The organism is Novosphingobium sp. TK71 (assembly GCF_055361505.1).
Genome location: NZ_JBSZKA010000003.1, coordinates 57,672 through 112,607, shown reverse-complemented (window position 1 = coordinate 112,607; position 54,936 = coordinate 57,672). Strand labels below are relative to the sequence as shown.

General features: G+C 60.5%; 57 protein-coding genes and 1 pseudogene (2 of these 58 running past the window's edge). 18 read left to right on the top strand and 40 right to left on the bottom strand.

The window, feature by feature from the left end; translation table 11 throughout:
* A protein-coding gene (istA, locus tag ACXJ16_RS26685; protein ID WP_463923352.1) for an IS21 family transposase crosses the window boundary here: on the bottom strand, positions 1-1,250 show its 5' portion. Its footprint begins 253 nt before the window's first position; only the first 1,250 of its 1,503 coding nucleotides appear in the window; its start codon is at positions 1,248-1,250; the stop codon falls past the left edge of the window.
* 247 nt (positions 1,251-1,497) lie between these two features.
* Here istA and ACXJ16_RS26680 point away from each other — a divergent pair, with 247 nt between their 5' ends.
* From ACXJ16_RS26680 to ACXJ16_RS26670, 3 genes are all read left to right on the top strand, one after another.
* Positions 1,498-3,033, top strand: a complete 1,536-nt coding sequence (locus ACXJ16_RS26680) for an ISNCY family transposase (RefSeq protein ID WP_036530972.1) — start codon at positions 1,498-1,500, stop codon at positions 3,031-3,033.
* A 292-nt stretch (positions 3,034-3,325) separates the two neighbouring features.
* Positions 3,326-7,165 (top strand): GTPase, encoded by a 3,840-nt coding sequence (locus ACXJ16_RS26675; RefSeq protein ID WP_463923351.1) that lies wholly within the window; start codon positions 3,326-3,328, stop codon positions 7,163-7,165.
* Entirely contained in the window at positions 7,158-8,888 is a 1,731-nt protein-coding gene (locus ACXJ16_RS26670; protein WP_463923350.1) for a GTPase domain-containing protein, read from the top strand. The genes ACXJ16_RS26675 and ACXJ16_RS26670 overlap by 8 nt, the downstream gene beginning before the upstream one ends.
* Before the next feature lie 463 nt (positions 8,889-9,351).
* On the opposite strand, the gene ACXJ16_RS26665 is transcribed toward ACXJ16_RS26670, so the two are convergent.
* Positions 9,352-10,404 (bottom strand): tyrosine-type recombinase/integrase, encoded by a 1,053-nt coding sequence (locus ACXJ16_RS26665; RefSeq protein WP_463923349.1) that lies wholly within the window; start codon positions 10,402-10,404, stop codon positions 9,352-9,354.
* A gap of 131 nt (positions 10,405-10,535) precedes the next feature.
* On the opposite strand from ACXJ16_RS26665, the gene ACXJ16_RS26660 reads away from it, so the two are divergent.
* Complete coding sequence (locus ACXJ16_RS26660) at positions 10,536-11,471, top strand: helix-turn-helix domain-containing protein (protein WP_463923348.1); 936 nt, start codon at positions 10,536-10,538, stop codon at positions 11,469-11,471.
* Between the two features lie 221 nt (positions 11,472-11,692).
* Here ACXJ16_RS26660 and ACXJ16_RS26655 read toward each other — a convergent pair whose 3' ends face one another.
* Together ACXJ16_RS26655 and ACXJ16_RS26650 are read right to left on the bottom strand one after the other, a co-directional pair.
* Positions 11,693-12,295: an NADPH-dependent F420 reductase gene (locus ACXJ16_RS26655; RefSeq protein WP_463923347.1), complete on the bottom strand. Its 603-nt coding sequence runs from the start codon at positions 12,293-12,295 to the stop codon at positions 11,693-11,695.
* Between the two features lie 37 nt (positions 12,296-12,332).
* Positions 12,333-13,085 (bottom strand): 3-oxoacyl-ACP reductase family protein, encoded by a 753-nt coding sequence (locus tag ACXJ16_RS26650; protein WP_463923346.1) that lies wholly within the window; start codon positions 13,083-13,085, stop codon positions 12,333-12,335.
* 108 nt (positions 13,086-13,193) lie between these two features.
* On the opposite strand from ACXJ16_RS26650, the gene ACXJ16_RS26645 reads away from it, so the two are divergent.
* Positions 13,194-14,123, top strand: coding sequence for a LysR family transcriptional regulator (locus ACXJ16_RS26645; RefSeq protein WP_463923345.1), 930 nt, complete (start codon positions 13,194-13,196; stop codon positions 14,121-14,123).
* A gap of 332 nt (positions 14,124-14,455) precedes the next feature.
* On the opposite strand, the gene ACXJ16_RS26640 is transcribed toward ACXJ16_RS26645, so the two are convergent.
* A complete protein-coding gene (locus tag ACXJ16_RS26640) occupies positions 14,456-14,665 on the bottom strand; it encodes an HNH endonuclease (protein WP_463923434.1) in 210 nt (69 codons plus the stop codon).
* Positions 14,666-16,028: 1,363 nt separating this feature from the next.
* Between ACXJ16_RS26640 and ACXJ16_RS26635 the strand changes: the two genes are divergently transcribed.
* Both ACXJ16_RS26635 and ACXJ16_RS26630 read left to right on the top strand, forming a co-directional pair.
* A complete protein-coding gene (locus ACXJ16_RS26635; RefSeq protein ID WP_202950089.1) occupies positions 16,029-16,682 on the top strand; it encodes an AAA family ATPase in 654 nt (217 codons plus the stop codon).
* Positions 16,679-17,053, top strand: coding sequence for a hypothetical protein (locus ACXJ16_RS26630; protein WP_463923344.1), 375 nt, complete (start codon positions 16,679-16,681; stop codon positions 17,051-17,053). The genes ACXJ16_RS26635 and ACXJ16_RS26630 overlap by 4 nt, the downstream gene beginning before the upstream one ends.
* Positions 17,054-17,148: 95 nt before the next feature.
* Here ACXJ16_RS26630 and ACXJ16_RS26625 read toward each other — a convergent pair whose 3' ends face one another.
* The 11 genes from ACXJ16_RS26625 to ACXJ16_RS26575 form a co-directional block, all read right to left on the bottom strand.
* The gene (locus ACXJ16_RS26625) at positions 17,149-17,865 is read right to left on the bottom strand and encodes a sigma factor-like helix-turn-helix DNA-binding protein (RefSeq protein WP_008828618.1); all 717 of its coding nucleotides are present in this window, start codon (positions 17,863-17,865) and stop codon (positions 17,149-17,151) included.
* Positions 17,862-18,200, bottom strand: a complete 339-nt coding sequence (locus ACXJ16_RS26620) for a hypothetical protein (protein ID WP_008828617.1) — start codon at positions 18,198-18,200, stop codon at positions 17,862-17,864. The genes ACXJ16_RS26625 and ACXJ16_RS26620 overlap by 4 nt, the downstream gene beginning before the upstream one ends.
* Positions 18,201-18,304: 104 nt before the next feature.
* Positions 18,305-18,505, bottom strand: a complete 201-nt coding sequence (locus ACXJ16_RS26615) for a DUF5818 domain-containing protein (RefSeq protein ID WP_008828616.1) — start codon at positions 18,503-18,505, stop codon at positions 18,305-18,307.
* Positions 18,498-18,767, bottom strand: coding sequence for a hypothetical protein (locus tag ACXJ16_RS26610; protein ID WP_008828615.1), 270 nt, complete (start codon positions 18,765-18,767; stop codon positions 18,498-18,500). Before ACXJ16_RS26610 ends, ACXJ16_RS26615 begins: the two co-directional genes overlap by 8 nt.
* 79 nt (positions 18,768-18,846) lie before the next feature.
* Entirely contained in the window at positions 18,847-19,728 is an 882-nt protein-coding gene (locus ACXJ16_RS26605) for a CsgG/HfaB family protein (protein ID WP_463923343.1), read from the bottom strand.
* A 15-nt stretch (positions 19,729-19,743) separates the two neighbouring features.
* Complete coding sequence (locus tag ACXJ16_RS26600) at positions 19,744-20,946, bottom strand: nuclease-related domain-containing protein (protein WP_463923342.1); 1,203 nt, start codon at positions 20,944-20,946, stop codon at positions 19,744-19,746.
* Between the two features lie 19 nt (positions 20,947-20,965).
* Positions 20,966-21,619, bottom strand: coding sequence for a hypothetical protein (locus ACXJ16_RS26595; protein ID WP_463923341.1), 654 nt, complete (start codon positions 21,617-21,619; stop codon positions 20,966-20,968).
* A gap of 10 nt (positions 21,620-21,629) precedes the next feature.
* Entirely contained in the window at positions 21,630-22,088 is a 459-nt protein-coding gene (locus ACXJ16_RS26590) for a hypothetical protein (RefSeq protein ID WP_463923340.1), read from the bottom strand.
* 61 nt (positions 22,089-22,149) lie between these two features.
* Complete coding sequence (locus ACXJ16_RS26585) at positions 22,150-22,557, bottom strand: thermonuclease family protein (RefSeq protein ID WP_008828610.1); 408 nt, start codon at positions 22,555-22,557, stop codon at positions 22,150-22,152.
* A gap of 133 nt (positions 22,558-22,690) precedes the next feature.
* Positions 22,691-26,137, bottom strand: a complete 3,447-nt coding sequence (gene mobF, locus ACXJ16_RS26580) for a MobF family relaxase (protein ID WP_463923339.1) — start codon at positions 26,135-26,137, stop codon at positions 22,691-22,693.
* Positions 26,138-26,140: 3 nt separating this feature from the next.
* A complete protein-coding gene (locus tag ACXJ16_RS26575; RefSeq protein ID WP_463923338.1) occupies positions 26,141-28,582 on the bottom strand; it encodes a type IV secretion system DNA-binding domain-containing protein in 2,442 nt (813 codons plus the stop codon).
* On the opposite strand from ACXJ16_RS26575, the gene ACXJ16_RS26570 reads away from it, so the two are divergent.
* Both ACXJ16_RS26570 and ACXJ16_RS26565 read left to right on the top strand, forming a co-directional pair.
* Positions 28,581-28,769, top strand: a complete 189-nt coding sequence (locus ACXJ16_RS26570; RefSeq protein WP_463923337.1) for a hypothetical protein — start codon at positions 28,581-28,583, stop codon at positions 28,767-28,769. The two genes, ACXJ16_RS26575 and ACXJ16_RS26570, sit on opposite strands and share 2 nt — an antisense overlap.
* Positions 28,770-29,366: 597 nt before the next feature.
* Positions 29,367-29,639, top strand: a complete 273-nt coding sequence (locus ACXJ16_RS26565; RefSeq protein ID WP_463923336.1) for a hypothetical protein — start codon at positions 29,367-29,369, stop codon at positions 29,637-29,639.
* A 220-nt stretch (positions 29,640-29,859) separates the two neighbouring features.
* Here ACXJ16_RS26565 and ACXJ16_RS26560 read toward each other — a convergent pair whose 3' ends face one another.
* The 4 genes from ACXJ16_RS26560 to ACXJ16_RS26545 all read right to left on the bottom strand — a co-directional run bounded on the left by ACXJ16_RS26560 (position 29,860) and on the right by ACXJ16_RS26545 (position 33,298).
* Positions 29,860-30,165 carry a hypothetical protein gene (locus ACXJ16_RS26560; RefSeq protein WP_463923335.1) on the bottom strand — a complete coding sequence of 102 codons (306 nt, stop codon included), beginning with the start codon at positions 30,163-30,165 and terminating at the stop codon, positions 29,860-29,862.
* 342 nt (positions 30,166-30,507) lie between these two features.
* Positions 30,508-31,089: a hypothetical protein gene (locus tag ACXJ16_RS26555; RefSeq protein ID WP_463923334.1), complete on the bottom strand. Its 582-nt coding sequence runs from the start codon at positions 31,087-31,089 to the stop codon at positions 30,508-30,510.
* Positions 31,090-31,623: 534 nt separating this feature from the next.
* Positions 31,624-32,772 carry a DUF2493 domain-containing protein gene (locus tag ACXJ16_RS26550; protein ID WP_463923333.1) on the bottom strand — a complete coding sequence of 383 codons (1,149 nt, stop codon included), beginning with the start codon at positions 32,770-32,772 and terminating at the stop codon, positions 31,624-31,626.
* Between the two features lie 76 nt (positions 32,773-32,848).
* A complete protein-coding gene (locus ACXJ16_RS26545; RefSeq protein WP_463923332.1) occupies positions 32,849-33,298 on the bottom strand; it encodes a DUF736 domain-containing protein in 450 nt (149 codons plus the stop codon).
* Between the two features lie 1,065 nt (positions 33,299-34,363).
* Here ACXJ16_RS26545 and ACXJ16_RS26540 point away from each other — a divergent pair.
* Positions 34,364-34,681 carry an integration host factor subunit alpha gene (locus ACXJ16_RS26540; RefSeq protein WP_463923331.1) on the top strand — a complete coding sequence of 106 codons (318 nt, stop codon included), beginning with the start codon at positions 34,364-34,366 and terminating at the stop codon, positions 34,679-34,681.
* Here the strand turns inward: ACXJ16_RS26540 and ACXJ16_RS26535 are convergent.
* Together ACXJ16_RS26535 and ACXJ16_RS26530 are read right to left on the bottom strand one after the other, a co-directional pair.
* Positions 34,654-34,854, bottom strand: a complete 201-nt coding sequence (locus ACXJ16_RS26535; protein WP_463923330.1) for a hypothetical protein — start codon at positions 34,852-34,854, stop codon at positions 34,654-34,656. The two genes, ACXJ16_RS26540 and ACXJ16_RS26535, sit on opposite strands and share 28 nt — an antisense overlap.
* A gap of 153 nt (positions 34,855-35,007) precedes the next feature.
* Entirely contained in the window at positions 35,008-35,241 is a 234-nt protein-coding gene (locus tag ACXJ16_RS26530; RefSeq protein ID WP_008832840.1) for a hypothetical protein, read from the bottom strand.
* 358 nt (positions 35,242-35,599) lie between these two features.
* On the opposite strand from ACXJ16_RS26530, the gene ACXJ16_RS26525 reads away from it, so the two are divergent.
* On the top strand, positions 35,600-36,064 hold the full coding sequence (locus ACXJ16_RS26525; RefSeq protein WP_142639974.1) for a hypothetical protein: 465 nt from the start codon (positions 35,600-35,602) through the stop codon (positions 36,062-36,064).
* 4 nt (positions 36,065-36,068) lie between these two features.
* On the opposite strand, the gene ACXJ16_RS26520 is transcribed toward ACXJ16_RS26525, so the two are convergent.
* The 4 genes from ACXJ16_RS26520 to ACXJ16_RS26505 all read right to left on the bottom strand — a co-directional run bounded on the left by ACXJ16_RS26520 (position 36,069) and on the right by ACXJ16_RS26505 (position 38,069).
* Positions 36,069-36,263 carry a hypothetical protein gene (locus tag ACXJ16_RS26520; RefSeq protein WP_008832697.1) on the bottom strand — a complete coding sequence of 65 codons (195 nt, stop codon included), beginning with the start codon at positions 36,261-36,263 and terminating at the stop codon, positions 36,069-36,071.
* Between the two features lie 192 nt (positions 36,264-36,455).
* Positions 36,456-37,007 (bottom strand): hypothetical protein, encoded by a 552-nt coding sequence (locus tag ACXJ16_RS26515; RefSeq protein ID WP_463923329.1) that lies wholly within the window; start codon positions 37,005-37,007, stop codon positions 36,456-36,458.
* Entirely contained in the window at positions 37,004-37,540 is a 537-nt protein-coding gene (locus ACXJ16_RS26510; protein WP_463923328.1) for a hypothetical protein, read from the bottom strand. The genes ACXJ16_RS26515 and ACXJ16_RS26510 overlap by 4 nt, the downstream gene beginning before the upstream one ends.
* Before the next feature lie 76 nt (positions 37,541-37,616).
* Complete coding sequence (locus ACXJ16_RS26505) at positions 37,617-38,069, bottom strand: hypothetical protein (RefSeq protein ID WP_463923327.1); 453 nt, start codon at positions 38,067-38,069, stop codon at positions 37,617-37,619.
* Positions 38,070-38,266: 197 nt separating this feature from the next.
* Here ACXJ16_RS26505 and ACXJ16_RS26500 point away from each other — a divergent pair, with 197 nt between their 5' ends.
* Positions 38,267-38,395: a hypothetical protein gene (locus tag ACXJ16_RS26500; RefSeq protein ID WP_463923326.1), complete on the top strand. Its 129-nt coding sequence runs from the start codon at positions 38,267-38,269 to the stop codon at positions 38,393-38,395.
* Between the two features lie 283 nt (positions 38,396-38,678).
* Here ACXJ16_RS26500 and ACXJ16_RS26495 read toward each other — a convergent pair whose 3' ends face one another.
* The 9 genes and pseudogenes from ACXJ16_RS26495 to ACXJ16_RS26455 all read right to left on the bottom strand — a co-directional run bounded on the left by ACXJ16_RS26495 (position 38,679) and on the right by ACXJ16_RS26455 (position 46,595).
* Positions 38,679-39,095: a hypothetical protein gene (locus ACXJ16_RS26495; RefSeq protein WP_463923325.1), complete on the bottom strand. Its 417-nt coding sequence runs from the start codon at positions 39,093-39,095 to the stop codon at positions 38,679-38,681.
* Complete coding sequence (locus tag ACXJ16_RS26490; protein WP_285019708.1) at positions 39,073-39,339, bottom strand: type II toxin-antitoxin system Phd/YefM family antitoxin; 267 nt, start codon at positions 39,337-39,339, stop codon at positions 39,073-39,075. Before ACXJ16_RS26490 ends, ACXJ16_RS26495 begins: the two co-directional genes overlap by 23 nt.
* A 93-nt stretch (positions 39,340-39,432) precedes the next feature.
* A complete protein-coding gene (locus tag ACXJ16_RS26485) occupies positions 39,433-39,801 on the bottom strand; it encodes a DUF3768 domain-containing protein (RefSeq protein WP_463923324.1) in 369 nt (122 codons plus the stop codon).
* A gap of 17 nt (positions 39,802-39,818) precedes the next feature.
* Positions 39,819-40,439 (bottom strand): annotated as a pseudogene (locus ACXJ16_RS26480) (hypothetical protein); the annotation flags it as partial.
* Positions 40,440-40,542: 103 nt separating this feature from the next.
* Positions 40,543-41,001, bottom strand: a complete 459-nt coding sequence (locus ACXJ16_RS26475) for a hypothetical protein (protein ID WP_083274934.1) — start codon at positions 40,999-41,001, stop codon at positions 40,543-40,545.
* A complete protein-coding gene (locus ACXJ16_RS26470; RefSeq protein ID WP_037518151.1) occupies positions 40,985-42,793 on the bottom strand; it encodes an integrase in 1,809 nt (602 codons plus the stop codon). Before ACXJ16_RS26470 ends, ACXJ16_RS26475 begins: the two co-directional genes overlap by 17 nt.
* A 4-nt stretch (positions 42,794-42,797) precedes the next feature.
* Entirely contained in the window at positions 42,798-44,618 is a 1,821-nt protein-coding gene (locus tag ACXJ16_RS26465; RefSeq protein WP_463923323.1) for a site-specific integrase, read from the bottom strand.
* On the bottom strand, positions 44,611-45,753 hold the full coding sequence (locus tag ACXJ16_RS26460; protein ID WP_008828797.1) for a tyrosine-type recombinase/integrase: 1,143 nt from the start codon (positions 45,751-45,753) through the stop codon (positions 44,611-44,613). The genes ACXJ16_RS26465 and ACXJ16_RS26460 overlap by 8 nt, the downstream gene beginning before the upstream one ends.
* A 404-nt stretch (positions 45,754-46,157) precedes the next feature.
* Positions 46,158-46,595 carry a hypothetical protein gene (locus ACXJ16_RS26455; protein ID WP_037518145.1) on the bottom strand — a complete coding sequence of 146 codons (438 nt, stop codon included), beginning with the start codon at positions 46,593-46,595 and terminating at the stop codon, positions 46,158-46,160.
* Positions 46,596-46,736: 141 nt separating this feature from the next.
* Here ACXJ16_RS26455 and ACXJ16_RS26450 point away from each other — a divergent pair, with 141 nt between their 5' ends.
* From ACXJ16_RS26450 to ACXJ16_RS26435, 4 genes are all read left to right on the top strand, one after another.
* Positions 46,737-46,922: a hypothetical protein gene (locus ACXJ16_RS26450; RefSeq protein WP_008828796.1), complete on the top strand. Its 186-nt coding sequence runs from the start codon at positions 46,737-46,739 to the stop codon at positions 46,920-46,922.
* An 806-nt stretch (positions 46,923-47,728) separates the two neighbouring features.
* Positions 47,729-48,307 carry a hypothetical protein gene (locus ACXJ16_RS26445; protein WP_172705072.1) on the top strand — a complete coding sequence of 193 codons (579 nt, stop codon included), beginning with the start codon at positions 47,729-47,731 and terminating at the stop codon, positions 48,305-48,307.
* Positions 48,308-49,020: 713 nt separating this feature from the next.
* The gene (locus tag ACXJ16_RS26440) at positions 49,021-49,383 is read left to right on the top strand and encodes a hypothetical protein (protein ID WP_037519640.1); all 363 of its coding nucleotides are present in this window, start codon (positions 49,021-49,023) and stop codon (positions 49,381-49,383) included.
* 201 nt (positions 49,384-49,584) lie between these two features.
* Positions 49,585-49,908 carry a transposase gene (locus ACXJ16_RS26435; RefSeq protein WP_008830571.1) on the top strand — a complete coding sequence of 108 codons (324 nt, stop codon included), beginning with the start codon at positions 49,585-49,587 and terminating at the stop codon, positions 49,906-49,908.
* A 112-nt stretch (positions 49,909-50,020) separates the two neighbouring features.
* On the opposite strand, the gene ACXJ16_RS26430 is transcribed toward ACXJ16_RS26435, so the two are convergent.
* Genes ACXJ16_RS26430 through ACXJ16_RS26410 form a run of 5 tightly spaced genes read right to left on the bottom strand, consistent with a single transcriptional unit; the run spans position 50,021 to position 53,993 of the window.
* Complete coding sequence (locus tag ACXJ16_RS26430; protein WP_463923429.1) at positions 50,021-50,458, bottom strand: hypothetical protein; 438 nt, start codon at positions 50,456-50,458, stop codon at positions 50,021-50,023.
* Complete coding sequence (locus ACXJ16_RS26425; RefSeq protein ID WP_463923427.1) at positions 50,455-51,258, bottom strand: DUF5983 family protein; 804 nt, start codon at positions 51,256-51,258, stop codon at positions 50,455-50,457. The genes ACXJ16_RS26430 and ACXJ16_RS26425 overlap by 4 nt, the downstream gene beginning before the upstream one ends.
* Before the next feature lie 10 nt (positions 51,259-51,268).
* A complete protein-coding gene (locus ACXJ16_RS26420; RefSeq protein WP_463923425.1) occupies positions 51,269-51,496 on the bottom strand; it encodes a hypothetical protein in 228 nt (75 codons plus the stop codon).
* Between the two features lie 41 nt (positions 51,497-51,537).
* Positions 51,538-52,782, bottom strand: coding sequence for a hypothetical protein (locus ACXJ16_RS26415; RefSeq protein ID WP_463923423.1), 1,245 nt, complete (start codon positions 52,780-52,782; stop codon positions 51,538-51,540).
* Entirely contained in the window at positions 52,779-53,993 is a 1,215-nt protein-coding gene (locus tag ACXJ16_RS26410) for a helicase HerA domain-containing protein (protein ID WP_463923422.1), read from the bottom strand. Before ACXJ16_RS26410 ends, ACXJ16_RS26415 begins: the two co-directional genes overlap by 4 nt.
* Positions 53,994-54,263: 270 nt before the next feature.
* On the opposite strand from ACXJ16_RS26410, the gene ACXJ16_RS26405 reads away from it, so the two are divergent.
* Both ACXJ16_RS26405 and ACXJ16_RS26400 read left to right on the top strand, forming a co-directional pair.
* Positions 54,264-54,791, top strand: a complete 528-nt coding sequence (locus tag ACXJ16_RS26405) for a hypothetical protein (RefSeq protein WP_463923421.1) — start codon at positions 54,264-54,266, stop codon at positions 54,789-54,791.
* Positions 54,792-54,934: 143 nt separating this feature from the next.
* Positions 54,935-54,936 carry a 2-nt sliver of a hypothetical protein gene (locus ACXJ16_RS26400; RefSeq protein WP_463923419.1) on the top strand. Its footprint extends 544 nt past the window's final position, so only 2 of the gene's 546 nt are visible here; its start codon straddles the right edge of the window (only 2 of its three bases are visible, at positions 54,935-54,936); its stop codon lies off the right edge, out of view.

Genomic DNA, 54,936 nt, shown 5'->3' with positions numbered 1-54,936 from the left:
TCGAAGATCTGCCGATAGGCTTCGCGTGGGAACAGCTGATCACGATAGACCAGCTTCAGGAGCGCCATGGGTTTGCGCCGCAGGCTATGGATGACGTGCCGATAATCGACCACATGGCCGTGGGCGCCATTGTTGAAGGACCGTCCGCGCCGCAACGTCATCAGGTGGGTGCCGCCGATGAAGAGATCGAGCCGGTCATCGTAAAGCCGGACCCGTAGCCTGTGTCCGATCAGCCGTGAGGGCACGGTGTAGAACACCTTGCGGAGGGTGAAGCTGCTGCTCGAGGTGACCGTGACGATCGTCTCCTCATAATCGCTGGTGCGGGCGCCGGGTAGGGGTTGCAATACCGCACGCTCGGCGTCGATACGCGGGCCATTGCGCCGGTTCTTGCGGCTGACGACCTCGTCGATGAAGTGCCGGTAACTCGCCAGATCATCGAAGTCCCGCGATCCGCGCATCAGCAGCGCGTCCTTTATCGCCGCCTTCAAATGCCCGTGCGGGCTCTCGATCCCACCATTCTCATGGGCAATGCCGCGGTTGTTGCGCGTCGGCGTCATGCCATAATGTTCGCACAGGGCGTCATAGCGCAGCGTCAGATCCTGCCGGGCGTCGGCATCCAGGTTACGGAACGCGGCCGACAGGCTGTCGCTGCGATGCTCGGTCGGGGCGCCGCCGACGGCCCACAGGGCGTTTTGCAGCCCCTCGGCCAAAGCGACATAGCTCTCGCCGCCCAGAATGACATGGGCGTGTTCGAAGCCCGACCACATCAGCCGGAAATGGTAGAGGCGGTGATCGAGCGGCACGCCAGCGACCGTAACCTCCTCATCCTTCATCTCGGTGAAGTCCGACAGGCCAAGCCGCCCCGGTTCATGCGTCTGCCGGAAGATCACTTCCTGTTCAGGGCCATGAATGGCCCGCCACGCCCGGATACGTCGTTCCAATGTCCGTCGGATGCCCGCATCAAGATCAGGATGCCGGCGTAGCATCTCCTCGAAAATGGCAACCACCCGGAGGCCAGGCGCCGCCTGGAGCAAGGGCACGACCTCCTCGTCGAATATCCCGGCTAATGGATCAGGCCGCCGCCGCTCTCGCTGCGCCTGTTTCTGGGATGGAAGCCGAGGGTCTCCCTCGATGCGATAGGCTGTCGCCGGGCTGATGCCGGCTTTGGCGGCGGCCACCGGTACGGCATGGGTCTGTCGGAGCTTCATGTAGAGCCTCATCTGATGATCGTTGACGTGGCGGCCCGGCATCCGCGGCATCCCCTCTTGCGAAGTTATGCCTCTGAGTACCTGACCGGCCGCAACCACCAGAAACGCCCCAGAAAGGGCGCAATCGCCACCTGCTGATCCGGCTCCGGGCTACGCCCTACGCCGGATCAGCAGGTGGCGATTCTCATCTTGATTGACGCTGCTCTCCGCATTGCCTCGCCTGAAATGCTCCCGGCAAAGCTGCCGTTGCCTCATCTAAACTGCTCCCGGCATTGGCCGGGAGGGAACGATGCGGAAGGTGAGCATGGCGACGCGAAGGGAATTGATTGAAGCTGTCGGCGCGCGGTATCGCTCGGCCGATCGCGCGAGCAAGGGTAAGGTTCTCGACGAATTCGTCGCGATCACAGGTTTCCACCGGAAGCATGCAATGCGACTCTTGCGTGCGGAGCCGTTGATCAGGGAAACGACGCGACCGGAGCGCAGGATTTACAACGAGGCGGTGCGCGGAGCGTTGCTCGTGTTATGGGAGGCCAGCGACCGCCTGTGCGGCAAGCGGTTGCGGCCGCTTATTCCGATTCTGATCGAGGCGATGGAGGGCCATGGCCACCTTGATCTCGATCCGGCGATCAAGGCGAGATTGTTGCAGATGAGCCCCGCCACGATTGACCGTATTCTTCGGATCGCGAAAGGAAACAATCAGAAGGTCCGGCGTCGCGGCGTGGCAGGATCCGAACTCAGGCGCAGTGTTCCGATCCGAACGTTCAGCGACTGGGGAGATCCGGCGCCGGGATATATGGAGGCCGACCTTGTTTCGCATAGCGGCCCGGTGGCGAAAGGGAGCTGGGCGTGGACGCTAACGTTAACGGATATCGCAACAGGCTGGACCGAATGCGCTCCGCTACTGGTTCGCGAGCAAACGTTGTTGGTGGAGGTCCTCAAGGAACTGCGCAAGCTGATGCCGTTCCCGTTGCTGGGTTTCGATTCCGACAATGACAGCGTGTTTATCAATGAGACCGTGCGGGATTACTGCGCGGCGACGGAAATCGCCTTTACCCGCTGCCGTCCCTATCGGAAGAACGATCAGGCTTGGGTCGAGCAGAAGAACGGTTCGGTTGTGCGTCGTCTAGTGGGCTATCGCCGCTTCGAGGGGCTGGAAGCAGCCGGGTTACTGGCTGAGCTGTATGCGGCGGCGCGTTTGTTCGTGAACTTTTTCCAGCCTTCATTCAAATTGGCGGAAAAGCGCCGCGACGGCGCCAAAGTCCACAAACGTTATCACGCTCCCGCGACGCCGTTCCAGCGCCTGATGGATGACCCGCGGACCAACGAGCAGACACGCGAACGGCTACGGGACCTGGCTGGCAGACTGGATCCGGTTCGACTGCTGCGAGATATCCGGACCGCGCAGCAGAAACTGGTGGTCCTGGCCGACGCCGTCGTCTTGGCAAATCCGAACGAAACGTCACCCCCACCGCTGGGGGCCTTCCTCTTGAGCCTGAAAGCTTTATGGCAGAATGGTGAGGCGCGGCCCACGGCCGTTGATAAGGCGCCGCGCAAGCGAGAGCGGCGCCGGCCGGATCCACTGCTTCAGGTTACCGACCAGTTGAAGGCCTGGTTCGAAGAGGAGCCTTGGCGTACCGGGCGCGAGTTGCTGGAGAAATTGCAGGCCCAGCAGCCGGACATTTACCCAGACGGCCTTCTGCGAACTATCCAGCGCCGGTTGAAAGGTTGGCGTACCGAACACGCGCGCGCACTTGTGTTCAGCCACTCTTCCGGACAGGCCAGCGCCACGCCAGTCGACGCGGAAACCATTCTTACGGCGATGTGACGGATTGCCGTTCCGCCTCGCCTACGGCTCAGCTGCACGGCAATCCGTCCCATGCAATGGCAATGATGCTCGAGGGCCTGTAAGGAACAATTACGTGAGGCAACGGTCGCGCCGTTCGGGAACGTTCTTTCGTGAGGCAACACGCTCTCTCATCCTGATTGTCGCGCGGCAGCCATCACTATCAAGATAGCGCACGCTGGCATTGTGACCCCATTATCGCATTGCTGAACCAATTCTGTTGTCTGTCACGGGCACTTTCCTGATATCACCCCTGCAAATATTCGAGGGTTAAATGACAACGAGTGGCAACGCTGCTGAGCAGTTGGGCGGACGGGGCTTGAAAGAAGCTATCACGCGATCCGTGGCGGAGGGGCGAAGGCAGGCGAACCTGATTGGTCGTGATGTCAGACAATTGAGCCAGTCACTGGCATGCGGTCGGGCGCGTATAGCAGGCCTGCAAACCCAAGCATCCGAGCTTGGCTACGAACAGAGGGTTTTGGTCGATGATTACGTCAATGCCTCGCTGGCGGCAGAAACCCGTCTGAATGCGACCTGGAAGAACCGCAGCGAAGCGCTGAAGGACTTCAACATCGTGCTGTTCGGTCGCACGGGCGCGGGCAAGAGCACGCTGATCGAGGCGCTCTCGCATGGCGACGGCCAATCCGTTTCCCAAGGCGAAAGCGACTGGACGATCGATGTGAACCCGGTGCGTTGGCAGGATTGCATGCTGATCGACACGCCCGGCATCAATGGCTGGGGACGGACGCAGAAGCGGGCGGATCTGGAGGCAAAGGCACATCGGGCTGTCGAGGCGGCAGACATCGTGCTGCTTTGCTTCGACACACAGGGGCAGCAGGTAAGTGAATTCGTTAGGGTGGCCGAATGGGTCATTGCCTATGGCAAGCCAGCCATTGCGGTCATCAACAATAGCCACCCCGAATGGCGCAACCCGGTGCGGCAGGGGCGTCGGCACCTTCGGGTGAAGCATTCGCGTACGATGCAACAGCATGAAAGTAACGTGCGTGACAATCTGGCCGCCGAAGGGCTCGGAGATTTGCCCGTCATCTGCCTGAACTCCCGCCGCGCGCTGCTGTCCCGGGCGAGGCTGCCCTATTCCGGACCGGGTGCAAATGAACTGGCGACCCAGCGGGAGAAGTATGGCGCGGAGGCGTTGCTGCGCTGGTCGAACCTGCCTGCGCTGGAGGAACTGATCATTGAGGCCCTGTCGAGCGATGCGGCCAGCATCCGGCTCGGCATGCTTACCGCCAGCCTGCGTGGTGATCTTGTCGCGATCCGGTTCGATCTGAACACGCATGCGCAGTTCGCGCGGTACCGCGCCGAAACGGTGGACGAGGAGATCACGCAGCTTCTGAAGCTGCTGGGCTACCCGGCCGATGGTGCCGTGCGATCCAAGCTGCCACACGCCGAACGCGGGACAGATGTGCTGTCATGGCAGGAAAGTCTGCGCGGTGGCCGCTATACCGTTCCGACCGAAGGAGAGTTCGACGAGCATCTGTCCCGCCTGATCGACACCTGGCTGGGCGAGCACCGCGCTTCCACCATGCGCCGCGCGGAGGAACAGGTCATCGGTGCTTTCGAGCGCAAGGAGACAGTCGAAGCTGCCAAGTTCGTGAGCATATATCAGCATGCGGTGCTCAAACAGGCCAGCAAAAAGGTGCTGGAGCTTGCCGCAGATTACTTGAGTGACCGAGTAGAAGTACAAGGTGTTCTGATAGCGTTCGATGCTGTGAATCTGGATGCCAGCGCAGCCACCATCCAGGGCGACGCCGGATGGGAGTCGCGTTGGTCAAGCAACATCCTGCGTTTGGGAAAGGTAGCTGTAGGTGCTATCGGGGTCATTTCTGCGCCGACCGGGATCGGCCCGGTGGCTGCAGCGGCTGTCTCGGGCATCGTCATGGACAAGATGCAGAAGAGTTCGGCAGGAACGGCCGAGGCGAGCCGATCCCAAGCGAGGCGGCAGGCATTGGCAGAGGTGCGGGCGGCGGTCGCTAAAACGTTCGATGAACTGCATCGTCAGATCAGGCAGGCAGCCCGGAACTATCGCGACGAGTGCTTGCTCCAGACCTTGCCGCCTTTGCTGCACGAGGCAGGTACTTGCCGCGCTGTCGTGTTAGAAACGGAGCGGTTGATTGTGGAGGTCGATCACACCAGTTCCACGTTGAAACGCAGCGGCCCCGTTGCCGCGCTGAACGAAGCCGCGCAGCGCATCGAAGCGCGTCACCCGGCAGAGCGCAGCAGCGCGCGCCTGATCTGGGCAGGAGAGGACTGGATCGACGATCCCGAGGGTCTGCTCACCGCGGCGGCGGACGTCGATGCCACAACAGGTAACGGTCAGTGTGTCTGGACACCTTGGCGCACTCCGGAAATCCGGCGTGATCCAGAAAGGTATGGAGAGGAATTCGTCGCATGGGCTGAGAGCCGGTTGCGAGATGTAAAGGCCGCACAGCCTGTGCTGTCCGACATGCGTGATCTCGCGTCGCTGGATCGACCCAGCATCACGCTGGTCGGGGATTACAATGCCGGGAAGACGACCTTCATTCGGCGCATCCTTGCGGAAGCAGGAATGTCAGTGCCGGACGACATCGAAATTCGCGCAGATCCGACAACCAACTCCGTCCGCCGGTATAATTGCGGCGAGGCGTGGCTCATTGACACACCGGGTTTTCACAGCGGCCGCGCTGGCGACGATCTGATGACGCAAAGTGCCCTGCCGGAGGCTTCGATCCTAGTCTGGCTACTGAACCGCTCCATCCTGGATAGCACCATCGAACTCTTATGTACGGTTTTGACGGGGAGCGAGGGACTGGGCATCCCCGCAAAGATCGGGCGAACCATTCTGGTCTTGGGACGGGCTGACGATCTGGGCGCCGACCCTGTCGAGGAGCCGGACGAGTTTTCCAATGTCGTCCGGCGCAAACGGGTAGAACTGTGCAACGCCTTGGCATCCAGGGGAGTGCAATTTCGGGCCGAAGACATCTTCGTTGTTGCAGCGGATCCCTTTGCGCTTGTCGGCGGTGAGGCTGGCGTTGATGCGACGGCCTTCGATCTGCATCGCGCATGGGATGGAATGGAGGATCTGCTGCAGGCTCTTTCCAACAGGCTGTCCGGACCTGAAGCACCCTTGTGGATGGACATCGCCGTTCTGGAAGGCGGGCTTTTCCGGTTGGCAGGCATTGCCCGCCAGTTGCAGGCTGACCAAGCCGAATGGAAAATACAGGGCGCGCAGCTCGACGAGCTGATTGCGACCATAGATGCGCGGTGCCACGAGGCGGAGACGTTCTACAAGCGTATCACGCTCGACATCGATAGGATGCTCGATGAGACAACACAGTCGCTGCTGGAAGATATGTGGGGCGCAAGAAATTCTGACGAGCTGCAAGCCGCTGGCAAGCGACTGGAGACGTGGTGGGAAGATCCGGTATTCGGCCAAGAAGTTGCCCGCTGGCAGAGCCGATGGAAGACGGAGCTGGATAACTGGTTCGAACGGGTGACCAACGAGGTACAACGCACGATGGAATCGCGCGAACTGCGTGAGGCTGTCATTTCGCTAGACAAGAGCTTCGACGCTGATGGTCTGGGGCAGCAATCGGGAATATTGAGGGAGGGCGGTAGCGCGGTATCGCCCCTGCTGAAGCAGGGTGTCGCTAAGCTGGGGCAGCGCGATGTGATCTATGGCATCGGCAAGTTCTTCAATGTCAAGTTCAAGCCTTGGGGCGCGACAAAGATCGCTGGCAGGTTCGCCAAGTATGGTGGAAGGACATTTGTCGTGCTTACGGGGATTTATGAGATTTGGTCCTGGCGGAAAGATGAGAAGCGGGCCGCTGAAGTGGAAGCGTTGCGCAAGGACATCGCCGCGGCGATAGCCGCCGGGCGGGACGAGATCCGCATGTCGATGCTTGGCGACGATGCACAGCGCGAAGGTGTTGCCGCATACCTGCAAGCATGTCGCGCAAGTCTGGCTGCCATACGGGACAATCTTGCCGTTGCTCAGGGCTTGAACGCTGCTCGTTTGCAGCGGTTGGAAGTTGAGCGAACCGCCATCGCCGGGGTGATTGCTGACGGCCGGCAGTGGCTTGAAGTTTGTATCAGGGGGAAGATGGTTGATGCGTGAAGATGAGTGGCTTGCCCAGGTGGCAAGCATCCTGCCCAATGCGGCCGCGGATGAAGATCGGTTTCCGACCAAGCCCGTGATCGCACTGTTCGGCGTCTACGATGCCGGCAAGAGCACACTGCTGAAGCGTCTGCTGGTGGAAGCGGGAGTGTCGATCCCGGCCTGGCTGACGGTGAGCGCTCGTCGGGAAACATTTGAGATGAACGATGTGGAGGCATTCGGCTGCATCTTGCGGGACACGCCCGGGCTGGCGGCAGGTAGTGCGGAACACGAGGTGATAGCCCTCCAAGCGGTACTGGAAAGTGACGTCATGTTGCTGGTTATCCCGCCGCAACTGATCTCCGGCGACAGGGACGTGGTGCTGCCGATCCTTACCGGCAAAGCGTATCGGAAGGAAGGGCTGTCCTGCGCTCAATCGCTGCTCGTGGTGATTACCAAACTGGATGAGCGCGCCGATCCGGTAGACGATCAGACTGGTTACCATGCCTACGCAGCCCTGAAGCGGGAAGAGTGGAGCAAGCTGATCGAGGCAAACGGGCTGCCACTGGGCCAAGCGCCCGTGTTCACGGTCTCGGCCGATCCGCTGGGGTACGTCGGCAACGACGTTGCCCCTCAGCGCGGATCATACATGGACGGATGCCGGGAGTGGGACGGAATCGGTGCGTTGGTTGGTATGCTGGAGGGACTGCCGGGCCAACTTGGAGAATTGCGTCGAGCGGCGCTGATACGTCGTCTCTGCAGCAGGTTGACGGCGACAGTTGCGGCGAAGGATGCGGAGTTGCTCGCCAACCAGCAGGTGCTCGTCGAAGCGGAGCGGCAGCACCAGCAGATCGAGAATCTGGCCTCCCGTGAGAAATTCGTTCGAGAAAGCGCTCAGGCGGAACTGCGTCGCAGAATTGAGGAAGAACTATCCAGCTTCTTTAGTATCCACGGTAAGGACGCCACCGCTCTGCGCGACCGATTGCAACGGTGTGTTCAGGATTGGCTTGCAGAACAATCTGCCGCGCTAGAGAAGCTTGTGCGTGAAAGCGGCGCTGAATTCGACAAGGCCGCTACTTCCTATTGGAAGATCGGTGACTGGAGCGAGCCAGTCACCGTGGGCAGCGAGGCTTCAGCCGAGCCTGAGATTCGGACCATAGTCCAGAAGGCCTTCCGCGAGTTCATGGACCTGCGCAAGATAACCGAATACGATGGGAAGTCGGTCAAGGATTACGCTGCAATCAGCGACAGCCTTGGAAAGAAGATCACGGATTTGCAAATCAAGCTAGACCAATCTGGTGAATCTGCCAAGAAGGGCATTAAGAAAGCAATATCCACTCTTAAGAATAAAAAAACAGCAAACGACAATATGCTTTCTTCTGCAAAAACGCATGAGCAGATGATTGCCTTCGCCCCCTTGGCAATGGAAGGCATTAGCGCCTTGGTAGGTTGGTGGTCCGATCGCGAGCAAGCCAGAGTTTCGGCTACGGAGCGGGAGGAGCGTCAACGTGCGTTCACGCAGTACGGACGTAAGGCAGCGGAGGATGCCTGGGCACACATCGGGCCGGCGTTCGACGACTTTTCAGCTGGGCTTGAATTGCAGACCTCTATGCTGGCTGACATCATGCAAAACGCAGATCATCATGCTCGTCGGCTTACTGGTGAGAAGCAAGCGGTTCAGAGCCTTCTAGCTGATGCTCCGGATCGAGCTGATCGAATGCTTGAGGCAGAGCGTGTTCCTTGACCATGGCGAGACCGCCAGGAGTTAGCAAATCCGGACCCGCCCCAGGTCAGCCAGCGTGATCTCGTCCCGGCGGCGATCGTAGAGCGTAGAGCTAGGTGGTGCGGGTCGAACTGCGATTGTTCGGGTGCTCAGCATCCCGCATCGAACATCCGGTCTTCGGGCGCATTGATGATGCTTCGCTTCGTGGCGAACAGTCGGTGGCTTCTGTCGGGATTGGTCGTTCGGGGTCGCTTTGGAACGGCCGGATGTGGTCGGCCTCTGCCGCGCCCACAATGTCGTCGGAAACCACATTTTGTCTAACAGTGGTGACCGCAAATCGGCAGTGTGTCGATCGATATGCCAATGATGCAGGAAAATCCAGTTGGATTGGGGCACTGACTGGAAAGCTCGTTTTGAAGGTTTTCCGTCAGCTCCGGGCGCTAGCGTATTCGGTGCTCGTTCTATGTAATGCACCTATCATAAGTCAAAGGAACCCGGCGCCGGCGTGATCGTCGAACATCTCAGCCGATCGCACATAGTCGAGGAGGACCTTCACCGACTTGTGCCGCGAAACCTCCTGCATCTTGGCGAGCGAGGCCCGGTTCCGCGCCGCCTCGGTCAGAAACCCCGCCCGCAACGAATGCCCCGCCAACACCTCAGGATCGAGCCCCTGGAGCCTGGCATAGCGCTTGACCAGGCGCGCCACCGAGCGATCGGACATCGCCTCCGCCGTATATTCCCCTTTCGTCCCGATACGCGTGAACAGCGGTCCCGGCTCCCCGCCCCGAACGGCCAGCCAGGCGTTGAGATGCGCGACGGGTCTGAGGGTCTTTCCTGTCGGCACCGCGATCGTGGCCCCCTCACCTTCCTGATCGGTCTTTGAATAGCCCACCCGCACTGTCACCCCGGCGTCGACGAGTTCGACGTCCGCCAGCTGCAGCGCCACCAGTTCGGAGCGGCGTAGCGCCGCGGCGAGGCCCAGCGCCAGGATCGCCCGGTCGCGCACGGCGCGCGTGCCTAGTCCATCGGCCTTGGCGATCATGCCCGCCAGATCCTTGGCGCCGATCGCCGCTTTCTTGCGCGTGGGCCGCGCCCGCTGTTCGCGACGGATCCCGGAAAGGGTATCGGCGATCAGCTGGTGGGTGTCGTGCGCGGTCGGCGGCGGCAGGCCGTCATGGCGATGCTGCCAGACGATCGCGGCGACGTGGCGCGTAATGGTGCTGTCCGCGCGGCCAGCGCGGGCGAGCGAGGCCAGATAGGTGGCGACGACCTCGGGAGCCCCGGGCAGCGGCTCGAGTCCCCTGCCCCAGCACCAGTTCTGGAATTGTGACCAGTCACTGGCGTAGGCGCGCAGGGTGTTGGCGCTGCGCGACCGCAGGCGATAGCTCCGGGCGGCCTCGACTTCGGCGACGAGTTCGGGCGCGGAAGCCGGAGACAGGTGGCCGGGGATGACTAGCGCGCTCGTCGGGCCCGAGATCCTTGAGCCCCCTGCCCCGTCGCCAATCTGCTGGTCCATCCGCATTTTCCTACCGTCCATTCGTGCTTTCACACGGAAAACTCAAACCGTCATAGCCCCATTCATCCTGTCCGTGAAGGACACTTATCGGACAGTACATTAAGCCTCAAAGCTGAGTTTACCTTTTTGGTATTTCCTATACTCTCGGCCCAATGACCGCCCCGCCCGCTTCCTGGCAACTCACCCTTGCCCGCATCGAAGGCGCGCTGCCGTTCCTGTCCGAACCCGAGGCCACCCTCCTCGCCCGCCGCTCGCTGCGCCGGCTGTGGGCACACCATGTCCGCGCCTATCCGTTTGAAAACCTTGGCCCCGATCACGATCCTGGCCCGGATGCCGCCGAGCTGGTCCGCACCCACCACACCGCCGAGCGCGATGCATTCTGCTCGTGGATCGCGCGCCGCGCCGCCCCGCCGCTCGCCGAAGCCGCTACTAGCGTGCTCACCGCCAAGGGCCTTCCCGAAACCTTTTCGAGCACCTACGAACCCCCCGATAGCGCGCTCGACCGGCTCGATGCGCTGCTGCCGGCCGAGGATCCGCTCGGCGCGCTGGTAGCGCTCGTCGGGCAGTTGCGCGAGCAGGAGAGCGCCTTCCTCGAGGGCGGCTCGGAGACGTACATCACCGCCGGCCGCGCCTTCAGCCGCTCGCCCCCGCGCGGCGGCGCCTGGGCCGCCGCGCTCGCGGTCGCGCTACGCCCACAGCTGTTCGCCCTGGGCGCGGCGCCGCTCGCGCTTGCCGGCTTGCTCCCGCGCGAGGCGTTCAAGTCAATGCGCGAACGCTCGGACCCGGCGATCCTCGCCGACGCTCTGTGCACCGGCGCCGCTGCCGTCCGCACCGACATCATCGGTGCCCGCGCCGCGGTGGACCTCGGCAAGGCCCGTCTCGCCGGCGCCAACCGTTCGTCGCGGGCCCGCGATGCCTGGCTGCTGCTCGCCGGGCTCGGCCCCCTCACCCGCGCCGAGATCGCCCGCGCTCTGGGTGTCACCAAACGCACCGCCTCGCAGGCCGCCACGACACTCGAAGACGCCGGGCTAATCGCGGCGGCCGGACGGCACGAAGGCCTTCGCATAGTGGCCCTGCGTGAAAGTTGAGCCGTGCTCAGCGTGCGCCCAATCGTCCTGCCCCCAAACGGGGGCATCTCAGAATCTGGTCGTAAAGGTACGCTGGCGAGCCGCTGGTGGCGGCTATCGCCTGATTGTCGTCATTTGACAGTCCGAACATGTGTTCGGCAAAAAACGAAAACCGATCCATTGCCGTCCGGGGCCTTTTGACGGACTGACAGCAATGGATAGGGCTTTTTTGTCGCCGGCTTTCACCCGAACTTGACGAGGTTGAGCGCGGGTAATGGTCCGCCGGGGAACTGGGCGAGGAGACCGCCAACCGCAAGCGCGCCGAGATCGATGCCGAAAAAACCGAGACGGTCGATCAGTGCTGCAACTTGCGCCTTGGCATCAGCGTCATCGCCCGAGTAGAACAGGACGCGCTTTCCACCTTCGCTGGTGGGATTGGCAGCCAGCAAGGCAGGCTGGAGATGGTTGAAGGCCTTCACCACGCGCGCGCCTGGCACCAGTCCTGAAAATATCTCGGACGAAATGCGGCCACCCAGATCGGCGGGTTTGAACAGCGGCGCTTCAATCGGGTTGTTGGCGTCCACGACGATCCGCCCACCAAAGTTGGGTAAGTCCGCCAGAGCATTGGGCAGCTTCGACCAGTTCACCGCGACGAAAACGATATCCTTCGCGGCGGCCTCCTCGCGCGTTCCCGCCACGATATCGGAGCCTAGTTTCGCGACCGTCGCGGCAAGGCTCTCCGGCCCGCGGCTGTTGGAAAGCGTCACGGGGATGTTGTGACGCACCAGAACGGTGGCGATAGCCTGGCCGATTTGGCCTGCGCCGATGATACCGATGGTAGACATGAGTGAAATCCTTCAGATCTGATTGGAGTATGAGGGTTCAGGCGGTCAGGCCGCCATCAGCCATGATGTCCGCGCCGGTGACGAACGCGGCGTCGGGGCTGGCGAGGAACGCGACCACGCTGGCGATTTCGCTCGGCTGACCATAGCGGCCAATCGCCATGCCGGGACCGACGATGGCGGCGATCGGACCGTCAGCGGGGTTCATGTCGGTATCGGTCGGACCGGGATGCACCGTGTTCACGGTAATGCCTTTCGGCCCGAGGTCGCGGACGAGACTACGGTTGAAGCCGGATACGGCACCCTTGGTCAGCGTGTAGACTGAGGCGGTCGGGAAAGCCGCATAACGGGTCATGGATGATCCGATATGGATGATGCGCCCACCGGCTTTCATGTTCCGCACCGCTTCCTGCGTGGCGACGAAGACGCCGGTCACATTAACCGCCAGCATCCTTTCATAATCTTCGAACTTCACATCCTCGATAAGCGCATTGACGGATACACCGGCATTGTTGACCAAGATGTCGATGCCACCGAATGCCGCAACGGTTTGAGTGACGGCTGCTCGCACCGCAGCAGGATCGCCCGCATCGGCTTCGATGGCGAGGGCGCGACCACCTGCTGTCTCGATCTCGGCGACCATCTGTGCTGCCCGATCCGGCGAGGCACTATAGGTAAGGGCGACCGCAGCGCCATCGGCTGCGAGCCGCTTGGCGATGGCGGCGCCGATCGAGCGCGAACCGCCTGTGACAAGGGCAACCTTGCCGGTGAGGGTCTGGGAAACTTGGGCCATTGTCTTCACTCCTTCGCTTGTTGATGGAATGAAGATGGCGGAAAAACTCCCCTTCGATTAGTCAGTAATGGCTTGTTTTTATCTCAACGATCAGTTGAAGATGGAATCATGGAAACGCTCGCCAATCTCGAGTCCTTCGTCCGCGCTGCGGAACTGGGCACATTTTCCGAAGCGGCGCGCGGCCTGTCCCTGACGCCTGCGGCAGTCAGCCGGAACGTCGCGATGCTGGAGCGCAATCTGCGAGTTCGGCTGTTCCATCGCTCGACCCGCAAGCTGACGCTCACCGAAGCAGGAGAAGCGTTCCGGTTCGCAATCGCAGACAATCTCCAAAATATTCAGCACGCCATCTCAGGGATCGCATCCGACAGCGGCGAACCTACCGGAAGGCTCAAGGTCAGCATGGCACCGACTTTTGGAACGACCCATGTCTTGCCTCTGTTACCCGGTTTTCTAGCGCGCTATCCACGCATTCAGCCCGAGTGGCATTTCGAGAATCGGGCCGTCGATATCATTGCCGAAGGCTATGACGTCGCCATTGGTGGCGGGTTCGATCTTTCTCCGGGTGTCGTGTCCCGGACACTGGCCCCTGCCCATATTATCGCTGTCGCGTCCCCGGCGTATATGGCAGGACGTGCGCCTCCGCTTGATCCTGCCGGACTTCGGGAACTGGACGGTATCGTTATGCGGTCGCTTCAGACCGGGCGCATCCGTCACTGGACCATGCGGGATGTGAGCGGCCAGGAAATGCCCGCACAGCTCGCCGAAACCATCATCGTCAATGATCCCAGCGCAATGCAGGAAGCTGCCATGCTGGGACTGGGTGTGGCTATGCTCGCCGTGCCCGACGTGATGCCCGCGCTGGAAAATGGATCGCTGGTCCGCATTGTCCCGCGCTGGTATTCCGATGCAGGCGCGATCTCGATCTACTATGCTTCGCGCACACTCCTGCCTGCAAAGACGCGCGTGTTTGTGGATTGGCTTGCGGAAGCGTTCAAAGCGCAGAGATTAGCTGAACGCTTCGCCGGTAGCTTGAGCTAGGGATTGATGAAAGCGATCATCATAAGGTTGTCGTGAATCACATGAAACTCAGGCAGTCACCGCGCCATGCCACGGTGATCCCCCCCGCGCACGGCGTTGTGCGGTCATCTTGCCCGCCGGCTGTCCGGAAATCACTGTCGCATTGCAAAAGTGCGCGACAACCTCACGAAGGGGGTTTTCCGTCAGGAGACATTGGCGCCGATATGGTCGCCTACGGCAAGCGCGGACCTGGGGCGGCGCCTTTCATGTAATTGGCGTCAGCGTAAAGCTGCCGATCGGCTAGCTCCCAATTGCAGACGTTATCGAAGGTCAGCATTCCTCGGCTATGCCCATCACCCGTGGAAAAGCTGCAACCCGTCCCATCTGCTATAACCGTCCCAGGTATCGCTTCGGAGTTCCAACCTCGGATCAGACAGGCGCGCTTCCTCTATGGTGTGGTCCATTCTGCCAAAGTTACATGGCGCGCAGGTGATAACCATATTTTCGAGATCGCTTGATCCACCTCGCCCATTCGGCAAAACATGATCGAATTGCAGCCACATACATTGGAGGGCTGCATGTTGAGATGAATTTGTAGTCCCCCACGACACTGCCTCTGGGTAGAGCTTACAAATCAGCTTGCGAGTTTTCACGTCTACAACAGGTATTCCGCAAAAACGGCAGTGAAAGCCATCCCGAGCGATAAGTTCGGCACAGGTTGATTGCGTTGGCATCCGAGGAATTGGCCTGTCAGTTTTGACTAGCACGGGCGGAGGGTTGGCCACCGTGACGAACCCAAATCTTTGCCGCGCCCCTGCCCCCCACACCATTTCCGTGTAAGCACGCACCTCAACGTCGTTGGCCGCGGCCAATAGGCGGATCGCTTCTGCTCTGGCGCCACTTGCATGAGCCTGAGCTGCGGATTCCATCATCCGGGCAGCCCTATAAATCGCGGGGGCCGGATCAGCTAGGCAATGTCGAAACGGCATCGGCTTCTCATATGCACTCATCAATTAATCACATAGGTTCTGCGCGATAGTATCCGCTACGAAGGGAGGCTGGTGTTGTCATCAGGGCAGCATGACGATTAATCGGGCAACGCAGGTCCGGCCTTGACTAGCGTATAGGCGTCTACATCGATGTGAGCGATTACGTCATTCCCTGAGTAATCGTAGTTGGTCGGTAGGCAGTGTTCACCCTCCACGGTGAAGGAGATCACAGACCCTGGAACTACGCCCTTCTTGTAACTATCGGTAACAAACGTGATTTCAGAGCCTGGGCTGGGCACCACATCAGCTTGGACTGTGCCAATTAACGAACCGCTTAAATAGAATCGAAGCTCCGGCACAATTATACTCCATTCACGGATAGGCCGTCGACGCCGCCGGCCGCAGTGAACCAGAAGCGATGTGACGGTGATCTACCGCCTGTTATACCGGCAGCATCCCCTACTCAATGATTTGCTCGGGGATAGCGAAGTTATGCTTCAGGGCGCAGTGCGTGCGCGACTGGTAGCTTTCCACCCACATCGGCGATTCAATAATCCGGTCGGCCGGATACCGAGCGTCAGATCGTGACCACCAGCTGCAGCAGGGCAGTGTCACTTTTTTTCCTGCATCGGAGGGCGCGCTTTGGATACCCCCCTCCCCTCCCCTTCCCTGCTGTTTGTTCCGACACCCCAATACCATTCACTGTCGGATGTTCATCACTTAGCCGTCGTTTTCCCGCCATTGGGTATCGGTATCGGATACGTTTATTTAAGGTATACCTTTCCGATACCCATATTTTACAGATGCCAGATATACGCTATGGATTGACATTTGCGATCCCCATGCGCTAGGCGCGGACACCAATTGGATTATGCATGCTATATGCGTCAATTCGGTCACCAAGATGTAGGGTTTATATATGCCAGTGATCTCGATTATGACCACGAAAGGAGGCGCAGGGAAAACCACTGCCACACTTCTCCTAGGTACGGGTTTAGCTGAGCAAGGCGCAGACGTTTGCCTGATAGATGCCGATCCTAACCAACCGTTGGTCAGGTGGGCCGAGGAAGCGAACCTCCCATCAAATCTATCGGTTGTCGGAAGCGTGACCGAGGAAAACATCATTGAGACGATCGAGGAACAGTCGGCCAAGGTTAGTTTCGTCATAGTCGACCTTGAGGGATCTGCTAATCTATCAAGCGGCTACGCCATCAGTAGCAGCGACCTCATTTTGATCCCGCTGCAGGCATCTAAATTGGATGCAAACGAAGCTGCCAAAACGCTGAAATTCATTCTGAGGCAGTCGAAGACCACCAACAAGAACATTCCGGCTAGAGTGCTATGGAGCAGGGCGCCGGCAGCGTATCAGACACGAAGCGGTCGAGATATGGGTACGCAGTTCGAGGAGGCAGGAATATCGTTCCTAAACACCCGGGTCGTCGAACGAGAGGCCTTCAAAGGTGTAGTCAATTTCGGCGCTACGCTTGCTGATCTTACAGAAGATCAAGTTCCTGGCCTCGATAAGGCTCGTGTAAATGCTGCTGCATTTGTAACTGAAATTATTGAGGTATTGAGGGAGGCGCGCAAATGACTTCCGGAAAGATCAGCCTGGACCTGGATGAATTCAAGCCTCAGCCGGTCAAGATCGACGCGGATTCAAGGGCCCAGATAAAGGAAGCCTCCGATAACGCGGGATTCACCGGCCGCCATGCGGTCGCCAAGACTAAGCCCATATCTCAGCCCGTAAGCGCAGAGCAGGGCGAGGGGAGTGAGGTAAAGCGTCGCGGCCGAAAGAGGACGACGGGGCGGGATGTGCCTTTCACCGTTAAATTGCGTCGCGATACAAACAATCAGATTTATGATCTCGCCGACCAACTGGAATGTGCAGCAATCGCTGAGGTGATTGAAATGGCCTTGCAAGCGCTGACGGAAAAAATCGCACGGGGTGAGCCAATCCGTTGAATGCAAACTCGCGGCCGATAGGCACGGGCATATCATGAGGACGGAAGGGTTTAGTTGGGCTGCAGCTCCTTTCGCCACTTTCGAGGTTATGTCGGTTATCGCCTTTCCACCCACCATTCATAGGCAAACGCCATGGCGGGCATGGCTATGACGCCAGCAAGCAGCCCTACGAATCCACCATAATCGGCACCAGCTATGATAGCCCCGGCACCGACAGGCAGCACGAAAGCCCGCCCGGTGCCTATAAGTCCATCGACACAGCCTGCACGATGCACTGCGTCGGGTTCTTGTGTGGGACGGATCGGAGGCCTCGTCCGTGTCCCCATCGGCGCCGCGACCTTTGGAGCCTTGGGTTTTCGAGGTTTCGTAACCTTGCTCGTCTTCACCACAGCCACCGGCAATCCCCGGACGTTATTTAAGCGGTCCGCGAAGCGGCTATTACGAATCTCGAGGTCGGGCTGGCTCCAGCCCCGCGGCAGCGGATAGGCAGGGTCGGCTATCAGTTCCGGCTCAGCCGCATCGATATACTTTGCCGCTCTCCGCATGCGCCGTAGAGCTTCACGATGCATCATATCGATGCGGGTTCTCGTGATACCGAAGCTGTCTGCGATTTCCGCAGCACCGGTTTGCGGGACGCCGATACCGTAGCTGAGGCGGATCAACCGCTCCAGGCGAGGGGATAGGGTGCGTAACAAAGTGGTCACGAGTTGACGTCGCTCGAGGTCTTCGTGAGGGGAGGGGCCACCCTCAACAAGAGCCTCGGCTAACCCTGTGACAAGATCGCTGTCGAGAAGATCGGCCGAGCGAGTCATATGAGCAGGCCCACAATGGTAAGCATGAAGGCAAACGATCCCGCTACGATCTTACCAGAGGCCATGGCCTTGGCTGATCCTGCATAGCGTACTTGGCTCCATGTCCGGTCGATTCCGGAGACGATTCCGAGGGCGCCGTCGACGATCAGGATCGAGCCCATGACATAAAGCAGGATGGCGATGGCCTTGACCAAGCCGAGGAGGGACAGAGCACCGAGCGCGAACAGGGCTCCGATGGTGATCGTGGCGTAAGCCTGAAGTTTGGACGCAAGGTCGAAAAGGCCGAGGAGGCGCAAGGGGCTCATCCAAGGCAAGGGATAGCGCAGCAGGACCATCGGGCGGCGGCACTGACGGCATCCCTCAATAGGAGAACCGCGCCGCCACTCATGCACCGGATGGCCGCAGTATGGACATTTGGGAAAGTGTCGGGGACCGTGCATCAGTTTGTCACGGGCCCGAGGTAATCGATCTCGATTGCCGCTACGCCGCGCTTGCGACCGACGACGCGCACGAGGTTATCATCTTTGGCGATCGTGTCGATTTCGCCGATCAGCCGCCACCACATCCCATCCGTGTCCTTCAGCATGGGGCCGCGCTGCGAAGTCTCTATGGTGCCGGTAAGTCCTATCGTTTCACTCATTGCCTCGGTTCTCCATTGGATCGCTAGGCTTGCCATGAGAGGCATTAAAGCAGGCCATCTCGCAGTGGAGCATGGGTCGGCCGTGGCTGTGCAACCGCTTCCCGTTCATCATCACAGGCCGCGAAGCGAGCCGTTTGCAGCGGTTGTTGGAGCGATCAAGGAACCCACAGGGCATTGCCAACGGTTCTGCTGGCGTGATGGCGGTGTCCTCGATCGCGGCGTCTAGCGGCTCCTCGCCGAACAGATCCGACTGGGCGTTCATGATCCATGGCTCCAAGCTGGGGGGAAGGGCAGGGGGCTCATCCTCCTGTCATGTCCCCCCTTCCATTCCCTCTCCCCTCCTACTGCGCCGGTGTTCCAGGTGCCTGTGCGTTGCCGGTGGAGGCTGCTACAGGAGCCGCTACGGACGCAGCTGGAGCCGCAATACGGGCGGGGGCAGTCGACGCCGCGACAGGTGGCACAATGCGCCCCTGCGCGTCTCTGGCGAGCCTGCGGAAGGCGTCGAGCAACGCGAAGGACGTGATTTTGCCGATATCGGTGCTGGTGTAGCCGCCGCCAAGCGCACCGATACCTGAGCCCATCAATGCGCCGCCGATGATCGATATGTCTTTTTTGCGGGCTGAGCCGGTAGCGACAGCTTTCTGCAGTCCGGTTTTCACCTCCACGAGTGTTAGCATCGTCTGGCTCTCCAGCTTCTTCGACTTGAAGCCAATCCCGCCTGGAAACATGGTGCCGAGCCCGCCACCGCTGCCGCCGGCATTGCCGTCAGAATAGAGAACGCGGGCGGTTAGCAGGTAGTCTGCAGCCAGCAGGGTCGCTTGCGTATTGCCATTCGCGATAGTGCCGCCCGCAGCAAGCGCGCGTTCGCGCTGAAGCGCATCAAAACCTTCGCCTCGATCGAGCACCTGGAAGCAATTGGACTGCGAGGTCAGCAGCTTCAGGAGCGGCAGTGGGTCGATCTTCTGCGAGCCCCCGCCATTCTGTGCCTCGGCCATGCGGATCATGGCGCGAAGCCCCGCAGGAATATCTTCCTCGCTCGGCGCGGCAGTGCGATCCTCGACCAGCGCAATGGTGCCGAGGGGAACATCGCAGCGGGGAACTTCTGAAGTTTCATCGATGCCGATACCACCTTTGCCCGTTTTCTGGGCAGTGGCAGGTGTAGCGGCCAGCGCTGCGAGTGTGAAAGCGAGGCCGGCGCTAAGGTGAGCAGCAGCGGTGAGCATGTGTCGCATAGCTAATTATCCCTGTTGAGCGTGAAGATTGGCCAGCTGAGGGCCTGAAGTTGCCCCTCCGGCTCCGGCTAATGAGTCGGTAATTAGGGCCGCGCGCACCTTTTCGGCAGCATCAGTTTCGCACAGCCAGTTGCGGTATTGTCGGTTCCATTTGGCGTGACCGTCGCAAGCGGCAGCAAGTCGCGCCGCCGCTTCATCGTTGTCTGGTTCGGAAAGAAAGGCAACTCGGCCATCCCGTAAGAATTTCTGTGAAATTCCTGGCGATACCGTCTCCGGCTCGCTAGCTTTGCGGTGCTGCTTCCCCGACGGTGCTGGTGAGGGCGTTGCTTCGGGCTCGGACGTAGCAGGCGTGACGTCTGCGAAGGGCGGAGTTACACTGACCTTACTCAAATCGACCAGCATGGGCGCTGAATCGGGCGCAGTCTGTGTCGCCACGGCTATTTCGGAGGTTATGGCAACCGAAGTTGCCGCAGGGTCTTTCGGCATATTCTCCGGTGTGGGAGGAGCGATCCGCAGCCGTTCATGTATGGTTTTGTCGTCGGGAACGTGCGCCGCCACGATCTGAGCGCCGATGGCACGCAGTGAGCCTTGAGAGACGCCGGTGGAGAACAGTTTGCCTAGGGGTGAGATACCGCCGAACTGGTTCCATTCGGAGATTACGTTGTCCGCCTTGTAGACACTGAAGTCGGAAGTAACGGCCTTGCGATCGATATCGCAGCCGGGCGGCATGATGACAAAGACGCCGATCTGTTCAAAGGCCTTGTCATGCTGGTTGGCGCGCAGCCACTCGCGCAGGACTTCCCGCTGCCGGCGCACCTGGGCCAGAGGATTGGCAATCGACACAGGTCGTCTTCGCCCCTCGTACCAAACCATCCATTCGTCATGGGTATTGCGGGACAGGCGCCCGCCGAAATTCTTGACCTCGAAGATCGCGGCGGTCCGCGACAGGCGCGAAAGCACGATGTGATCGAATTGCGCGAACCCGCCGAGCCCATCGGGAATGCGCAGGTCATGGATCAGCGCATGATCGGGTAGGTTTTGGAATTTGCGGTCGAGAATGTGCGCCGTGTACTTCTCCCCATCCAGGCCCCTCCTTCTCGCAAGCGCAGCCTTGCGCACGCGATCGGGCAAGCGGACGAATGCCGGATCGTCAAGGAACTGGATCATTTCGGTGAGTTCGTCAGACTTGGTAGAGGGCTTGAGGATCATGGTGAATCGATCGTCCTGTTCAGTTGAGAGGGTTGGGTGATCGGAAGTCTGCACTGGTGCGAAGATTACCCCAGCGACTGCGGTGCAGGTCGATTACGCGGGTCCAGTGCGGGTCTATCCGCATGGGTGCGCTGACAGTCTGCGAGACTGTCGAAATTCCGAAATATCGTTGCGTCCCATGCCACTTGTCGCCTTCGACGATCCTGACACGGTAGGTCCCGGGCGGAACGGGCACGACAACGTCTGCATTGCGCCGTGCATAGACCGAGATCACATGCGCCGATGTGTCGGGGTCGTAGAGCTGGACCATGGCGTTGCCGTGTGCAGAGATAATGCGAAGCTGTGAGATCGCTGATTTGGGATCTACGGTCCGGTTGACGGTGACGCTGCCGGAGGTGGGGAAGGGCATCTCGGGATCGTTGTCAGGGAGCCACCCCGTTAGCTTGATGTCGCGCCAGGTCGGTATGGCGATGGCGATCAGTACGACCGCGCCTGCAATCGCCCATCCGATTTGGCCCGAAGATTTACGCCGCTTCGGCCGCCAGCGGTTCTTCTGATAATCAAAGCCTTGGTTTTTCGCGGCAAACCATGCTCCGTCCTGCTCGACGCGCGATTTGCGATCGTTCCAAAGGGTGCCCCCGAGACCCCGGCGCTTGCGGTAGCGCTCGCGCATGTAGTCGCGGTCACTTATTCCCATGGCCGCCTCTGGATGTCGCTTCGAAGCGATCCTCATGCTCTTGTAGCCATTTCGCGTCGCGTTGGATCTGTTCGGGATCGGTCGGTTCGATCGGCATGGTGGAGGCGATCAAGGCGATGAGACAGACAAAAGCGGCGCAGGGGATGAGCACGCCGAGCGCAACTTTCGCGCCATCGCGCCAGGTCGGCACGCGCATGGGGGTATGGGTGATGGTGGGGGTAGCGGTGGCTGCGGCCGTGGATGCGAGCGTCTCGAGGTCGGCTATGCACTCATCGAATGCCTTGACGCAGTCGGTGAGGGAGCGGCGCAGGGTAACGGGCATCTGTATCGTCTCTGGCTCGCGCAGGATGCCGTGTATCCGCCCCGAGACGCGGCGCAGGATGAGCGCATATTCGATCATAATATCGCGGGGGGTGAGTGGTGTGGGGGTTACATCCTCGCGCACGGAGTCCTCCTGTAAGAGCCGTTGAGGTGGAGAGGGGGGAGAGAACTGGTCAGCACGGCGATCATCTCACCGCCCTTGCTGCCGCGCGCGGGCACTCACGAGCTACCCGTGCGCCTTGATCCCACCGAGCAAAATAGGTGGCTTGCCCACCTTCGATCTGGTGGCACGAAAGGCTCCGACCCTGCGCGTAGACCATTGCAAGCGTGCGTCCATAAGGATCTGTGCCCACGCGCTCGATAGACAGAGGCCCGGTCATGATCCTTTGCAGCGAAGCCTTACTCGCGGCGGCCCGCTGCCGATCGCAGACCGCGCCAGGTTTGGGAACCGGCTTGCACCTGCTGTTGCCTGGATCATCAGGGGCGTCCACGCCAAGCAAGCGGATGCGCTCGCCATTGCATCTGATTGTGTCGCCATCCGTGACGGTGCAGCCTGCAAGCGCGGCCGCGGCGGCAATGAATATCAGAGGCATCAGATGATCCTTTCCAGCAAAGAATGGGATGGGGGGTAATCGCCGGGGAGGGCTGCTTTGATGGAGCGTGCATTCCGCAGGGAGACCCCGCCCGGCGCCAGTTCGACTGGTTCCGCTTGAAAGTGGGGTTTGATCATAGGTCGAGTCCCAGGTTCTTTTCTGGCAGCCCCGGAATCTGGCCGTCATCACGGCCAGGCATCGGCGGAATGCCGGTAAGATCATCAATGCTAGTATCGACGATGCCGAGGCCATCGCCCTCGAGGTGATCCAGCAGCGCTTGCCTGAGCGGATCGACGTCGTCCTTGTCCCGCGTAGGGGCAGGGGGCTCACCAGCGCCGGGATCGTAGATCTGATCGGCACTGGCATCGAACGTGGAGTAGTCGGTTTCCGATGCTCCCATCGGCGGGAGGTCATCAAGATCCATTGAAACGGGTCCGGACATGCCGATCTGGTCCCGCTCGGCCTCACTATGCCCTCCCGCCGCGTTCTCGTTCCCTTTGCCATTCCCGTCATTTGCAGCGTCGCTGCCCTGTGAATCGGCCGCCGGGATAGGGGGTAGGTCGCGCAAATCATCCTTTGCATCGCCGCCAGGCAGGTTTGGCAAGCGATCGCCAGCATTCTCCCCCTCGATCGCATCAAACGCGGCCGTAAGTGCGGCGTTTGCAGCGTCCTGTTTCGCCTCGACACCATCAATGTTGATCTTCCCGATGCTTTCGAGCGCGGAGGTTTTGTCACCGGGGTTAGAGTTCAGGCGCCGTTCCAGCTTCTCACGATCGTCAACGATCATGGTGAGGGCGTCTCGCACGCGGGTTACAAGGACGTTGAAAAGGCGCTGGTTGGACAGGTTGTGCTCGTAGGAGAGCATCACCCCGATCCCCTTGTCTGCGGTGACACCCTGCGCCATGTGCATATTGAGGGCATAGGCGAGGTCGATGCGGCTCAGCATGGGATCGCCACGCTCAAGCGTAACCTGTTCCTTGTTCGCCGTTTCGAAGGTGACGCCGCCGTCCGCGATCGAGACGATTTTGGCGAGCGCGGAATTGTCGAGGCCCCGGTCCTTGTCAGTCGCGGTCCAGCGGATTGTATCGCCTTCGTGGATCTTCAAGGTCTGGAGTGTGGTCAGTTCGAGGCGGTCGCGCCGGATCGCGGGATCGATGCGCTGAGGATCGAAGCGAATGTTGCGCCCGTTGGGACCGGTGATCTGGACCTTGCCGTTGTCGAAGATGCGGCTGACCTGGTATTGGCCGCGGCCGAGACCAACCTCTCGGACTTGGCCAGTAACGGTGAGCGTCTGGCCGACGGTATAGTGATGGGCATAGCGCAGCTGCTCACGCTCTTTGCTGACCCGGTCATGGACGGTGACATAGAGCCCGTCCCCCTTGAGCGTGCCTTCGCGCAGAAGCCCTTCCTGGATCGCGGTGTTGATCTCTGCGCGCGTCTCGCGGCCCGAGGCGAATACTGCGGTGGCGGTGCGCTCCTCTGCAGAAAGCGCCAGCCATGTATCGGCAGCCTCGGTCGCCGGTTCAGAATGCTCTGTGACATTGTCGCCAAGAACCTTCAGGGCAGCGCCGGCCCTGCCCGTGTTGGCGAGGGCGGCGACGGTGAGAAGCTGCTTGTTATCCGGGTTGATGCGCACGTTCTGCTCCATGCGCTCCATGGTGATACCGCCCGCCTGCACCATGGCGAAGGACTTACCCCAATCGATCGAGGAGAGCTGTTGGCGGTCGCCGACGAAGGCCATCGTTTCAATGCCCAGAGCCTCGGAGATGCGCATCAGCTTGAGCATATCCTCGCTCGAGACCATTGAGGTTTCGTCGACGACGACGATCGTGCCAGCCAGTTCATCGCGCCGTGCCTGGGCTCCCGGGCTGCTCGGATCGCTGAGATATTTCTCGTTCTGCCAGACGAATGACGCGATCGTCTGCGCTGATACCCCGGCCTTTTCCATGTCTTCGGCCGAAAGGTGCTTGGGCACCATGCCTTCGCGCATGTCCCCGACCATCTTGTTCTGGAAGGCGAGGCCGAGAACTTGCTTACCCTCGTCCCGTGCAACGGCGGCGACAGTCTGGAGCATGGTGGATTTACCGGCGCCGGCGACGCCCTGGACGACAACGTAACGATCGTCGCTCGAAACGATCATGGTTGCGGCCGCAAGCTGGCCCGAGTTCAGTTCTCGCGGTGAAGCGGCCTCCTGAAGCCTGGATGGCGCACTGGCGGCATCGACGATCGAGGTTCCCTTGCCTTTGCCAGCGTCAACGTGATCGAGAATGGATTGCTCGACTTTCAATGCCTCGGGCGTGGTGACAGCATCGACCATCTGGCCCTTGTGCTGGATTTGACCAGAAACGAGATCGCCATTTTTGATCAGTCGGTCGATGCGCGCTTCGACGTTGTCGATCGTGACGCCCTTGAGGCCAAGATCGAGAGCCGTCTTGGATACTTGATGGATCTGGAAGGCGGCTTCCCGCTGGCTGAGAATGCGGACGGCCGAAGCGACCGCGAGTTGGGCACGAGCATTGCCAGGAGAGCCTGCCAGACGCGCAATGCCAGCATCGACCAGTGGTTCAGGGGATCGCAAGAGGCCGGATACAAATTCGCGCGCCGTGTTCACCACCTCGAGCATGGCCTTGTAACCGCGCACCGCGAGGTTTTCCGGCTGCTCGCGAGAGGCCCGCAACGCAGCGGCGAGGACGTCCTTCCCGTCAAATCCGAGTGCTGCAGCACGCTCGATCCAGCCTTTGACCATGCCTTCGCGATCTTCAACATTCAGTTTTGCATCGCGCGTGTTGACGGTGACGCTGTCGCGTCCTTTTGGGGAGACGATCCCAAGCTGCTCGGACTTGATCAGGATTTCTTCCCGCCGTGTGCTGTTGGCGTCGATGACATCCTTGGGGACACCGACGATCTCGAAGGTGCCGTGCTTGCCGTCCAATTGAACTTTGTAGCCCAACTCCTCCATACGGGTCCGCAGGAAGGCGTGCTGGATCGAGCCGATAACGGTGTTGTTGGACCAGATCTTGTCGGCGTGAAGCGCCTGCCATTTGCCGTCCGGCATGCGCGTCATGTTGGCGACGATGGAATGGATGTGCAGTTGCGGATCGAGGGCCCGGCTCGTGTCGTGCTGGAAGAGGGCGTAGACCAGATTGCCGGTTTGAACGGCCGTCGTCTTGCCATCGACGGTCTTGCGACCTTCGGCGAGGTTTTTCTCGACCCATGCCATCGTATCCTTGACCGACTGCGCGAATGCGCCGTCAGGTCCAAGGATGCGCTTGTCACCGGCTATGTAGGCCATGATCGAGACTGATTTTGGAGCTGAGAATGTCAGGTCGTAACCTGGCCTCCGGTTTTCCTTTGCCTCGATCTGCTCGCCAGTGGGCGTCTCGCCCAACAGAACCTTTTCAAACGCTTCTCGTGTGACAGCGGACCCTTCGGCGATGAGACTGTCAGAGAGGCCGCCGCCGCCCCATTGACTGACCTCTCCCGCCTGCTCGCTGGTGTAGTATTCGCCTGCGACGAAATCGTCGTTGGTGAAATACTTTGCGGCGCCACCAGCGGAGCGAACGGATGCAATGGAATGCATCGATCAGTCTCCGATACCCATATCTGAATCGCCCAGATCGGGATGATCGTGACTATGGTCTTTTCCGTCCCCCGTGCCGAAACCGTCACGCGCTTCACGGACGCCTAGATCTTCCTCGGCGGGATCTCTATTTTCTCCTCTTGCCTGGGCAGCGGCATCCTTATCGGAGGATCGAGAGGAGATTTCTTGTGCCTCTCGTCTGGCCGTGGTGTCCATTGGCCGGGCATTCACCCGCTCTGGAGTATCGAGACCATTATGATCGACGGTACTGTCCTGTGCAGCATCGCCTTTGCCGGTCCCGGATTGCGTTGCACCGGGGTCCATACGTTCAAGTGCTTCACGAGCGTTGGGATCGCGGCCTTCTTGCTCTTCACGTTCCTGCTCTGAGGGCTGTGAAAGGATATTGGAGGCGAGTGCGATTGGATTATCCCGCGCGGCAACCTCCTCTTCGCTGAGCGCGATGTTTTCACCACGCCCACCGTCATCCCCACCCTTCGGCTTACCCCCACCTCCGCGAACATTGCCGTCCGGATCGTCCGGCTTTGACGGTGGCCGGCGCATGAAGCCCTCGGCAACTTTGGCATAGTGCTGCCACTCAAGCTGGATGCGCGCTGCCGGAAATCCATCGGGGAATTTAACGAAACCGTGCATCGAGGGCAGGTTCATGATGTCGTCGGGAATGACGAGCGGTTCGATCTGCTTGCGCGGTGTCAGCGTCGATGCGTCTCGGGTGGAATTGTAGCCATAGGAATAGCCTTCATCCATCTGGCGGATTTCGCGATTGCCGATGTAGCGGGCGCACTGCTCGGCGGTGTCCAAATCAGCGGCAGCGAGCATCAGCTTTGTACGTGCAAGCGACGACAGGTTGCGGGCGTTTTCTTCCCCGTAGACCTGCACCAGTTTGTCGAAGGAGTGCAGGCCAAGGATCATGGCTCCGCCAAAGTTACGGGCCGTCTGGAGGCCGTTCTCGATGGCGGGCAAGCGGTGAAGCGCGCCCAGCTCGTCGAACATGAACCAGGTCCGCAAAGAACGGGTGTGCGGCATGGTCATGAGCGAGTGGATGGCAAGGTTCGACCACAGGGTCAGGAGGGCCTTGTTCATCTCGAGGTCGGTGTAGGTACAGGTGATGAAGAGGATCGATCCGGGCTTCTTCTCGCCGGTGATCCACTTCTTGATCGAGTATGGCTCGCCCTCGTCGGGAAGGAACCGTAGCGCCTGCGCATTGGTGTTGAAGACGGCGCGGATCGATTCCGCCATACGGGCGGCTTCCGGGGCAGTGAGCGGATCAGCGATTGTCTTCTGAAGATGACGGTGGACCTGCTTGAGATCGGCTGTCATCAGGTTGTCGGCGAGCGCCTGATTGGAGGTCTGTCCTTTCTCAATGAGCTTCATGCACATCTCGATGAAAAGGGTGCGCGCGGCGAGGGCCCAAAAAGGCTCCGACGATCCGCCGTCGGAGGGGATCAGCGCCGCTGCGGCAGCGGTGAACTCGCTGTAGGTCGAGCAGTCATTGAAGATCGACCATGACGGGCAGCGCACGTCCATGGGATTGAGGATCGTGTCGCGCTCGGGGTCGTAGAATGCCTCGACGTATGCGCCGGTAAGATCGAAGACCACGGCGGTATCCTGACGTTCGCGCATCTGCGCCAGGTGTTTGCGAAGGACAGTGGTTTTGCCGGTGCCGGTGGTGCCCAGCAGCATCGTGTGGGATTGCTCGAGGCGGTGCGGGTAGGGGATACCCGCAAGGTAGTAGGGATGGTGAATACCGGCAGCCTTGCGGGCATCGAACGACATCTTGAGAACAGCTTTGGGCTTCTTGCCAGGGAAGAGGTCTTTGGCCTCCTCAACGAACTTCATCTGGTTGTGCTGGCTGATCTCCCTGTAGAGCAGATCCCGATCGACGAGCATGGCGCCGCGCTCATGACGTTCTTCCATGATCGAGCCGCCTCGCCGCCGCGAGAAATCGACATACCAGATCGAAGCCGGGATGGTCGCAAATGAGGCGATCAGGATCGAACCGATGACGCCGCGAACTGCCTTATGCCAGGCGAGGGCGACCTCAGGTACATAGGGCACGTACCCCATGAAGGTGTGGCGCACGGTATGGTCTGGGAGTTGCAGGTTGGCCTGCTTCATCGGATCGAGCGCGCACCAGTCCCACAGCCACGACAGCATGCGCATGCAGATGAGCTGGAAATTGTTCTCGTCGAGGGTGAACGAGAGGATCGTGAAATAGGACAGGGCGAAGATGCCCAGCCACATGAGGAAGGGCATCTTCGCGCCCTGCAGCCACATGATGACCTGGGTGTTGAGCAGCTGGCTCCCGCGCACGAAATTGCCATTGTTGCGAGGCGTGTCGCCGCGCGCGGAATGATGTTTTAGGGGCCTCGGTGAACCGTCGCTGCGGATGTCTTTGCGGTCTTTGCCGCGTTTCTTACGCGCCATGATACCGCTCCATGCGCCGGTTCGTTTCGTCGATGACGAGTTGACGATGTTCGGGGTGCTCTTCGCGCAAAAGCGTATCGACTGCGGCTTGAGTATACTCGGCCAGTCTGGCTATGCGATGGTGGCTTTCAGAGAGAGCCTCGATGCCCTCGAGGTGCTGCTTAATAATCTCGCGCAGAACATCTGAAGGCGTACATTTACGGGCAGCAGCCATCCTCTTGAGATGGTTATACTGGTCCGGGTCGAAGCGCATGCTTCGCTGCAGAGCTGATTTAATCAATCCAACCTCCTAGCAGGGAGGCTGGCGGGACTACGAAAAGCAGGATGGCGCTACCAGAAGAGCCGTAGAATAGCAAGACCCAATGGGTTGATTTAATTACGTAAGTCTGTCTGGGTCTGTGCTAAGTACCCGTAATAAATAACGAAAATATGAGCAAACCCATTGGGTCGCTAAGCGGGTCTGTATGGGTCTTTATTATATTTAGCTATAAGCCTTTGATTTATAGTAATAATCCTGCAACCACGTTGCGTAGGGTGTGCCTATTGAGCTGTCGTATCGTCCGTGTAGCCTCGATGTGTTTTGATCCTCGTCTGGTTCGGGCTTGCCTCCGGTTTCCGGGGGGCAAAGGTCCGCCGTGAGGCGGAAGCGACCGAAGGGGAAGGGCGCTTCGCGCGTGTCGATTGGGGTCGCAAGTGCATGTATCATCCGTGAGTGAAGGGCGAGATTTCGCGGGCGTATCGTAGGGGAGTACGACACGGGTTTTCCGGTGCGCCAGGTGCGGTTATGGTGGCGCTGTTCAGAGCCGATCAGCCTGACCAGAAGGTAATGAAAATGGCGAAGTCACTGGACGCAGAAATGGCCGCGATCGAGGCCGAGGAACGCAAGCTGTCGGAGCGTCGCAAGGCGCATCTACAGAAGGTACGGGAGGCGGCGATCGGGACGGTCGAGAAGGCGGGGCTTTTCAAGCTCCCGCATGATCGACTGGAGCGGATCATGAAGGCGGTGAAGACGCTGGGCGTTGACGAGGTGGAGAAGCGGCTTCAGGCGTCAGCCTGAGCCGTTTCGGCACCGAACAAACGACCGATGGCCGCGCGGATGGGCTTGCCCATTCGGGCGGCCATTCCTTTTGAGGCGGGCCCCGGCGATGCGTAGCCCTGGCCGTCAGGCCAAGGCGAGCGAGCCGGGGGCAGACGCGGCAGCGATCTGGACGGCATCAGACAAAAAAAGGGAAGCGCGGCCCTGTGGGGCTGCGCCTCCCGTGCGTGGCGGTTTGGGCTCACCAATTGAGCGGGTTCTCCATGTGCTCGACGTAGAGGGCTTCGGATGCGAGCATGATCTCATGGTCGATTTCGATCATGCTCCAGTTGAGGCGATCGGCATGGTTGTGGACCGTCTCGCGATCGTCGATCGTCATGGAGGTCCAATCGATCATTTCGATGAAGTCGTCGCGGCGGTCATGGATGCGACAGGCGCGGTGCATTTCGGCTTCGAGCGAGGCGATGCGATGCTCGATCCGGATCTCCTTATCCGACTTGGCGATGAACTCGATCTTGTCTTCGGGGAGGGTAACTGACGTGCCCATAACGCTCACTCCTTAGTCAAAACGACAGTTACGGTCGGACCTTCGGGGCGCGGTCGGGTCAGGGACGCGAAAGGCGAGCCTTTCGCGCCGCGAAGCGGCGGTGGGGGTCACGATTTTCTTTGGCGGCCGCTGCGCTGTAATTGGCGCGACGAGGTCGATCCGCCGAAGAAAATGGTGGGGCCCCGCCGTCCTTGACGCGGCCGCGCGCCGGAGGTCACAATGGGAAGACTGTGTGGTGGTTTTACCTATCGGCGTGGCGCGGGCGGCGATGCGTAGCCCTGGCCGTCAGGCCAAGGCGAGCGAGGCGACCCCGCGCCGACAGGTGGAGTGCTTTGCCGGGCGCTATGACCAGACCATGCGAAGGGCGCAGCTGGGCGACGTGATCGCGGCCATCTGGTTGAGTGCCGGCAGGTATCGGGCAAGGCCCGGCTCGGCATCGAGCCGGCTTGCCATGACCGGATCGGCAAGGCTTCCGCGCAGCTGCTCGATGCTGATAGTGCCGCAGCTGTCGAGGTCGAGGCCGAGCATCGCGAGGATGGCGTAGGCGTTCGAGTTGGAGACGTTCATCTCGGGCGCGGCGTCCGGGTTGGTCGAGAGCGCCACCATGATGTCGGGTTCGTCATCGCGGCGGGCGATGCGGATGCGACGGCCGAGAAATTGGGCCGTCTCGATCAGGGCGATCGCGTCGACGTCGAAGGTGAAGTGGCGGGCGATCATGGCGATCGGCATCATGGCGGTGCGGGCCTCCCACGCGAAGACGTGTTCGTCGAGCGAGCCGTAGTCGTGGATGATGAGATCGAGGCCATAGCGCTTGCCGTATTCGTCGAGGGTTTCGCGCAGGGCGCCCATCTGCAGGGGGTCGATCATGACGGGGCGCAGATTGTCGGGTTCGTTGGAATCTTCGATGCGAAACGTGATGCTCATCGGAACCTCCTTCGTTAAATTCCCGATCCTCTTTCCCTCTCTCCTCCAGCGCCGATCCGGTGACGGATCGGGGTCGCCGAAAGCGGCATTGGGTGAAAAAGGCGAAATGACACCCGAAGGGCAGAGCAGGGTGGTCCAGATGGTCCTGATCGGGAAGCCGCGGCGCTGGCAGACCGGCGCGGATCTGTGTTCATGCTCGCGGCAGCAGCGCGCGCCGGGTTCGATGCCCGGCGGGCGCTCCCCCGCCCTCGATATCTGGGGGCCAGGTCGAGCGGCGCGGGGCCGATCGTCTTGCTTGCGGCAGCTCCTTACCGGAGGGGGGAAGGTCGCCGCGCGCGCCGTCGCCAACGAGCCCCGGCGGGGGCGATGTTGGCGGCGGCGCGCGCGGCGGCCTGGCGTGGGGGGAACCGTAGGGTTTCCCCCACCTAGCGCGACGTGGACGACAAAGGGCCAGCGCCGGGGACGTGCCCCGATGCTGGCCCAATGCTCCTGCCAAGGAAAGGGTAGGGGCGGCGCTGGTCCGCCCCTGTTATCTCATCCCCAATTCTGCCGCTTGGCGTCGGCGGGCATGGGGGCCTGTGCGTCATAGCGGAAGGCGTGGGTGGGAACGCCTGCGCCCTTCAGTTCGTCCAGCAAGTGCGACTGAATGCCGGTGCCTTGGCAAATGATCGCTTCGACGGGCCGGAGGCTGACAAGCTGGTCATTACGCTTGAAACCGGCGCTCTTGCCAAAGCGCTGCGCGTTGGGGGCAAAGGTGACAATCGGCACGCCAGCTTGTGCGGCCCAAGCTGCGGCGATGGCGTCGCATCCCTTGCGCTGGCCGGTGGTGCAAAGGGTCATGCTCGGGATGCGGGCCTTGATCTGGTCGAGGCGGGCGTAAAGCTGCTGATAGTCGTGCCATTCCTGACCGCCGGAAAAGACGACAAGCGGGCCGGTGGGGTTGCGCTTTTCGCGCATGGCGGTTGCGCGGGCTTTCAGGAAATCGGCGGATGCGATCTGGCTTGCGGTTGTGACGCTGGAAACCCTCGATCCGCGCGCGGTGCTCCAAGGGCGGCCGGTCTGCGAACGGTAGCAGTTGGCGGCATAGTCGCGCATGCATTCGACGGCTGCGCGCTGCTCCATCTTGGTACGGGCGCGAAGCTGCAAATCCTCCATCTCGGTTGCATAGATTTCGCTGCGGTCGTCCTGCTCGATCCGGTCTTTAAGGTCGCGGCAAAGGGTGTCCTCCTCGCGGGCCAGCTTCTCGGCTTCGTAGTGAAACGAATTGACGATGCCCCATGCGATGGCCTGCGCGCTCGGCTCAAGGCGGGTGTCGCGGAAAAGGTCGAAGATGGTGTTGATGATGGCATGGCATTCTGCCTGCGCCTCGGCGGGCTCGGGCATGTCCAGTTCCTGCGCCTCGCCCCCCATGTCGAGGATGGAAAGCGCCGTCACGTCGCCGAATGCTTCGGTGAAGCTGTCGAGCACGGAATCTTGCGCGATCATGTCGGCAATCTCTGCCTCACGGGCCAGCGCTGCCAGCTCGTCGGGCGTGGCTGCGGTTCCGGCTTCATCCTCGCCGCGCATGGTGTCGGCAATCGCCTTGTCCAGATACTGCTTGCGCAGTTCGGCGGGCGTGGTGCCGATGGCCTTTGCGAGGTCCGCAAAGCTGCTATAAGTGCGGCTGTTCGTTTCCTTGGTCATGATAACTCATCCTTGGCAGGGGATAGCGAATAGGGTCGGGAGAGGGCGGCTACCCTCTCCCTTCCCGTCGGGGGGATCAGAACGCGGGGACGTGATCCTCTTCGTGCTCTGCGGCGATGCGGCCATCTTCGGTGGCGTTGCCTTCACCGAAACTGTCGTCACGCTGGCGGCGGCGGGTCTGGCGGGTGCCGTCCATGTTCTGGCGCATGGGGGCCGGACGGTTCCAGACGACGCGATAGCCGTCTTCGTCGTCACCAAAGACCATGATGGCCATTTTCTCGGGCAGGCTGGGATCGTCGAGGCTGCCCTGATAGAAAACCTCGCCGGTCGAATTGCTGGTGGCCTCCCAAAGCGCGCCGACCTGCACCCACTTGCGAGCGACGTTGAGCGCCATGATCTCGAACGCGGGGGCCTTCTCGTTCGTGCTTTCGACGGGGCGAAGGCCAAGGCGGGCAAGGTCGACGGTGAGGGTTGCGATCGAACCGATGAGCTGGCCGTTCTTGAGGGCGAAAGTACCGATGTTCATGAGCATTACTCCTATAGTGCGGGGCCTATCCCCTAGTCTTTGGTCCGGGGCTTCTCCCCTTCCCTTCCGACACACTAATCTTACTCGCTAAACTCAAAATACTAAAATGCATTGATTTCTTGACAGCTATTTACCGTACATGGTGAACCTGAGCCTAAATAGTTGGCGCGGTAGCGACATTACAAAGAAACTTCGGCCCGACAGGGCCGTCATTACTGACCAACAGAGCGCAAGGGGGTGGGTTGTCATTCACCGCACACGGAGCCACCTTCGCCTGTGTCCCAAGTGGCACGCCGGGGATCGCTCGATCAAAAGACGTCGCGCTGCGGCCTAGCGGAGCTTGCCGATCCGCGCTGGCTGTCTGCGACCAGCAGACAAAAGCCAGCCAGCGCGGATTGGCTAGCGCAGCTTGGTCGGAGGCAGCTTTTGATTGAGCAACCCGGTGTGCGACGCCGGGACACTGGCGGGGGTGGCGCAGTGTGTGGTGAATGACCTGGCGCGAGGTTGGTGCTGGGGATCGGCGTCCTCGCCGGTTCCCAGCATGGCCAAGAGAACCGGCCCCGAAGGGGACGACAACAGCCGCAGGCTACTGGCGCTGTGCGCGGGTCAGGAGCGCCGTGGGAGGCTCAAGGGAGGGAAGCGGCGCAGGGACCGTCGCAGGCCCGCTGAGAGTAGGGCAGGGCGCCCGGGCAAGGGATCGTAGCCCGTCAGGGTGGAGACCCGCAGGGGCTCCATGAGCCGAAGGCGAGCAGAGCCCGGTCTCGCCGCAGGCGAGATGACCCCGAACTGCGGTCTAACCTATTGGCGACACGGTTGAAGGTGATGTATGTTGCGCTGCGGTACGTCGGCGCCGATGCCTACGGCACGGGGCATGTCATCAGCCGAAAGGTGCATGAACCGATGTTGGTTCAGAAGATCCTGTGCGTTTTCAATCGGCATGAGCCTGACCGCCATAAGGTTGTGTGGGACGGCTTGCATTATGTTGCACGTTGTAGGGCATGCGGCCGCGAGATATATCGTGTGAAATCAAAATCGTGGCGAGCGATCGGCAGCGGATAGGAGTATATGAGACTGGCAGTGCAGGATGTAGGGACGTTGACGCGCGCCGATATAGCGGAAGCGATGCATCGGCGGGTGGGTCTGTCCAGAGCTGAAGGTCTGTATATGGTCGACCAGATCCTCGATCGAATGGCCGCCGCGCTTGCGGCGGGTGAGAACGTGAAGATCACGAATTTCGGGACGTTTCTTTTGCACGACAAGGCAGAGCGGCTCGGCCGTAATCCGAAGACCGGGGAAGAGGCGACCGTTTCAGCGCGGCGCGTAGTGACCTTCAGGCCGAGCCAGGGGCTTCGTGATCAGGTTTCGCGGCCAGCGGCCGAGTAGGTCGCGAGGCCAAGCCACGAACCGTTGCCGCCTCTAAACTGGCGCACGACGTCGCCGCGATCCCAATGGCCGGTGAAGATTCCGCGCCTGTTGATGCCGCCGACGGGCCGGGTGCGAGCTGCCAGCAGTCTGGCACGGCGGGTGTCGCGATCGAGGTGACGCAGAGGTTCCATGGTGATGATCCTTTCTGCAGGAGCGATCGCGCAGCGATCGGTCAGATTTTCATGAAGAGCCACGCATAGATGAGCGAAGCGGCGAGGGCGGCGAACAGAGTCCAAGCCGCTCGTGGGGCGCCGTAGGCAGCGACGGGGAGGGCAGCTTTCATGTCAGGCTTCATCCTCGGCATGATGCTGGTCCTGGGCGTTGACCCAGGCAAGGTTGATCGCGGCGCCTATGAATGCCCATACGACGATCGCGACGACGGACCATGTTTGCCATGATCGAGGCGGTAGTTCGGTCAGGTTCCCGAACAGTGTCGCGATTGTGAAGTTGGCGATGAGCAGCGCCAGGATGACAATCCATGGCGTCCACAAGGGCCGATTCAAGAGCTTTGCCAGCATCGATGGGCTCCTATTTGTACCAGGGGTGACGGGAAGGGCTGCCTGGCTTGTCTCAATGCCTTTGAAGCAGTCGGTCGACCAATAAGGCAAGCGATAGCGCGGCGATCAGCGGGTCGCCGGTCTGGCAAGAAGTTTGGAACAGGGGGTGTAAGGGTTGCCAGACCGGCGGGAACAAGACTGCATCTCGCTCGCGAGAAGAGTTTTGAGTTTCAAATCCTAACGAAAGGTTAATTTTGGTTGGGGCGGAAGTTCTCGATAATGAAAACCGCCGTCATTTGAATGACGGCAGTGAGCCTTGACTAGCACGTTCGCTTAATGTTCTAAATGCGTCATAGGTCTCACCGAAGGAGGACAACCTATGAAAATGAAGGACGTATTGGAGGGGTACAACTACGATCTGCCCCTGATGGACGCGATGAACGATGCCGAACTTCGACCTTTTCGCCGGCTGCTGGCGGGAGCCCTTATGGGTGAGAGCCTGGATGCCGGGTATTTCGCGACCCGCGAAATGGCCGATGCCTATTTCGATCTGTGGAACGACGTCCGCAAGGGCGTTCGCTACGGCGAAGGGTACTTGGCCTTCGAGGAAATCCTCAAGGACAAGAACCCGCTGCAGATGAAGCTGTGGTATCTGACCTGCGAGCGCGATCTGAATGAGACCGTTAAGGACATGCGCTGGCTCGCCATCCTTGCCAACCGGCGCGGGTACATGGCGCGGGCCGTGCGTGAATCGGGGGCAGATGTGCTGCATGTCGCGGCACGCAATCTGGTCGTGGGCAAGACGCCCGCCGAACTGGTGGCAGACAAGACGGTCTGGAATTGAGCGCTCAGGCTACGAGCGCGAGGATGGTTTCCGGCTCGATCGGCTGATGCCGTGAGACGCGGAAGGGTTGCAAGGGGTTGTCGGTGCGCACGACGAACTGGTCGGCGCCGGTAGTGTCGCGAAGCTGACAGGCGACGGCATAGCACTTCTCGAACGAGGTGAGATGGCGGCGGCGGGCTGATAGAGACGAGATAGTCATAGGTTTGTCCTTCGGGTGATGTCCTTCGGGTGATGTGCGCAATGCGCGGGAACGAGCCATGCAGGTTCGTTCATCTTAAATTGACCCATTGCGGTGTATCGTGCTTGCAGCCGGAATTGACGTTGAGGCGTTGCTAAGGCTGATCCACGGTAATGCATGGGTCTCATTCAATCGACGGGGTCGAAGCCGCTGCTACGGTTTCGGCCCCGTTATTGCATCGAGGCGGCGCTGGCGCTCGGCGCGCAGCTGCTCGACCAGGCGTGGATCGGCATGTGTCTGGATCAGGCGTAGAAGTACGGCGTCGGGCAGACGCATGGGATCGAGGCGTGGTCCTTTCGGTTTGGACTCCATGCGGCCGAGGCCCAGCAACACGATGCGGTTTCGGACTTCGACGAGGCGTTCACCGCGCTCGGCGCGGGTGAAGGCGCGATCGAGGCCGTAGAGCCAACCGGAATCGGCATGAACAAGCATGGCTTCGCAGCGCGTGAGATCATCGGCGTGCCGGCATTGACGGATGCGCTCGACCGTCAGTTCGCGTGCGGTGGTGCGCACGCGCGCGTAATGATCGCTGCTCGGGCTCTCGATCGCGAAGAGGCGGTGCATGTGGCGGACCCATGAAGCCATGCTTTCCCAGGCGAACGCGGCGGGCGTCGATTTCTCGGCCTTGCGATATGCGCGCAGCGGCGGCGCCGATCGAGGTGGTTGCTTGTCGCCGTGAAACAGGTCGGGTTGCCGCTCGCTCATGTGATCGGCTCGATGTCGCGAACCTCGACCATCCGGATCTTGGCGGTGCGCTCTGCACCGACAGGGTCGAGGAAGACATAACAGTGGTCAGCGAAGGTGTCGTTGCACAATCTCCAGATGACGCCCTCGCGGCCGAGGAAAAGGTGTGGTCCATACGCGGGATCTACGGCTCCCGGAGCATCGACGATGCGGACCCGTTGGCGTACCCGGAGCCAGTTTGCGGCGCCCTGCAGAATCGCGGCTTTGTCGTCCCTTGAAAGGTAGGCGGGGCGATCTGCCCGTTCCGGCCCGAAGGTGGCAAGGGGATCGTTCGCAATGCGATCGAGCGTTGCTTCGATCGTTTCCATGGCCGGTGTCTCGACCTCGGCCGCAGGCCGGTTCCGCCGGTAGTGGGTGATGGTTCGCCCGCTGAACAAGTCCGCCTGGGAGCCGAGGACGCGCTTGCTTTGCTGTTCGAGCTGATAGGCTCGGCGCCAATGGTCATCAGGGGTGAGGGCGCGAGCTGGCGTAGGTTCGGAATAGACGATCGCCATAAGCTCGGCGAACTCTTCGGGAGACACTGTAGCGAGTTTGCGATTGTATCGAATGCCCCCAGCGCGAAGCGCTTTGCTAGCTTCGGTCATGGGTTGTGACCCCGAAATGGCCGGCCACCGCAGTTAGATGTGCAGCGAGCGCCCGTTCAGCATCGGCCGGGTCGGGCAGCGAGGCGACCGGGAAAAGGCAGGGATACCGGAAATCCAAACGGGCATGGTAATCCGACAGATGACGGATCAGCCGTGATGCGTCGGCCGAGATCAGTTGGGAATCCGGGCACTGCCTGAGGTAGGACCGCTCAGCCCCATAAAGATCGTGACTGATGAAATGCATGAGGTCCATCTCGTCGAAGCCGTGCTTTTTGAGCAGCGATTTCAACGACAGCTCCAGGGCGTGACCCACGCTCTGCCAGAACGGTGCTTCACACTGGTTCCCGTCCAGCAATGTGCGGGTGGCACGGCCGTACTCAAGGGCCATTCGCAGATATCGGACGCCCAAATCTTCATCGCTGCGAGATTGCTCACGCATTGGTTTCTCCTCGAGGCTGATGGAAGTGCTGCTTTCGCGGCCAGGGTTGACCTACAGCGGGTGTGGCCCTAGAACAGAAATCGTTCTAAGATATTGATATTTAACATAATTGTTATTATCGCACCGCGTCAGATGGACGTTGAACGTCACCCGCGCGCATGGGATGATCGCCCTGCGATGACAGAGGAACACGGATCATGGACCCGAAACAGATGACCGACGAGCAGTTGGTCGACGCATGGGATAAAGTCGAAGACGGTGAAAACCTGTCTGCGTTCGAACAGGCGGTGATCAATGAAATCGAGCGTCGAAATATTGACCTTTAGAGGTCTGTTAGAATTATGACGATGTGATCCATTGGCTGAGCGCCGACTTGATCAAAATCGAATAAATGCTAGGGCGATGAAAGGCGGCGGGCTAAACGCGACCGGCCCGTCGCCGGCAACTTATTTCAGGCGAGTAGCAAGCCTGTCCCGATCAGAATGAAGCCAGCCAGGTGCAAGGTTCACTTGCCTAACGGCGTCAGGCCAAAGTCGCCGATTATCGTTGAGGCCACAACGATGACCCCGAAAGCGCTGATCGTCAGGAATGAGGCCGTTTGCATCGACCTTATTCCGTCCTGTGCGTAATCTTCACCCGGCGCGCCAAGATATTGGCAGCAACCTGACGGTAGATTTTTTCGGGCATGACGCCGATAACCGGACTGCCGTTAGCGCCCGATCGCACGTCAGGCCCGACCCATGTGAACTCGTTCACATCGTTCCAGACGATACGGCTTCGCACATCCAAGCGCAGATGCTCGATCACGCGCTGCGGCAATTCGACCGAGTGCTCGGGAGAATAATCGCGCGTCGTCAGCGGCACCGTGATGACGCGCAAGCGTCCGTGCTTCAGGTACGTGCCAACGACCATGCACGGCCGAATTTTCCGGCCGTCTTCCTCGCCTCGATCGTGCTCGTGCCGCCAGAGGTAGAGATAGTTGATGACCTCGCCGGGACGCGGCTCAGTCCAGGAGCTTGTTGGCATCGTAGGACTCGGGCACTGGCTGGGCATTGGCGATCGCGTTGAACGCATCGTCGCTCAGTTCCTCGGGAGCGAGCGCGATGTGGTCGAGCCGCGCCAGACGTTCGTACTCTGCTGCAGGGAGCATGACGACGCGCGCGGCGCCATTGCGCTCGACCGCGATCGGATGGGTCATGGCTTCATCGTAGTAGAAGCCGAAGCGCTTCGAGACTTCGCTCGAGCGGAAGGTTTCGATGGACAAGCTCATGGCCTGATCTCCTGCTATCGCGCAGATACCGCGCAATCCGTACAATTATCGACATTCCGTATAATACGGAATGAGCGGAATTGCAATTGCAGGTCAAAGATCCTCGCGGACCATGATCGTCATGACGCGGCGGGTGACGCTGGCGTCAGTGGGGTCAGGGGAACCCCATTTCAGGTCGGCGTCGTAGGCGTCGATCTGGAAATAGACTGTCGTTCCCCGGTAATCGATCTGGCCACGATCGCGCTCGGTCCTGTCGTCTTCGGGATAGGTGAACTTGCGGACTTCGGCGAGGATCTGGGCCTGGGCGACAAGTTCGGCCATGGTAGTGTCAGCGAAAGTGCCAAGGCAGGTGCGGGTAATGACGATCCGCCCGGTACGGTCGAGACCGTGGCGGCAACGATCGTTGAGACGGGCGATGATTTCCCGTTCGGACATGCCGGCGGTGGCAGTTGCGAGGGACATGGCAATTCTCCTGGAGGTCAGGCGGCGAGACGGGGACGCTGCGCTGCGGGCACCGCAGCGTTGAAGCGTTCGATCCAGCTGCGCATGGTCGGGCGCTCGTCGACGGGGATCGAAGCGGCGACGTCCTGAAACCGGATCAGGTCGAGCGGGGCCTCGGTGATGATCCGGTCGATGTCCTCGGCGGGAAGTAGCCCCTCATGGCGGATGAAATCCGTCATGCGGCCTGGCCGCGCCTTGGTGGTCTTGCGCCAGAGGCCCTCGACCGTTCGCAGGCGCGGTGCCGCCCTCGCCTCCACCAGAACGATCAGCCGCAAGCACCAGGCTGGAAGTTCGCGGATCTCCTGCGCACGATTGGATATGCAGAGCCAACATGCGGACTTATCTGGCACCGGCAGGCCCTCGGCCTCGATGCGGCGGATGCAGGCATCGCGATCCCAGCCCCATTCCCGAAGGGGGTACTGGCATTCGTAGAGTGGATCGTCGATCGACAGGGCATGGTTGGCGCGCAAGGTGTCCCTTGGGCCGGCGTCGTAGCCGATCAGGCGTATCACCCGCTGGCCGCGAGCCCATGCTTCCTGGGCGGGTTCCCATGTCTTCAGGAAGGCGTCCTGTGGAGCCTTCTTATATTTCAAGGAGCATTAGGTCTGGACGGTTCTGTCCTCTTTGCCTCGCAAATCCTGCATTTCCGCCACTCCCAATCCCCCTCCCCTTCCAAGACGCCCCATAAGGTCGGGCCCGCCTTCACACAGCGGAAGGATCATGTTGTTCAGCGCTGGCGCGGATTGGCACGGGTCGGCGTATCCGATCGAGTTCCTGCACGAGTTGCGCGTTGCGACGTTCGAGCCTTTCCGCGCGCTGCTCGGCTTCGACAGCGCGCTTCAGCAGGCTCGCGTTATGTGTCGCGAGTGCGACGTTGCGGTCTTCCGCATCGCGAAGAGCCGTGCGTGCGCGATCCGTCTGTCCTGCGATCCTTTCTGTGTCTTTAGCACGCTGCGCCTGAAGTCCGCGCAGAGTGGCAAGAACGCCGGCGTGGTGGGTATAGATTATATTGCGGCCAACCCCAGCAGCGCGTGCGAGAGCGGCTACCGTCGGCGCAGTGGATGGTTCACTAGCAAAGGCGCTAAGAGCCTCACGCAGACGAGCATCGGTCTTTGCCCAGCGACGGGCTTGCGGAGTGGATAAGTCAGGTTCGGATGCCATCGGCATTTCCTTTGTCGATCTGGTCGAGGATGCAACGCGATTCCTGGATACGGGCTTCGGCAAGCGCGCGGCTCTCGGCATCGAGATCATCCCGCTGGGTCAGCATGATGTTACGTTCGAGGCGCGCTTCCCAAACGTGTCTATGCCGGTCGGTCACGGCGAAGTTGGCGCAGGTCCGGCAGGTGCTTTGGGTGCGAAGGACCGGGTTCGGCTCGCACTCGCCGCCAAGGCAAGCGGAGGATTCTCGGCGGTACAGACAGTAACCCCAGTCGCAGACGCCAAGGCGCATATCCGTCTCGGCCAGGATCTCGGTGATATAGCCATCGACGTCGCCCGATCGCTTTCGCCCGCGGAACGGTGATCGTTCGGAGAGCATGACCCCCGCCTTGCCGCCAACGTGCGGAGCCAGGAGAAGGTCTTCCAGCGCCTCCCGGGTTTCTTCCGCAGTCTGGTCGTCGATCAGTTCGGCAAGCTCAAAGTCGGTGCCGACATAGGCTCGGTCGGTCATCGCGCGGTGAACGTGACCGAGGTGGCGTTGTAATGCCGTCAGGCCGGTACGATCACGCCGACCGATGAACCGGGAGAACGTCTTGCGCCCCTGATAAGTGGTCAGGCGCCAGGTGCCGTCTTGGTAGTCCGGCAGCGCGAGGAAAGGCGCAAGCCGCTCATTCAAACGACGGTTGACCAGGGGTGGTCGCAATCGCGCGACGGGCATCGACGTCGGCAGTGGCGATCGCCCCCTGCCAAGCTGATGAAGCCAGAGATTTCTATCGCCGCTAAGTTCGCGAAGCGGAGCCGAGAGACGTTCAAGAATATGGATCGCCCGCTGAACTGGCTCAGGTGCGAGCCAGCGGTGGATGTCGCCATGCTCTGTCAGCGAAGTCTTAGTGATCGTGCCGACCAAATAGACGTGTTCCTCCCCGCTGCCATCGGCCGCGTGGCGCTCAAGGCAACCCTCTTCAAGCCTCAAGATTTCCGAAGCTCGCGCGCCAACGAGATAGGCGATGACGACGAAACAGGCGTCGCCAAGCCGGTCAAGCATGAACGCAAGGCGGCGCAGCGGCCAGTTGGGATTCGCATATCGATCCGCATGAGGAATTGCCTCGTCCAGCATGGCGCGTCTGATATGCCAGTGGAGCCACCGACCCTGGTAGTGCGGTCGGAACCGTGCATGGAGATTCTCGAGATGGTCGCGCAGTGCGAGTATCTGGTCCGCCGTTCCGCCCAGCAGCTCTATAGCCCCGCTGACCAGCGGCACGGCGATCTCGTCGGGGGTGTAAGGATGGCCGCCGTAAGGTTTCCAGTGGCGCTTCCCGACTGAAGCGGCGCGGGGCGGCGGCACAGACGGTGCATCATCCAGCTTGTTGCGTTGCATGTGAAACGTGCGGATCGTGCCCAGATACCCTTCGGCGGTGCTGAGCGAGAGCAACGCTCCGCTTCTGCCGCGGCGACCGCGGAGCATTGCGACGAACCGATTGACCGTGTCTTCATCAAGATCGCTGAAGCGTCGAACATTTTCGACCGCCATCCATCGAACGAGGAAGCGAATGTGATTAAAGTGGCCCCGGATCGTACTCTGTCGGAGCGGCACCCGGCCTTCGGGGGGATCGTCTCGTAGCGACAGCAGGAATAGTTCAGCCGCATACCTAAGCGGTTTCCACTGATCGTCGCTGAACCGGCCTCCATCCGGCATTAAGAAACGCCAGTTGAACGTCATCGTGACGGACATGCTATCGTTTTGCAACGATACCGCCGGGAAATGAGCGAGCGAAGATGTCGTCACGGAGCCCATGATGCTACTCCATATCCGGCAGTGGTGGCAGAACCGGAATGAGGCGCTCTGCGTCCGGCATCATCTCGGGCGGAAACGCCGGCAGCAAATCCTCCGCCAACGCCCGAAGACTCGGAGCGTAGAAGCGTCCGAACCGGATTGGGTCAATACGCTCGCGTGCCAATTCAAGATGCCGGATGGCTTGGACGATCCGCGCGAGATGGTCCGGGTTGATCGGGACGACCAAGCCAGGACAGGCGAGGCAACCACCGAGCTTCGGGCACACTTGACCAGGGCGCGCAGACGCGTCGTCGGTCGGCCGAAGGCAGGTGTGACCGAACAGCGCGGTCACTGGCGCTGCGGTATATGATCCTCCATCTTGCGGGCGATCCGAGCTTGTTTCGCCGTGAACCCATTTGATCATCAGCGATTGGAGCCGGGCGATCGTATCGCGCTCGAGGCGGCGAACGGCCTCGCCGTCGACGTAAATATCGGTGGTTGCGACATCTGCATGATTAAGGACCGCCTTGGCCGCCATGATATCGCCCTGCGAGGCGGTATAGTGGGCGCTCGCCATGCTGCTGCGGAACAGCTTGGGCGAGAAATCGGGAAGCAACGGTCGGCGCTCATCGGGATGAGCTTCGTTCCAGGAGGCGATGGCGGCGTTCTGGCGCTCGTAAAACCGCAGCATTGCCCATCGCAGCGTGGCCTGCGCGATTTGGCCGGCGTTATGCTCTCGTTCGTTGCGGCCGGTCGTCATGAGGAACCGGTGCAGGAACAACTGGTCGCGCTCGGACGGCCCCACGTGCGGCAGCAGAGGAGCCGTCATCGCGAGAAGTTTCTCTATCAGGCGTGGCGCCGAATAGGGGCGGCGATTGTCGAACGAGCGCCGCTGCATGCGCTTGACCTTCCCACCGGCGCGGGGTTTGCTCCATTCGACCATGACGCGATGCCGGTCGAGCGGATGGGCTATCAGGCAATCCCGCTTGATTTGACGCAGCGGCCCGGCATTAGCTGCCGTCTGGATCAGCAGCGCGATGTAGAACGCCGTTAGAGCATCGGTCGTGATATGCAGATAGCCCTCGATCGAGGCGATCGGGTGCGCTTTTGGCAGAGCCTTCTTGCGGAAGCCTAGCCGCCGCAAACCATTGCCTCCGGGGGATAGACCATTGTTAGCCCGATGGAGCCGCCATATCCATCGGTCCAGTCCTTCTGTGCGCCACGAAGGGCGCGGCGGCAGCTCAGTTAGGGCTATGACGCCCTGGCCATATTGGAACTTGTCCCAGGCGACGTCGATCTCTGCGTAGCAGGCTGCTAGCACCGACCGCATCTGGAGGGGCGTTAACCGCTCTTGGGGCAGTCGCTGGGTACCGGCGAGCGGGATAGCATTGTTTGGCACCGTGAGGTCAGGGGCGAACAGACAAGGATTGTTCGCTATTGCTCGCTTTAGTACTGGCCTAACCATGCCGAGCTGGTGCGATTGCGACTTTACGCCGCGCTTACGTCCGTTGGCCGGCTTCGCCAGCCAAGTGATGAATCTGCGGATCGTTGCCGTATCAAGGTCGGCAGCGCACCCGACCCGCCCGTCTTCACGCAGGAACCTCCCGAACACGCGCAGCGCGAACCAGCGAGCGGCACGGGTCGCGGCGCTGGATGCCACGTCATGATCACGGAAGGCACGGGCCATAGCTGCGCTGATGTCGTCCGGCATCCCGAACAGCGCCCGATCGAACTGCTGCACGATCTTGCCCCATTCATCGCGGAACTGAACTTTCGCGACATCCGGCGGATGGTCTGCAGGCGCCGTTTCGAGCCGCAGCGTCCGATCGAGACGAGTCCTAGCCATCGGTTGGGATCAGCTCACCATACAGATAGGCAAGGCTCTCGCTCAGGTCATGCTCATGGAGCTCGACGCAGCGCAAATAGATCGCCGTGGTTGTGATTGAGGCGTGGCCGAGCAGCACCTGCACGACCTTGAGCGGGTTGAGATCAGGATTGGTACGGGCTTGGACCTGAAGGCGGACGAGCATGGCCATCGCGAAGGTATGGCGCAGCCAATGTAGCGTACCGTGAAGCCCGGAGGCCGCAAACGCTTCCGCAAACTGTGCCGTGAGAAGCTTGTGAGTCATGGCGCGGCCATGTTCGTTCAACAGGAGATTGGATGGCATGCGGTAGCGCCTGTCGGCACGGCGAGCGCGATGAACGATCCGGGCACGCCACTCACCGATGTACCAGTGAGTATGATCGAGTAGCCGAAGCGGGGGATAGACCGTTCTTGGCCGGTCGCCTTTGGTGATATACAGCGGTACTCCAACCAGCGGCTCGCTGGCGAGGTCGAGCGGCCAGCTATCGGGAATTTGGCCGATGGCAAGCGCGCAAAGCTCTTTACGGCGCAGACCCGCTCCGAGCGCCCACTGCGCGGCAAGGCGCGCTGTCGGCCTAAGATGTGTGAATAGCCTCGCCAGTTCGGCAGCATGCAGCGGCCGCGGCAGCCTTTCGGGCCGTGAGACGATCAGTGCGTTGACCTGGCGCCGCTGCAATCCGGGACGATAGGCACCGTCGAGCATCAGCGTCATCTTCTCGGTCAATCGGAACGGGCAGTGGTCGATCAATCCCCTGTCGAGCGCCCATCCGTAAAAGCGGCACACAGTGGAGACGCGCGCGTTGATCGTGGTCCGGGCGTAGGGCCGTCCGGTATGCTGGCTAGGGTTTTCCAGCATCCGGTTGCGATAGGCGGCGATCACGCGCTCGTCGGCCTCGCGCCAATTAACCCCAGATTGCTCGAGCGCGTCGAACCAGTCGTGTAGATGCTCACCGTAGGTACGCACAGTTTCCGACGCCTGCGCGTGCCCACTGAGGTCGGCATGCTCCATGAGCCAGACGAAGGCCGGCTCGATGATTGCCATTTCCGCATCGAACAGAATCGGGAAGCCGACGGGGATGTCCGACTCACCCGCCACCGCCCGAATGATCGATACCATATCGTGGGATCCCCTTACGCTGGGGTGACAACGAACAATACCGCAATTTGGGATCTGGTCGGCAAGGAGTTCGGCGGATCGGTTGCTGGCCGGGTCGTATCGCGGCTGACGCAGGCCGTTCGACCTAGTTTATCGATGAAGGTCGCAAACGATCAGACTCGCTACGGTTCAGGCTCTGGAACGGGCTGGCGACAGGATTCGACCAACTCTCGCCGTCCGGCACTGAAGTTACGAGCGTCTGCCTGCTCCTCAACCTGTCGTCTGCCTAGCGGAAGGCTGCCCGGCTGCTACGCGCCCCCTTCGAGCCATCAGGCGACGGCAAGCCGGTCGCCGGTAGCGGAATGACAACCTTGCAATAATTTAATCGGGAAAGCGGTCCGGCGGCACACCCCCCATGGCGGACGCTACGAAATATGCTCAGCAGGTAAGTCTGCGACTTGAAGCCCGCATCTCATTTGAATTGCGCGGTTCACCTTTTTCATGGTGGGAATAAAGTGATCGATTTCCGTTTGAGGTATGGCTTCCCCGATCCTGCTGTGGGAATTAACGAAGTCCCAGCCATCCGGAGTTTGGTCGATCTGGAGAACCGAACTTTGCGCTTCGCCATATAGCCAAACGTGCGTGATGGTGTGCACGCTGCGGTGTTTCGGCAAAATCTCGACTGAATCGAGCCAATCAGTCTTATAGGTAATGCGAGCCGCGTCTGGAACGCTGTGAATTGCTGCGTTGATGCAACTTATGTCGACCGGGCCACCGAGGGACACACGACTTTGTACACCGTAAAGACGGTCACATCCGCTCAAAAAGACCATCACGCCGATAGCGAAAGTTCCAATTCTCATTTGGGAAGGTTACCCTCGCCTGCAAGGCGGCTCAATGACCACTATCCACCCTCTTACGCTGAAATCCGGACGAACCGTGAGGGCCCCATTGCGGTCGCTGCGCCGTTCGATCTAAGGTCGAGCCTGAAAAGGGGGCTCAATATGGCAAGCATCTCGAAGACCCAGCGGTTGATCTTAATCGCCGCCTTTGCCGCGCTGCTGATAGCTCTGGCTATGCATCGACTCGAAGGGCCATTTACCGGCGACTGGATTACGGTTGTCTTGAGCGCTTCTCTCTTCGGGCTCGCGTTCATGTGGGATGGTATCGCGAGCTATTTGAAGAGGTAGTGCCGTCCGCTATGCACCCGTTTTCGTCATTCCGGGAGGTGAGCGCTGCGCTCTATAGCGGCACGTCCGGTGCTCACCGCTCGGGAAGAAAACCAGCCTGACCGGACACGCCCCCTTGCAGTCATTGAGCAGAAGGTTGAGCCCACCACCGAGGCACGAACCGCATTGCGAGGACCGTCGCAGACGAGACCGTGCAGGACAAGCCCACCGCGTCGAGCATGGGGGTGCCGAAGAGAAGGAGCCAGCTTCCGCAAACTACTGCCGGACCGACTGAGCAGAAGGCAATGATGTGCTCGGACAGCCACGCACCTGCCTTCCAGATTAAAAGGCCGAGAACAATCAACCACGGCAGTGAAAGCAACCCGCCGATGAGGAACGCCGCCAAAATGCTACTGGTGATGTCAGCGACATCCCGAGACCCGTAGAGGCTGATAGCTAAAAGACCGACAATATGGGCCAAGCACGATTGACAGAAGAGTGTTTGCCGCGCCGACGAGTGTTCCATCTCACAATCTTGGCCGAAATGATGGGCTGTAGCAATGTCCGCAATCCACCCGTTTTCGCCATTCCGGGCGGCGAGCGCTGCGCTCTATAGCCGTCCGTCCGGTACTCGCCGCTCGGGAAGAAATGCAGCCTGACCGGACACGCCCCGTTGTGGACATTGCAACGTTGCCGTGGTGTCGCCCTTGTGTTGTATTTGCAATCTGCCAGAAACCGAATAGACCTCGCCTGTGAAAAGCAGAACTGCCACTTTTCTGATCTCCATCGCGCTAACAAGTTGTCATACGGACGTGCCTACGGCCCGCGTGAAGGACCAGATTGATCGTTCGGTCATTGCGTATGCCGCCAGCACGCTGTCTGCGGTGGCCGTCGAAACCTGCATTGATGCGCAAATTCGAGGTCAAAATTTGCAGCATCAGAGGAAAATCTTGGAAGATTTTTCCTCAGAAGGCGAAAATTACCTCCGTGCTTCAGAAATGATCTCGGAAGGTTTGGATTTAGCTTGGTTCCTGCCGGAAAAGGCGGGGCATAAGCTCTTAAAAGCTCCTCCTACCCTTTTGACGCAACTGCAGTCTGCAACGGCTGAAGCGTTAAAATCGAAATTGGAAACAGCTTACAGTAAGCGCTACATCAAAGTCTCAGCGGTTCCAAAAACGATAAAATACGTTCGAAACCCCGTCTTGATCGAAGGGGCAAAGTCCGTTTCCGGGCGCAACTGCCCAGCTATTTTCTCCATAAATGAGCCCGCTATTTCTGGTGATATAGCTTTGGTCGAGACATCGTATGTTTGCGGCGGATTGTGTGGGGGAGGACAAATTCTCGCTCTTCGTCGCGGTAATTCGGGATGGGATGTGGTCGCTATTGCGCCAACTTGGGTGTCCTAGCGTTCGATTCAACTGAATGACAGAAAACCACCCCTTTCGGCCCTCACGACGCCGAGGGCCGCGCTCCACAGGGGCCTGTCCGGTTCCTGCCGCGTGGGAAGAAATGCAGTCTGACCGGACACGCCCCATTGCGGTCATGGCGAGAAAAGCTAAGCTCAGCGAATGCGGCCAAACAGCATTTTTTCTTTGTCAATTTTCTTGCTCGCGACTTCGTGCTCTGCGCCAAAGATTACGAAAATTCCCGTGCGCTTCGAATTTAAATCGGAGCGATTCTATGAAGAAATTCTGAGTTGCCAAGGAATTCGTGATTTAATCAAAATGAGGAAGCTTCGATCTCTGTATTCTAACAGGGAGGCATCCTCTGGGAAAACGCTTCTAACAGGGAGGCATCCTCTGGGAAAACGCTCGTGAATTCCGATGGCACGGAGAAACTCATACTGACTTTGAATTACGATGGAACTTCTGTTGTGTTCAAATCGGGAAAAGAATTGCCCTCCAGCGTTGTAAATGCCGTCAAGGCTTGCGTCAGCTAGCCACCCCTTTTGGCCCCTCGGGAAGCCGAGGGCCGCGCTCCATAGGGGGCTGTCCGGTTTCCGCCGTCTCCGAAGAAAAGCCGCCTGACCGGACACGCCCCATGCCGGTCATAAAGGTTCCGTGACGAACATCAGAAACGGCCATTGGCACTTCCCAGCGATCGCCTTAGGCTGGTGGACATGAGCGAATTTATGGTCAACTTCATCGCCTTCAACGAGGCGCGCGACACATGCCAGATGGTTCTCGTGGAAGAATCGTGGGACGGCGACATAGAAGATCATCTGCGCAGCTTGCAGGATCGAATGATTGGCTGCCTAAACGCTGCACTCGATGGCCAATTGGCCGCGCAGTTCCCCGAGGCCAAGGGTCTGAACGTCCTCATTCGCGTAGATTGCTACGACCTCCCGCGCGACGCAGTGGAAGCCTTTTTCGAGCGATTTACCGATGGCATTGCTGCCATGTCCGACTACTCAACAGCAGGATCACAGTATGTCCGTCAGTTCCTCTTCGAGGTTAGCTTTGACACTGTAGCCAAGGTCTAGCGTCTGCTTCGCCCGTCATTGGTCTGAAAGCTGTCCGTCGCGTGACCACCCCAAGACTGCCACGTCCCAGGCATTCGCTGGGCCGGTTAGTCGCCGCCGCCACAGCGTAAGCGTACGGCCTCGCGCGTGTTGCGACATTCAGGCTCGGCGCTGATGGACCTCCGCTAAGGAGTCTCTTTCTGGACTCCAGAAAGAGGCCAAGTGAAGGACCGGGTGGAGATCATCGCGCGCACCGAGCGGCGCAGGAAGTTTTCGGATGTCCAGAAGACAGCGATCCTCGCCGAGGCGGATGCAGACGGCGTATCGGTCCGTCAGGTCGCTGAGCGCCATGAGATTGACGAGAGCCTGATTTATAACTGGCGGTCGACGCGTCGTCAGGCGGCGGCCATTGCCGGCGAGGCGCTCAAGTTCATTCCCTACGGTGCAATCATAACGATGGAGCTTGCGGCTGCGCCTGTCGTGCCCAAGCCCCAGAGACGCAGCGACCGGTTCCGTCGCCGATGCCGTCAGCGCCAGAGGAACTAATCCTATCACTTTGCCCACGCCCGTCGATGTCGGGCGCTCACCTCAAAGATCCCAATCGAATCTTAGCGCTGAAGTGAAGGAAGGACAGGCCAGACGCCACCAGCTTTTTGGATTAGCGCGTCGCCTGGCCTGTCCTTCCTTCACGAGCTAACGTGACATCAGCTGAGCCCAGACCTAACGAACAGCTTGATCCACCGAGACTTTTGCTCGGCAAAGTCGCGTTGGTGAGGCACATTTCCAGCAGCGAGTAATAGGGTGGCCAGTGCTTGAAGCGCTTGGGCAGGTAGCGCACGATCTCGTGGCGGATGCCGCGTGCGGCCATCCATGGCCGGATCACGTCGAGGTACTCGTAAGTGGACGGTTTCTCGACGCCGGTATCAGCAGTCAATACCAGGTCAGGAAATTTGCCTTGCGCGACAAGCTCCACCAAAAGTGCGGTGGAATCGACACCGACGCCATAGGCGAGGACGGTCGGCGCTCGAGGCGGCATGTAGTCCGGGACGCGGGAGCCCACGTCCACGGCCTTGGCTGTGATCTTCCCGCCCGTCATGTCGAGGCCCCGGGGTGCTGGTCCCAATCGAAGTCGGGCAGCTCGTCGATTTGCGGCCCATCGCAGTCCCACATGATCCACGCGCAGTTTTCGCGCTTGGCGATGTGGATGGCAGAACGAATCTCGAGGGGAACGCCCTCGGTCTCGGTTATGCCGACGTCGTCGCAGACGTGCATGAACCAGCCATAGTCGTCCTTGTCGAAGCAGGTCCAGGGACAGTGCGGCATCCAGTCCGTGGCCGTGGCGGGGCTCATATGGATGGTGCCGAGCACGAGTATCCTGGCGATCTCGAGAGGAGGCGGGACGTGGGCGGCCTGGGCGAGCGCGACGGGAGGGATGAAGGCGCCCTCCCCGATTTCGTCGGTGACGACGATCGGTGGTACGGGAAACTCGGCCTCGTCGAGATAGGCGTTCACCGCGGCGAGACTGCCCAGCGCCTCGATCTTGGCGCGATCGACATAGGCGGTGCCGTCTTCGCTGCAGGGATAGATGATCGGATCTCCGGTCCCGGTAAAGACCACCTTCTCCGGGCCCCATTGCCCGGTGAAGCCGTAGGAGGAGCGCACGAACGGTACGCCGTGGGCCTGGCAGATCGGCTCCAGTTCCTTGAAGGTGCCATTGGCGACTTCGTGGGCATAGAGGCGCAGGGGCTGGCCGTCGGCAAGGTCGGCATCGGTGAAAGGTTCGCCGTCCCAATCTGTGGACAGGGCCTCGGCCGCGATAGCGGCCGAGAGGGTCTGCCAGAGGGAAAGGCTGATGGTGCCGCCGATCGTGATCGACGCGGAAACGCGGTCTACCATGGTCCCGCCCTCAGCGCAGTTCTTCGAGCACATCGGCGCACAGCTGCGCATCCTCGCGGGCAAGCCGTTCGACGCGCGGCATGTCGCCCATGTCGATCACTTCGTAATCGTCGGACATGAACGAGTAATCGGCGGGATCGAAGTCGTCATACCAGCACCAGGTTCCGTCGGGCCAGAGGACGAGCTTGATGCCTTCGTTGGCGTTCGGGGCGGCAGTCGGCTGAGTTTTGGGGCACATGCTGCATCTCCTGCTGGCGCGGAAAATCCTTGCCTTCGCCTTCACCCCTCCCCCTTCCCTTTCGCGGCCTCGGGCAGATTCAGGATGTCAGCGAGTGTCGGAGGGGCTGGCCTGCGGGGGCGACGGCCGAAGACGAGGCCCTGTTTTCCGGCATATTTGTGAAGAGCATCGACTTCACGGCCGAGGGCCGCGGCAAGGTCTGTGAGGCTGATGCCGTGCTCATAAGCGATCCGCAGCGCGTCCAGATGGTCGCTCGTCCAGCGCTGGCGACCTTCGTGCGCGAGGCCGAGGATATTCGCGCGTGTGAAGATGGCTGCGCGCGTTCGGCCCATCTGTCGCGCCAGTTCAGGGGTCGGGATCTTGCCATAGTCGCGGCGAAGCCATGCTTCGTCGGCCTCGGACCAGTCAGGACCAAGGCGGAAGCCTTTGGACCTGGCATGGGTGCCGCGAAGGTTGAGATATTCCGCTCGCCAGCGGATTGAGAAGACCGATCGACCGAGACGATTGCGCAGGGGTGTCAGGCTGGTGTTGTCGCGGTAGGCTTTGATGAGCAGTTCATCTTCCTCGGGCATCCAGGCGCGGCCCCAACCCTTGCCCTGCCCAGTTCGCTTCATCAGTCCCTGAAGCGACGACTTGGTGCGGGTCGGGAATCCTTCCGTGCCAAGGATCGTGCCGATCTCGGCGTAGCTGTGTCCGGCTTCAACAAGTTCGATGGCGCGTTCGATCTCGGCGTTTGTCCATCCCTTGGGGGTGCTGGCATGCTTGATACCCAGCTTGCCGGCACGGCTATAGACACCGGAATGGGGTCTGCCGATTATCAGGGCGACCTGTGCTGTCGGAATGTCGGCGGCAAAGCCGGCGCGCAGTTGCGCATCTTCCCATGGCGTCCATGCCGGTGCTGCCGCTTCGCTGAGGCCAAGGATCGCGGCACGGGCATAGACTGCGCCGCATGAGCGGCCGAACCGCGCCGCAATAGTGGCTGCAGGCTCCTGTCCATAAGTCTGGATCAGTTCGTGGTCTTCAAGCTCGTTCCAGGGCCGTGTCGAATGACGGCGAAGGCCAAGGGTGCATACCTTGTCCCTGACACCATGCAGGCCACGTCCCAGGGCCTCGGCGATTTCGGCCATCGGGGTGTCATCGTTGAACAGCCGGCGCAGGGTGCGAACCTCTTGCGGGGTCCAGCTGTCTGATCGGTACTGCATCTCCCCCAGCGGCGCAGATGCCTTCGGTAACGGGTCCGCGAGTGAAACAAGCTCGACGATGATGGGTGCGGTGTCGTCGCTCATGACAGACCCACCACATGCACATCACTGAGACGGGCGCGCAGGCGCGTGTGGAGCCGTGCCATGCGGTCATCGGCCCGTGGCATCGTATCGACCGCCGAAAGCGCAGAGAGGACGTCCAGCCCCTGATCCACGGACTCGCGCGAGATGCCAAGGTGCTTGGCCAGTTCATTGGCCGTCGTGGCGTTCGGAGAAATGCCTTTCAGCGCCAGGCAGATTGCCGTGGCGGTGGGTGCAATGGGATCGAGCAGGAAGGCATCGAGGGCGCGGCTGCCGCGAGACTTCAGGCTGTCGTCGCGCTGGCTCGGCGCTTCGCGAAGATGCTCGAGGTCGAGGAGCTTCTGAGCCTCGGAGTGGTCGAGGTCGGCCGCGCCATGCAGCTGAGGGGTGACGCCGAGATGCTCGGTGATGGTCTGGTCGATCTTGGCCATGATCGGGGTGCGGGTGAGCGCAGGGCCGAAGGCGTAGAACTCGCCAGCGCCCAGCGTGCGCAGCTTTTCGGCCTCGCTGCGGCTGAAGCCCAGAATGTCGGCGGCGCGGATGATGTCGCGGTCGAAGACATTGATGCCGATGAGGAAGTTCTGAAGCTCGGAGACGACGGAGCTGGAGAGCTTGGCAAGGCGCTGGGTCGCGATGATGGGCGCGATCCCGCGCTTGCGGCCTCGGGCGCACAAGTCGGTGAGCGTGGCGACGCCGAGACGGCGGGTTTCGGCATCGCGGGCGGAACCGGCCTGATGGGGGGCAAGCAGGTGTCCTTCGTCGATCGCGACGAGAACCGTGTGCTTCCAGTCCTCGCGCGGAGCACCGACAAGGCCGGCGAAGAAGGCCGATGCCTTGATGATCCGCTGTTCGGGATCGAGGTCTGTGAGATCGAGGTGAAGGGCGATGCGATGGTGACGCGCGCGGGTTGCGGCGGCGGTGAGTCCATCGGTCGCGATTTCGGCGGCCTTGAGCGTCGTCGCCCCGATGTGCGCGGCGAGATTGCCGAACTCGCCTTCGGGATCGACGATCATGGTCTGAACGTAGTCGAAAGCCTCTTCGACGATGCGGCGCATGGTCTGGCTCTTGCCAGCACCGGACCCGCCCTGGACAAGCATGCGTCCCGCAAGGACGCGGTCGAGATCCAGTTCGAGGGCGCCATAGGCGGTTTGGCCGATGGGAACCGCGCAGCGCGGCGGCGCTGGCGGTCCCGGCAATTTTACGACGTTGGACATGGGGCGGCTCCTTTTGGGTTGCTCGCCTGTCCCTTCCCCCTCCCCTCAAGTGAGCGCTGGAGCCTCGATCATCCTGCGGCCCCGGCTGCATGGTGTCTAACGTGGCTCGGTATCGCCCCCCCGGATTCAAGTTTCCGTATAGTCGATGAAAGCGACAGGGTTTGCCGCGCTCTCTGCTATGATCTCAAGAATGCTGGAACCAAGGCTTCGGCTGCGGCATAGCCGTTACGCTCATTCCCGTGAGCTCCCTCACAGAGGTTTTGGCCTACGATGATCCTGTTCCTGATCGTGCCGCTTGTTATCCTTTATCTCTGGATGGTGGCGAAGCATAACGAGATGACGGGAACCACGATGCAGTCCCGCGGGTCGCTGCGTAATCAACGCAGGAAAGCACGCAAGCTTGGCGTTGATCCAGAACACGTCCCTTATAAGCCGCGGCAGAAGCCATATAAGGTGCAGCAAAAGTCGGCTCATTTAGATGTATCTATCAATGGAAAATTGAAGAGACCTCCGCCATTTAACCCTAGCGCCCCGAAGGATAAATCTCCTCTTTCCGATAAGGAAATAGAAGAGGATGGGTATCTCATTCATGGTTCAGCTTACGTTATTACTAATGTCGCAAATTGTTTTTATGAACCGGACGATACCTCTGCGGTGAGGGTAATCCCGCCTTTTGGCACTAAGCTAGAGATTATTCGACAGGAAGGGCCTTGGGTTCTAATAAGTTTTTACGACAAAGAGGCATGGTTATCTCGCAAACATTTGTCGGTTCGATGGCCAAGGCGTCGCGAAGACTGACAAGAGCGATGCGGGTAAGAAGGAACGGACACTGACCACGGCCTTCAAGAAGCACTTGGCCTTGCTAGACGACGGCGTTTCGCCGCATGCGCGGCGACAGTGGTCCGCGTCTAGGATCGACCCATGCGCCGGCGGAGAGACTGAT

Coding starts and splice junctions, on each gene's coding strand:
- ACXJ16_RS26680 (WP_036530972.1), top strand. CDS start 1,498: ATGCGGAAGGTGAGCATGGCGACGCGAAGGGAATTGATTGAAGCTGTC.
- ACXJ16_RS26675 (WP_463923351.1), top strand. CDS start 3,326: ATGACAACGAGTGGCAACGCTGCTGAGCAGTTGGGCGGACGGGGCTTG.
- ACXJ16_RS26670 (WP_463923350.1), top strand. CDS start 7,158: ATGCGTGAAGATGAGTGGCTTGCCCAGGTGGCAAGCATCCTGCCCAAT.
- ACXJ16_RS26665 (WP_463923349.1), bottom strand. CDS start 10,404: ATGGACGGTAGGAAAATGCGGATGGACCAGCAGATTGGCGACGGGGCA.
- ACXJ16_RS26660 (WP_463923348.1), top strand. CDS start 10,536: ATGACCGCCCCGCCCGCTTCCTGGCAACTCACCCTTGCCCGCATCGAA.
- ACXJ16_RS26655 (WP_463923347.1), bottom strand. CDS start 12,295: ATGTCTACCATCGGTATCATCGGCGCAGGCCAAATCGGCCAGGCTATC.
- ACXJ16_RS26650 (WP_463923346.1), bottom strand. CDS start 13,085: ATGGCCCAAGTTTCCCAGACCCTCACCGGCAAGGTTGCCCTTGTCACA.
- ACXJ16_RS26645 (WP_463923345.1), top strand. CDS start 13,194: ATGGAAACGCTCGCCAATCTCGAGTCCTTCGTCCGCGCTGCGGAACTG.
- ACXJ16_RS26640 (WP_463923434.1), bottom strand. CDS start 14,665: ATGTGGCTGCAATTCGATCATGTTTTGCCGAATGGGCGAGGTGGATCA.
- ACXJ16_RS26635 (WP_202950089.1), top strand. CDS start 16,029: ATGACCACGAAAGGAGGCGCAGGGAAAACCACTGCCACACTTCTCCTA.
- ACXJ16_RS26630 (WP_463923344.1), top strand. CDS start 16,679: ATGACTTCCGGAAAGATCAGCCTGGACCTGGATGAATTCAAGCCTCAG.
- ACXJ16_RS26625 (WP_008828618.1), bottom strand. CDS start 17,865: ATGACTCGCTCGGCCGATCTTCTCGACAGCGATCTTGTCACAGGGTTA.
- ACXJ16_RS26620 (WP_008828617.1), bottom strand. CDS start 18,200: ATGGTCCTGCTGCGCTATCCCTTGCCTTGGATGAGCCCCTTGCGCCTC.
- ACXJ16_RS26615 (WP_008828616.1), bottom strand. CDS start 18,505: ATGAGTGAAACGATAGGACTTACCGGCACCATAGAGACTTCGCAGCGC.
- ACXJ16_RS26610 (WP_008828615.1), bottom strand. CDS start 18,767: ATGAACGCCCAGTCGGATCTGTTCGGCGAGGAGCCGCTAGACGCCGCG.
- ACXJ16_RS26605 (WP_463923343.1), bottom strand. CDS start 19,728: ATGCTCACCGCTGCTGCTCACCTTAGCGCCGGCCTCGCTTTCACACTC.
- ACXJ16_RS26600 (WP_463923342.1), bottom strand. CDS start 20,946: ATGATCCTCAAGCCCTCTACCAAGTCTGACGAACTCACCGAAATGATC.
- ACXJ16_RS26595 (WP_463923341.1), bottom strand. CDS start 21,619: ATGCGCGAGCGCTACCGCAAGCGCCGGGGTCTCGGGGGCACCCTTTGG.
- ACXJ16_RS26585 (WP_008828610.1), bottom strand. CDS start 22,557: ATGCCTCTGATATTCATTGCCGCCGCGGCCGCGCTTGCAGGCTGCACC.
- mobF (WP_463923339.1), bottom strand. CDS start 26,137: ATGCATTCCATTGCATCCGTTCGCTCCGCTGGTGGCGCCGCAAAGTAT.
- ACXJ16_RS26570 (WP_463923337.1), top strand. CDS start 28,581: ATGATACCGCTCCATGCGCCGGTTCGTTTCGTCGATGACGAGTTGACG.
- ACXJ16_RS26575 (WP_463923338.1), bottom strand. CDS start 28,582: ATGGCGCGTAAGAAACGCGGCAAAGACCGCAAAGACATCCGCAGCGAC.
- ACXJ16_RS26565 (WP_463923336.1), top strand. CDS start 29,367: ATGGTGGCGCTGTTCAGAGCCGATCAGCCTGACCAGAAGGTAATGAAA.
- ACXJ16_RS26560 (WP_463923335.1), bottom strand. CDS start 30,165: ATGGGCACGTCAGTTACCCTCCCCGAAGACAAGATCGAGTTCATCGCC.
- ACXJ16_RS26555 (WP_463923334.1), bottom strand. CDS start 31,089: ATGAGCATCACGTTTCGCATCGAAGATTCCAACGAACCCGACAATCTG.
- ACXJ16_RS26550 (WP_463923333.1), bottom strand. CDS start 32,772: ATGACCAAGGAAACGAACAGCCGCACTTATAGCAGCTTTGCGGACCTC.
- ACXJ16_RS26545 (WP_463923332.1), bottom strand. CDS start 33,298: ATGAACATCGGTACTTTCGCCCTCAAGAACGGCCAGCTCATCGGTTCG.
- ACXJ16_RS26540 (WP_463923331.1), top strand. CDS start 34,364: ATGAGACTGGCAGTGCAGGATGTAGGGACGTTGACGCGCGCCGATATA.
- ACXJ16_RS26535 (WP_463923330.1), bottom strand. CDS start 34,854: ATGGAACCTCTGCGTCACCTCGATCGCGACACCCGCCGTGCCAGACTG.
- ACXJ16_RS26530 (WP_008832840.1), bottom strand. CDS start 35,241: ATGCTGGCAAAGCTCTTGAATCGGCCCTTGTGGACGCCATGGATTGTC.
- ACXJ16_RS26525 (WP_142639974.1), top strand. CDS start 35,600: ATGAAAATGAAGGACGTATTGGAGGGGTACAACTACGATCTGCCCCTG.
- ACXJ16_RS26520 (WP_008832697.1), bottom strand. CDS start 36,263: ATGACTATCTCGTCTCTATCAGCCCGCCGCCGCCATCTCACCTCGTTC.
- ACXJ16_RS26515 (WP_463923329.1), bottom strand. CDS start 37,007: ATGAGCGAGCGGCAACCCGACCTGTTTCACGGCGACAAGCAACCACCT.
- ACXJ16_RS26510 (WP_463923328.1), bottom strand. CDS start 37,540: ATGGCGATCGTCTATTCCGAACCTACGCCAGCTCGCGCCCTCACCCCT.
- ACXJ16_RS26505 (WP_463923327.1), bottom strand. CDS start 38,069: ATGCGTGAGCAATCTCGCAGCGATGAAGATTTGGGCGTCCGATATCTG.
- ACXJ16_RS26500 (WP_463923326.1), top strand. CDS start 38,267: ATGGACCCGAAACAGATGACCGACGAGCAGTTGGTCGACGCATGGGAT.
- ACXJ16_RS26495 (WP_463923325.1), bottom strand. CDS start 39,095: ATGCCAACAAGCTCCTGGACTGAGCCGCGTCCCGGCGAGGTCATCAAC.
- ACXJ16_RS26490 (WP_285019708.1), bottom strand. CDS start 39,339: ATGAGCTTGTCCATCGAAACCTTCCGCTCGAGCGAAGTCTCGAAGCGC.
- ACXJ16_RS26485 (WP_463923324.1), bottom strand. CDS start 39,801: ATGTCCCTCGCAACTGCCACCGCCGGCATGTCCGAACGGGAAATCATC.
- ACXJ16_RS26475 (WP_083274934.1), bottom strand. CDS start 41,001: ATGGCATCCGAACCTGACTTATCCACTCCGCAAGCCCGTCGCTGGGCA.
- ACXJ16_RS26470 (WP_037518151.1), bottom strand. CDS start 42,793: ATGGGCTCCGTGACGACATCTTCGCTCGCTCATTTCCCGGCGGTATCG.
- ACXJ16_RS26465 (WP_463923323.1), bottom strand. CDS start 44,618: ATGGCTAGGACTCGTCTCGATCGGACGCTGCGGCTCGAAACGGCGCCT.
- ACXJ16_RS26460 (WP_008828797.1), bottom strand. CDS start 45,753: ATGGTATCGATCATTCGGGCGGTGGCGGGTGAGTCGGACATCCCCGTC.
- ACXJ16_RS26455 (WP_037518145.1), bottom strand. CDS start 46,595: ATGAGAATTGGAACTTTCGCTATCGGCGTGATGGTCTTTTTGAGCGGA.
- ACXJ16_RS26450 (WP_008828796.1), top strand. CDS start 46,737: ATGGCAAGCATCTCGAAGACCCAGCGGTTGATCTTAATCGCCGCCTTT.
- ACXJ16_RS26440 (WP_037519640.1), top strand. CDS start 49,021: ATGAGCGAATTTATGGTCAACTTCATCGCCTTCAACGAGGCGCGCGAC.
- ACXJ16_RS26430 (WP_463923429.1), bottom strand. CDS start 50,458: ATGACGGGCGGGAAGATCACAGCCAAGGCCGTGGACGTGGGCTCCCGC.
- ACXJ16_RS26425 (WP_463923427.1), bottom strand. CDS start 51,258: ATGGTAGACCGCGTTTCCGCGTCGATCACGATCGGCGGCACCATCAGC.
- ACXJ16_RS26420 (WP_463923425.1), bottom strand. CDS start 51,496: ATGTGCCCCAAAACTCAGCCGACTGCCGCCCCGAACGCCAACGAAGGC.
- ACXJ16_RS26415 (WP_463923423.1), bottom strand. CDS start 52,782: ATGAGCGACGACACCGCACCCATCATCGTCGAGCTTGTTTCACTCGCG.
- ACXJ16_RS26410 (WP_463923422.1), bottom strand. CDS start 53,993: ATGTCCAACGTCGTAAAATTGCCGGGACCGCCAGCGCCGCCGCGCTGC.
- ACXJ16_RS26405 (WP_463923421.1), top strand. CDS start 54,264: ATGATCCTGTTCCTGATCGTGCCGCTTGTTATCCTTTATCTCTGGATG.